Source organism: Nitrosomonas sp. (assembly GCA_031316255.1).
Classification (GTDB): domain Bacteria; phylum Pseudomonadota; class Gammaproteobacteria; order Burkholderiales; family Nitrosomonadaceae; genus Nitrosomonas.
Genome location: JALDQW010000001.1, coordinates 2,076,174 through 2,133,844, shown reverse-complemented (window position 1 = coordinate 2,133,844; position 57,671 = coordinate 2,076,174). Strand labels below are relative to the sequence as shown.

Below are 57,671 nucleotides of genomic sequence, written 5' to 3'. Positions count from 1 at the left end.
GATCGCAACCAGGGACAAAACCGCCTCCCGGCCATCAATGATACGGTGATCATAAGATAGCGCCAGATAATTGATCGGGCGAATGACAATTTGGCCGTTTTCCACAACGGGGCGATCTTTTGTTGCATGAATACCTAGAATGGCGCTCTGCGGTGGATTGATGATCGGCGTTGACAGCATGGAACCGAAAACGCCGCCATTGGTAACCGAGAATGTACCGCCGGTTAATTCTTCAATGGTTAATTTGCCATCGCCCGCGCGCTTGGCAAAATCGGCAATCTGTAATTCGATCTGGGCAAACGTCATTTGATCGGCATTACGAAGTATCGGCACGACAAGACCGCGCGGACTGCCCACGGCGATACCGATATCGTAGTAATCATGGTAAATAATCTCATTGCCTTCAACCGAGGCATTAACAATGGGATATTTTTTGAGCGCAGCCACAACCGCTTTGACAAAAAACGACATAAACCCCAGCTTGATACCATGTTTTTTTTCAAACTCGACACGATATCGTGCGCGTAAGTCAACAATGGCCTGCATGTTCACTTCATTGAATGTCGTCAATATGGCAGCAGTCGATTGCGATTGCACCAACCGCTCGGCAATCCGCATACGCAGCCGCGACATAGTAACCCGCCGGTCTGTGCGCTCACTCCTGCCCGCTCCGGCAGTCTCTTCCGGTGTTTTGACAGGTTGCTCAGCCGGTTCGACAGTGGCTGATTCTTCTTCATCAGCAGTTTCTGGTTTACCTTCCGCTTTATGCTCAATATAGGCCTGGACATCTTCACGGGTAATGCGCCCGCCCCTCCCGGTTCCCTTGATCGCTTTGGTTTCCGACGACTTCAAATGATTTTCTTCTGCCAATTTGCGTGCCGCAGGCATTAGCATCGGGATGGTAGGATCTGCTTTTGTCTCTGTTTTTTCAGTTTCAGCGTCGCCACCCTCCTTGGCTGACGACGTTTTTTTTACCGATTTTGTTTCCGATTCGGATGCCGCAGCGTCGGTATCGATCTTTGCGACAACTTCTCCACTGACTACGGTTGCACCGTCGCCCTTGATAATTTCCTTCAAAATACCGGCGTGAGTAGCGGGCAATTCCATTACGACTTTGTCAGTTTCAACGTCAACCAAATTTTCATCACGCTCAACCTGCTCGCCTTGTTTCTTATGCCATGAAATCAGTGTCGCTTCTGCAACTGACTCAGATAGCATGGGTACCTTGACTTCAACTAACATAGTGCCCCCTTTTTCTAGATTTTTTCGCGGAACGCCGCTTCGATGACTTCTCTCTGCTGCATTTTATGTATCGCCAGATAGCCGACCGACGGAGAAGCGGATGAAGGTCGCAAAGCATAACCCAATATCTGGGTAGACCTCATATTGCGTAGCAGATAATGCTGAATACGATGCCAGGCACCCTGATTCCCGGGCTCCTCCTGACACCATATGACTTCTTTTGCTCGTGCATAACGCTTAATTTCCTGTTTGAACTCTTCATGCGGAAACGGGTAAAGCTGCTCCAATCGTATAATGGCCATATTGTCTATCTGATTCTCATTACGATAGGCTCTAAGCTCATAATATATTTTTCCGCTGCATACAATGATGCGTTTAACGTTCTTCGGCGCCAGGGTTTCAGATTCCGGAATCACCGGATAAAAAGAGCCGCTGGCCAGTTCCTCGAGCGCCGACACCGATTCCTTATGCCGCAACATGCTCTTGGGACTCATAATAATCAGCGGCTTGCGCAAAGGCCGGATCATTTGCCGGCGTATCAAGTGAAACATCTGAGACGGCGTTGAAGGAATACAAACCTGAATATTGTAATCCGCGCAAAGTTGCAAGAAGCGCTCCAGTCTTGCCGACGAGTGTTCAGGTCCCTGACCTTCATATCCATGCGGCAGCATCATGACCAGTCCGCATAGTCGTCCCCATTTGGCTTCCCCGGAAGCAATAAACTGGTCTATAACAACCTGCGCGCCATTGGTAAAATCGCCAAACTGCGCTTCCCAGACAACAAGCTCATGCGGTTGCGCGGTTGCATAGCCATATTCAAACCCCAATACCGCTTCTTCGGACAAAATCGAGTTAATGACTACAAAATCGGGTTGCCCCGGTGCGATATAGCGCAACGGGACATAGATATTCCGGTCTTCCAGTGTAGTGTCCTGATTATGCAGTACAGCATGTCGGTGAAAAAAGGTGCCACGCTCGGAATCCTGCCCGGAAATCCGTATCGGGAAGCCTTCGTAAAGAAGCGCCGCGTACGCCAGGTTTTCCGCCATACCCCAATCCAGCGGCAGTTTCCCTGCGCCCATCTGCCGCCTGTCTTCAATGATTTTTTCAACCCGTTTATGCAGGATAAAGTTATCCGGAATATCTGTTAAACGCGCTGCCAGTTGTTGAAGCACATCAAACGCGATACCCGTTTTTACCGGCTGATTCCACTTAAACGGTTTGTGAAAAATTGCCCAGTTAACTGAATATGGGGATTTATAGTTGTAGCGGATATTCTTATTGGGATTAATGCCCGCATCCATGGCATCGCGGTATGCCTGCACCATTGTATCCGCTTCACCCGGCAGAATAACGCCTTCGGCCTCGAGCTTATCCGCATAGCGCTGACGTGTTCCGGGATGCTGGTTGATGATCTGATACATTCTGGGTTGCGTGACCATCGGATCATCCTGCTCATTATGTCCCAAACGCCGGAAACACACCATATCGATTACTACATCTTTATGGAATTTCATCCGAAAATCCAGAGCAAGTTCCGTAATCATGGTCACGGCTTCAGGGTCATCGCCATTCACATGAAAAACAGGCGCCTCTATCATTTTGGCCACATCAGTACAATACAAAGTGGAACGGCTTTCTCGTGGATCCGATGTGGTAAAGCCAATCTGATTATTGATAATGATATGAATTGTTCCACCGGTACCGTAACCGCTGGTCTGTGACAAATTAAGCGTTTCCATAACCACACCCTGCCCGGCAAACGCAGCGTCACCATGAATCAGGACGGGCAGAACCTTGTCGCCACTTCTGTCACGGAAACGATGCTGACGGGCGCGCACAGATCCTTCTACCACAGGGTCAACAATCTCCAGATGCGATGGATTGAACGCTAACGCCAGACGCACCACGCCACTTGATGTCTTAATGGCTGAAGAAAAACCCTGGTGGTATTTAACATCACCTGAGGGAAGATCCTGCGCATATTTTTCTTCAAATTCGCGAAACAAATCAGCAGGCATTTTCCCTAATGTATTAACCAGGACATTCAATCTTGCCCGATGCGCCATTCCGATCACGATCTCATCGATGCCCGATTTTCCAGAGCATTCCATCAAACAGTCAAGCAACGGAATAAGACTCTCATTACCTTCCCCCGAAAACCGTTTTTGACCGATATAGCGGGTGTGCAAATACCGCTCCAAACCTTCTGCGGCGCTTAACCGTTCCAGAATATGTTTTTTATATTCATCGCTGTAGTTCGGGTTGGAACGTTTGGTCTCCAGCCTGCTTTGTATCCAGCGTTTCTGCTCCACTGACGAAATATACATATATTCCGCGCCGACCGTACCGCAATATGTTTCTTCCAAAATCTGCAGGATTTCCCTCAAAGGCGCACGATCAGGACCAGCCAATGAACCCGTATTAAAAACGCTGTCCATATCTTGCTCGGTAAAACCGAAATTTGCGGGGTCAAGCTCCGTTCGATAAGGCTTTTGATCAAATTGCAAAGGGTCCAGCGAAGCTTGACTCAAACCCACATAGCGGTACATATTGATTAACTGAAGGACTGCAACTTGTTTCCGGTCATCCGATTCCGCCTGAATCACTTCAGGCAGAACAACCATTCCATCGGTTTGCTTATCGCCTTTGTAGGACTTAACCGGCTCATTTTCCTTTTTTACTGTAGTGCTTTTAACGAGCTGGCTGACAGGAAAACCTTGAGCTTGATGTAACTTGTCAAAATACTCGCGCCATGCGGGATCAATTGAAATCGGGTTATGCAGATATTCCTCATAAATTGCTTCAATAAAAGGCGCATTTGAACCAAACAATAAAGAATCCTGCAACTGTTTCTCTATCACGGAAATCTCGACTATGGATTATCTACGGAAATCAGCGGGTACATCACGTATCGGCGTGCCGGTATACAATTGACGTGGCCGTCCAATTTTGTGATCCGGATCAGAAATCATTTCATTCCATTGCGCAACCCAACCCACCGTTCGCGCCATCGCAAAAATTGCCGTAAACATGATGGTTGGAATACCCAAAGCACGCTGAACGATACCGGAATAGAAATCAACATTCGGATACAGTTTTCTGGAAATAAAATATTCATCCTCCAATACGATTCTTTCCAGTTCAAGCGCAAGCTTGAACAAACGATCATTCTGTAACCCCAACACATTCAGGACTTCATGACAAGTCTCACGCAATAATGTCGAACGCGGATCAAAATTCTTGTATACCCGGTGTCCAAAGCCCATTAACCGATAGTTTTCATTGGGATCCTTAGCCCGTTTAATATATTCATTGATGCGCGACACATCGCCGATTTCTTCGAGCATATTCAAACAGGCTTCATTTGCTCCGCCATGTGCAGGCCCCCAAAGACAGGCAATTCCTGCCGCTATACAGGCAAACGGATTGGCGCCGCTAGAACCGGCCAGACGTACCGTTGATGTTGAGGCATTTTGTTCATGATCGGCATGAAGAATCAGAATCCGATCCAGGGCACGTACAATTCTGGGATCGGGCTTGTAATCTTCAGTCGGTAATGAAAACATCATATGTAGAAAATTCTCGGCATAACTGAGATCGTTACGCGGATAAATATAAGGCTGCCCAATATTGTATTTATACGCCATCGCTGCAATGGTTGGCATTTTGGCAATCAGACGTATTGCAGACAATTCCCGGTGACTCGCTTCGGAAATATCCAGCGCTTCGTGATAAAACGCTGACAATGCACCGACCACACCCACCATAACGGCCATTGGATGCGCATCCCTGCGAAATCCGCCAAAGAGTTTAACGAGTTGTTCATGCAACATCGTATGATGGTTGATGACAGTGTTAAAACTGGTTTTTTCCGCTTCTTTCGGCAGTTCTCCATGCAATAAAAGATGACAAATTTCAACAAAATCGCACTGTCTGGCAAGTTGTTCGATCGGGTAACCACGATACAACAAAACACCCTTGTCGCCATCAATAAAGGTTATTTCAGAGCTATTGCTGGCAGTAGAAAGAAAACCCGGGTCATAGGTAAATAAACCGCTTTTGGCATGCAACTTACGGATATCCACCACATCGGGGCCCATCGTTCCAGACATAACCGGAAGCTCTATGGATTCACCGCCATCGCCAAAACTCAAGGTTGCTGTACCTTTTTGTGCCATTTCACTTCTCCAAGTATTACATTAAATTAGATTACACGGTGCTGCCTTATACTACTATAGATGTTTTATACACATTTGGACATTAAAGCAAACAAGAATGCTGCAATTCAGTTCATTCGTTGTGGGACGGCTAGCTATCTTGCAGTAATTTTAATACCGGCGCCAGATCCTCATCGATAACTGTCTTTCTTGCACAAATCAAATCCCACAGGTCATTATCAGCAAGTGACAATAATTTTTCAAACTGGATTAATTCTTCTGTACCGAGTTGGCAAAAATATTTCTCCATAAAACGCTGAAGAACAATATCCAATTCCAGCATTCCACGCCTGCATCGCCAGCGTGCACGCTCGAAATCTTTCATATCGTTCGTTTAACCATCATATCTTTTATTTTGCCAATCGCATTGGTTGGGTTAAGTCCTTTCGGACACGCAGCCACACAATTCATAATGGAATGGCACCGAAACAGGCGGTAGGGGTCTTCCAAATAATCGAGTCGCTCTGCGGTCGCCTGGTCACGGCTGTCTGCCAGAAAACGGTACGCCTGTAACAATCCCGCCGGTCCAACAAATTTATCCGGGTTCCACCAGAACGATGGACAGGCAGTGGAACAACATGCGCATAAAATACATTCGTAAGCGCCTTCCAGTTCAGCACGTTCCTCAGGAGATTGTAAGCGCTCGGTTTCCGGTGGCGGACTATGGTTGATTAGATAGGGCTTTATTGAATGATACTGCTGATAGAACTGGGTCATGTCAACAATGAGATCGCGAATAACAGGCAAACCTGGCAACGGCCGTACTTCTATGGGTTCCTTTAAGCCCTTTAACGGCGTAATACAAGCCAGACCATTACGTCCGTTAATATTCATCGCGTCCGATCCACACACGCCCTCAGTACAGGAGCGTCTCAAACTTAAGCTGTCGTCTGCAGATTTAATCCGGATGAGTGCATCGAGCAACATTTTGTCCGTTGCGGCCAGCTCAATATCATAATCCTGCATGTAAGGTTTATCGTTTTTATCAGGATCATAACGGTAAATGGAAAATTTCATCGCCGACTCCTTTTTATTCCTATTTTCACGATCAAGAGGACGCTTTCACGAAAAACAAGACGCAGTTTAACAGATGAAGCGTAATATGGTACAGGACATCACTCGAATATGCCGTCATATGCGGCATTGGCAAACAGTACTGATCTCAGGTTGCTAATATTGCCTAATCAATGGTAACCCGTCAACGCGATCAGCCATATTTCTTGCGGCTGCGTCTGCGTCGATTATGCGCGCGCCTGGCCTCTGCCTCGGTTGGCGGCACGGGCTTCTTATGTGCATAGGGATTATGTCCGCTTCTGAATTCTACCCGCACCGGCGTGCCAGACAGATTAAAACTGTCACGGAAAAAACTTTCCAGATACCGCCGATATGTTTCCGGCACATGTTCGACCATACTGCCATGAATGATAATAAGCGGCGGATTTGACCCCCCCTGATGCGCATAACGTAATTTTGGCCGTGACATGCCGCCACGCGGCGGCGCATGTTTTTCAACGGCCGCCTGAAGCGCCCGCGTTAGTTTTGGCGTGGACAAGTCAGCCATTGCAGCGGCATATGCCTGATCAATGGATAACAACAGTTTCTGTAAGCCGGTACCTTTTAAAGCGGAGATATAATGTAATCTGGCGAAACTGAGAAAACCGATTTTTCGGGTCAGTTCATGTTTTATGACTTCGCGTTGATAATGGTCGAGTCCATCCCACTTGTTTACAGCCACAACCAGTGCGCGGCCTGACTGTAAAATAAAATCAGCGATATGGGCATCCTGTTCGGCAATCTCGCTCATGGCATCGAGCACCAACACGACCACATTGGCATCTTCCACTGTCTGCAGGGTTTTGATGGCCGAAAATTTTTCGACAGTTTCCTTAACCTTGCCGCGCCGTCTCAGTCCGGCGGTATCGATAAGCGTGTAATGCCTGTCATTATGCTCAAAATCGATATAAATGCTGTCTCTTGTCGTACCGGGTTGATCGTAGGCAATTACACGTTCCTCACCAAGCAGTGTATTAATCAGCGTTGATTTGCCGACATTAGGACGGCCCACAATCGCAATCCTGGGATGTTTGCACTCGCTGTGCACTTCATCGATTTCAGGAAAATCGGCGAGTGCAAGTGCCGCCAGTTCATTGACATGATCACCATGCAATGCTGAAATCGCATAGGGTGTACCCAAGCCAAGTTCATAAAATTCGGCAGTGACAACGGCATCGGCCATACCCTCCGTTTTGTTCACAACCAACAGGATTTTCTGGTCTTTTTTCCGCAACAGATCTGCGATAATTCTGTCTTGCGCAGTCACGCCCTGACGGCCATCAACAATAAAAAATACCTTGTCCGCTTCGTCTATCGCTTGCAGGGACTGTTGCGCCATCGCATGCATAATCCCGTCCTTGGTCACCGGCTCCAGCCCTCCGGTATCCATAACCAGATACGGTTTGTCGCCAACCCTGCCATGACCGTAATGGCGGTCTCGCGTTAATCCGGGAATATCTGCAACAATAGCATCGCGGCTGTGCGTCAGACGATTAAAAAGGGTTGATTTGCCCACATTAGGACGGCCAACCAAAACAAGTGTGGGTTTCATCTTACCCTGAGACGAATACTTTTAAAAACAGTTGCAGCAGACTGAATCTTATACCTGAGAATGACATTATCGGCCTGCGTTTTTATACAAAAATGAAAATTGTTTAACAATCTGATAGCGTTATTAATCGCTTATATCGTTATTCTTTTGTTACCTTACCCGCTTCCTGCAATTTATCTTCAATCGCGGTTGCCGGAATCATGCCGCCAACGATAGAGCCATCAGCAAAAATCAAGGTTGGCGTACCGGTTACTCGGTTTTCTTGGCCGGATTTAAGCAGTGACGGTATCGGCGTTTCACAATCCTGATCTTTTGGCGCAACCCCTCTGAGCATAAAGTCATCCCACGCCTTAATTTGATCCTGGGCGCACCAGATCGAGGTAGAAAGCTCTACCGAGCCTCTCAAAACCGGATAGAGCAAGGTATAGATAGTGACATCTGTAATGTTAAGCAGTTCTTTCTCGAGTTGTTTGCAGTATGGGCAGTTTGGATCGGTAAAGACTGCAAGTTTGCGTTCGCCGTTGCCTTTGACAATTTTGATGGCAAATTCCAGCGGCAGAGTATCCAGCGGTACGCGGCGCGCTGCCTTGATTTCCTGCAAACGTTCATTGGTTACGCTGGTCCGGGTTTTGGTATCAACGATATGACCAAAGAAAAAGTATTCCGCCTTTTCGTCGGTATAAAAAAGCTCGCCACCAACCAGGGCTTCATAAAGCCCCAGATAGGGCGTTTTACGCAGACTTTCGATTTTTGCGCCAGGAAAATGGGGCTCAATGGCCTTTTTAACCGCTTCTTCATCCGCCCAGGTTATGCCGGGAAATAGACAGAGCAACAGGATTGGAATGAATCGCTTCAAATATTTGGCCATCATGACTCCTTGTTAAATACAGATTAGTTCAGTGCATGCTGCATGAGCGTGTTCTTGATAATCGGCAGGTGATTGGTTATTTCCAGTCCCAAATTCCGTATCCGGGCCAATGTAGGATCTGGATTGATAAACAATTTTTGCAAACCGTCGGTAACGATTTCCATCGCCAGTATATCTTCCTTGCGGGCGCATTCATATCGGCGCAGCAGCATAAAATCACCGACATCGGATTGTAGTCCGCGTTCATTGAGGATTTCGGTGAGTTTACGCACATCGCGCAATCCAAGATTAACGCCTTGGCCCGCCAACGGATGAATACCATGCGCCGCATCGCCGACGAGCACAAGCCGCTGCATGATTAGATTGTTGACATGCACAAAATTCAACGGGAAACCGACCGGCGCAGTAATTAACTGTAATCCGCCCAGTGCATGTGAAGATGCACCTGCAACACATTGACAAAGCTCATCAGTCGATAACTGGCGCAACTGGGCAGCGTGTTCCTCGCTGGTCGACCAAACCATGGAAACCCGGTTACCCGGCAGTGGCAACAGCGCCAGCACACCGTCACGCCTGAACCATTGATGCGCAATATTGCGATGCGACAGCTCAGTGCTGAAATTGGCGACCACACCGACTTGCTGATAGGGGTGGCGCGAAACTTCGATGCCCGTTTGCTGACGCACCCACGAATTTACGCCATCCGCACCCACGACCAACGCAGTTTCAATCGCACGGCCATCATCCAGTCGAATGTCAACATGCGATTCATGCCAGGTGATCGCGGTGCATTTGGCAGGACAGAGGACTTCTACATGTTGCTGCTGCGATTGCAGCGCTTCCCAGACAGCAGATTGCAGTTGACGGTTTTCGATAATAAAAGCCAACTCGGCCGTACCAACTTCGTAGGCGCTGAATTGGATATGTGAGCTGCTGTCATCGCCAAAAACAGCCATTTCGTACACTGGCGTGATGCGAGATACATCCATCCTCTGCCAGACTGCATGATCGCGTAAAAAACCGACGCTCCCGGGACTGATCGCATAAACCCGGCTATCCCAGCTTTCATCGTCAGGCAACGGCGCCGGCTCACGTGACTCGATCAAGGCAATCTTCAATCCGCTATCCTTCAACGCGGCCACGAGACTTGCACCGACCAAACCCCCGCCCACTACAACAATATCAAATTTCATGGATTGATTATACATTTGCTTTGAACCGTAGGGAAAAACAAATTCCACATTTATGACGGCAAATTGATAATACTTTAACGTACTTATCTACTCATAGTACATTAATTATGGCACACTTCGTAGTTTTACAAGTCAAGGGTTTTATTCTTTCGTGTCGCCATACGAATTATTCATTGGTTTACGCTATACACGGGCAAAAAAGCGCAACCACTTTATTTCTTTTATTTCACTGATCTCCTTGTTCGGCATCACGCTTGGCATGACAGCATTAATTACCGTTATGTCGGTCATGAATGGTTTTCAAAAGGAAGTCCGTGCACGTATTCTGGGTGTTGCTTCACATGTACAGATCAGCGGTTTTGACAACAAACTGTCCAATTGGCAGCTTACCGCTGATGAGGCATCCAGGAACCCATTGGTTGAGGGTGCGGCCCCATTTGTCAGTGCCCAGGGAATGGTGTCTTACGATCAAGTTGTCCATGGCGCAATTGTGCGCGGCATCTTGCCCGAAAAAGAAAATTCTGTAGCGGATTTTGCCGACATGATGGTCAGCGGTGAACTGGAAAATTTGATTCCAGGTGATTTTGGCATTGTCATCGGCATGGAACTTGCGCGCAGTCTCGGCGCATTCCGGGGGGACAAGATCGTATTGATTTCGCCACAAGGGCAGGTTACGCCCGCAGGAATTTTACCAAGACTTAAGCAATTTACCGTAGTCGGTATTTTTGAAGCCGGTCATTTTGAATATGACTCGGCGCTTGTATTAATTCATATCGCCGACGCCCAGAAGCTTTACCGCATGGAAGACAACACAGTTTCCGGCGTACGGCTAAAGCTGAAAGATATGTTTCAGGCGCCACAAGTGGTCAATGATCTGGCCAGTTCATTAACCGGCGCTTATTATATAACCGACTGGACAAAACAGCATGCCAACTATTTTCGCGCCATTCAAATTGAAAAGCGCATGTTGTCGTTGATTCTGGCGTTAATCATCGCGGTGGCCGCATTCAATATTGTATCCACGCTCGTAATGGCCGTTACCGACAAACAATCCGACATCGCCATTTTGCGCACACTTGGCGCCAGCCCACGCAGCATTATGAAAATATTTATTGTACAAGGCACATTTATCGGTGTTGCCGGCACGATCCTGGGTGTAACTGGCGGTGTGCTGCTCGCGTATAACGTCGGCGAGGTGGTCGCGTTTATTGAATGGATTTTCAGCGTGGAATTTCTATCGAACGAAATTTATTACATCAGCAAAATCCCGACCGATCCCCAGACATCGGATATTGTGACCGTTGCCGCGGTATCTTTTGCACTCAGTCTGCTGGCAACGATTTATCCGAGCTACCGGGCGTCCAAAGTGAATCCGGCAGAGGCGCTGCGGTATGAGTAACCATTCTGACAACGTCGTCATAACCTGCAATAACCTGTTTAAGCAATTTGACCAGGGCGAACTGGAAGTATCGGTTCTGAAGGGCGTAAATCTGGAAGTTGCCCGTGGCGAAATGGTGTCTATCGTTGGCGCGTCCGGCTCCGGGAAAAGCACTTTGCTGCATTTACTGGGTGGACTTGATAAGCCGAGCAGTGGTGAAATCCATATCCTGGGACATAATATCGCAGCGATGGATGAGACAACCCGATGCAAACTACGCAACGGTTCTCTTGGGTTTATTTACCAATTCCATCATTTGCTGCCTGAATTTACCGCACTGGAGAATGTAGCCATGCCTTTGTTGATCCGCCGCATGAACAAGCGCGAGGCAAATGAAAGAGCGGCGGAAGTTTTGAAACAGGTTGGATTAGACCACCGGTTGACACATACGCCAGGCGAATTATCTGGAGGCGAACGTCAACGTGCAGCTGTGGCAAGGGCGCTGGTCACCCAACCGGCGTGTATTCTCGCTGATGAACCGACCGGAAATCTCGACCGTCATACTGCTGAGTCTGTTTTCGATTTAATGCTGACACTCAATGAAAAAGTCAGCGCAAGCCTGATCATGGTTACCCACGATCAACACCTGGCGAGCCGCGCCAAACACGTTAAACAGCTTATTGATGGCGTGCTGCAGGATGTTACATTACCGATTTAAGGCACAAAAATAATCAGTTAGGTATTTTTGCAACAATAACGCCTTGAATTATTGTTAGCAGGCCGGTTACAGCAAATACCTGCCCGCTTTCGGGTAATATAACCGGTTTTGTGATTAATAAAACTGATAAATCATAATAGCCCTCTTAAACAATTCAATGCGAACCCTTTTTACATATATCATGGTCTTTCCGCAGCGAAGCGCATTCGTGCTGCTTGCGCTACTTGTCGCTGGCGTAGCTGAAGGTTTGAGTCTGACAGCATTATTGCCGTTATTATCCATCGCAGTGGGTGAGACTTCAGATGATTCAGGCATAGGCAAGTTCATGGTTGAAACATTGTCGAAGGTTGGTATCGAACCCACATTGGACATGATTTTAATCATTATTGTCGGCGGCATGTTTACCAAGGGCTTAATATTGCTGCTGGCAAATCGCCAGGTAGGATACACGGTTGCACATGTGGCCACAGCCTTGCGTCTAAACCTGATTGAGGCATTGCTTGCCAGTCGCTGGCAATACTATCTCCGCCAGCCAGTAGGTTCTCTGGCAAATTCGGTCGCAACCGAAGCCTATCGGGCAGCCAACGGTTTTGAGCATAGCGTGATCGTATTGGCATTGGCAATACAAGTTGTGGTTTATGCAGTGGTTGCTGTGTTTATTTCATGGGAAGCAACGCTGGCATCGCTTTTTATCGGCCTGTTTTTATTGATTGTATTGCACCGCCTGGTACGCGCAACACGCCGGGCCGGCGCCAGTCAAACGCAATTATTACGCCATTTATTAGCCTATTTGTCAGATGTACTCAATTCCGTCAAATCGCTCAAGGCAATGGCGCGTGACAATGTCGCCGACGCAATACTCCATGACCAGACCAAACAACTGGAAAAGGCAACCCGGCATGAAGTCATGAGCCGCGCAGCACTGATGGCGTTACAGGAACCGATTCTGGCTGCCATCACAGCGGCTGGTCTGTACCTGGCGCTTGTTATCTGGCAACTGTCATTACCCGAAGTCATGATCATGGTCTTTTTGCTGACACGTATTCTGGGTCTGCTCAACAAAACGCAGCGCAAATATCAGCAACTGGCAGTGCAGGAAAGTGCGTACTGGGCGTTACGCAAAGCTGCGGAAGATGCCGCAGCAGCGGCAGAACGTAATTCAGGAACTGACGAACCCAGCCTGCAACGAGGAATCTCCTTGCAGAATGTACAGTTCAGTTACGGGGAAAAAACGATTTTTACGCATTTGGATATTGAAATTCCGATTAAAACATTTACCGCTGTAACCGGACCCTCTGGCGTTGGTAAAAGCACATTAATAGACTTGCTGTGCGGATTGACCGAACCCAATGCGGGAGAGGTGCTCATTGACGGCAAGTCGTTACATGATATCGACCTGCGTAAATGGCGGCATATGATCGGCTATGTTTCGCAAGACACGATCCTGCTGCATGACACAATCATGAATAACATTCTGGTCGGCGAACCCGCACTAACTGCTGACGATGCCGAACGTGCGTTGCGTCAGGCAGGCGCCTGGGATTTTGTCAGCGCATTACCGGACGGCATGTTGACTGTCGTTGGCGAGCGCGGCGGGTTACTCTCCGGCGGACAGCGTCAACGAATAGCCATTGCAAGAGCGTTAGCGCATAGTCCGGCATTTCTGATTATGGACGAACCCACCAGCGCTTTGGATCCGGAAAGCGAGAAAACGATTTGTGAAACGCTGCAACAATTATCCAAACAACTCACAATTATTGCCGTTTCGCACCAACCCGCTGTGATCAATGCGGCAGATCGGGTGTTTATTCTGTCTGAAGGAGAGGCAAAGACATTGTCGCATGGCGCAACGATGCATTAAACTGAATGTATTATTTTATCGAGATGGCGCTTATTCGACTGGATGCATCTCTGTGAAGCAGTTTCTTGATCGATCACTTTAAACATTTCATGCGTTCGGGTACCGTTTATTAGATAAAAACCATTATTCATGGTACTGATAAAACGCTCCAATGATGCAGGTTTGCCAAAGTAATATCCCTGGAACTCATGGCATCCCTGAGCAGTCAATGATGCAGCCTGTTCGAATGTTTCAACACCTTCGGCAGTAACTCGAAGACCCAGGCTTTGGGCCAATGCCATAATTGCTTGTACTATGGCCTCATCCTGGTTGCCATGTGCAATGCCTGAAACAAACGAACGGTCAATCTTAAGCGCTGTAACCGGAAACCCTTTGAGACAAGCAAGTGAAGAATAACCGGTGCCAAAATCGTCTATGGCAATCCCACCGATACCAAGTTCGCGCAATTCACCAAGAATTCTGGAAGCCTGTTGCGGCTCTTTCATCAGAAGGCTCTCTGTCAGCTCAAGCTCCAGCCGATTAGGATTGATTCCGGTTGAATCGATCACGCGCGCAAGACTGTCATGCAGGCCGTAGTTTCCAAATTGTCTTGCCGAGACGTTCACAGCGATATCAAGTCGATTTCTGCTGGCTTCATCGAGACTCAGCATATCCTCACATACCTTGCGAATAATCCATTTCCAATATTCATCAATAAGACCGGTTTCTTCCAGAAGTGGGACAAACTCTGAAGGCGGCAGTAGCCCTCGTTTGGGGTGCTGCCAACGCAACAGTGCTTCCGCACCGATTACAGTCATCGTGGAAGCCTGTACTTTCGGTTGGTAGTGTAGGGTCATTTCGTTGCATTCCAGAGCGTGGCTTAATCGCTCTTCCAGACGAAGGCGCTCACGATGGTTTTCATTCATGCGGGTATGAAAGAACTGCACGCCGTTGCGCCCCTGTTCTTTGGCCTCATACATGGCCGTATCCGCATTTTTTAACAGTTCCTCAAGCGTTTTGCCGTCTTGCGGATACACTGCAATACCTACGCTCGCGCTAATGAATGTTCGTTGCCCATGCAGATTCACGCCTTCTGTCATACGCGCTGCAATCTTACTCGCCAGCTCAGTGGCAATTTCAGTCTGCTGGAGATCTTCTATCAATACAACAAATTCATCCCCACTTAAACGGGCGACGATATCCTGCTCACGTACAGATTCGCGAATACGGGATGCAACCACCTTGAGCAGCGCATCTCCTGCGGAATGACCCAAAGAATCGTTGATGGCCTTGAATCGATCAAGATCAAGAAAAAGTAAACCAAGCGAACGACCGGAACCCTGCGCCTGCTCGATAGCGTTATTCAGGTGATCATGGAAGCACTTGCGGTTCGGCAATTCGGTAAGAAAATCATAATGCGCAAGCAGATCAAGTTCGCGCATTGTATGATAGCGGTCTACCGCGACAGAACACATCTGGCCAGCAATATGTAAAAGTTGACGATCCTGCTCAAAACACTGAACCGTTTCGTTACGATAGTGTGCAAGCACTAATCCGATTACATTTCCAGCCGAGCCTTTTATCAGTTCCAAATTGATTCGACCAACCCCCGCTTGGCTCATGAGTTGCGAGTAAGCGCCGGATTCGAACCAGGAGCTTGGCGAATCAGTATTGATACATTGCAAATCATTTTTACGTTGACCAAGGCGGGGACTTAACGTCAACAATCGGTCACAATACCATGGCGGCAAGCGCGTACCGGCAACAGCATTAAGATCGTTTGTGCGACCATCCCTACAGAAAAGAATGGCGCAAAACATGTCACCTGATTCGCGTTCAATGACGTCGGCCACCACAAATAACGCGTCTTCGAGTGGCGCTCCCTGCACTAACTTTTCCAGAACAGTTTTTTCTGTAGACAATAGTACTTCCGCACGCCTGCTTTCACTCACATCCCGAAAAGTAGAAATTCGTCCAACCACTTTTCCATGGATTCGCTGAGGACGAGATGTCCACTCAAAGAACCGACCATCCCGAAGCTCCAGACACTCGATTAACTCGGAGGTTGGTTTATTCAACAAATGTTCATTACATTGCAAGAAACATTTTGGGTCACGAACATGAGTTGCCAACGATGAGAAGAACATACAGTCCGCATTTTTCTTGAATTCATTCTCCGGCAGCCGCCAAAGTTCCAGGTAACGGGTATTGCACGCCACAACCCGCCCTTCACCATCAATCGCAACAATACCTTCATCCGTGGATTCCAATATCGCTGAAAATAATGAATTGGTCGCACGTAACCGGTGTTCAGCTTCGGCACGACGTTTTAACTCTTTCATGGCGATATTGAACACCCTGCATGGATAAATCTGAATCACCCTGAATACCAGAAAGCCGATCAGCAAGCCAGCAATCAGGCCGATTGCCGCATCCGCGAACACTGGGTGCAGTGAGCGCGAAACAGTCAGCATCGCACTACTTCCATCTGCAAAATGTATCGGGATACTTTTTTGCAAGCGGTCCTGAGATTCAATACTATCAGTCTCATTCAGAGTCACTTCGCTTTCATTGTTCCGGGAAACGGCATTCAGGATTTGTTCAAACGTATGGTAGCTTCCCCTTTCAGAATTTTGCTGTTCATGACTTTTTGCTATCTCGGAAAGCATCGATGCCTCATTCACCACAAGCAAATACTGTGTCATATAGCTATAAATCATCACCAGCACTGGAATCGATAGTGCTGCGACGATGCTGGTAAGCCAGGCGAATCTATTTACCAGTTGTCCAAGCTGATCCGCATCAGGCGCACTGAACTCACTGCCTGAGTGGAAGTGTGTTTCTACCTGTTTATCAATCGTTGCACTTTTAAACATACTTGGTAACTGTAAATCAGGTTTCCTGGCGGTAATCGTGTTGGACTCACATGGAAAATTGCCGTCTCAGCAGATAACCGGCAGTTAAAAAACGACGCACTAAAAACGATATAACAAATTGCTGTCACACCAGATTACTCACGTATGCAACTGAATTTATTAATCAAATATAAAGGGAATTAACAATGGAACAAGCCAAGAATAACTTACTTCTTTGTAGAACAAATCAACTTCGGATTTAGGAAAAAATTGCATATAATTCCTGCCGCAGCAAATCAACCCGCCGCGTTCAAAATAATTGTTTCAACACCCTTTCCCCCAGCTTTTCTCAGAAACTTTTCCAGTTTGTACGAAACAAACCTTTTTCAAACTATATCGGCTTTAGCAAACGTTAAATGTGATAAACCGCACAATTTGCAAAAAAATCAGAAAAAAGTTCCAAGTTGCTTAAACGTTACTAAACAGTAGTTTTTCCTCTCGTTCTTCATTGCTTTAGCGGCAATTCAATCACTGTTTGGAATACATTCCGGTATTTTTTTGCCATTCCTACTGTATCGGAAGGCAATAATCCTAGATTCCTCAGTTGATCGCTATTCAATACTTTAAATGTCCCGTGTATATTGGCTTTATACTGTTAGCCTTATTCACCAGATGGGTAAAATCGCTACGTACCCGATTATATGGTTTTCAGATCGTCTAGCAGCGTTGTTCATCGTTGCATGGAGTGACCATGCGCCTCTTCACGCCTTGTCAGCCAACCTGAAAACCAAACACTCGAGTACGTTCAACTGAGGATTCTAGGATAATGGCTACTTGTATAAATTGATGCTCAAGCACCCGGCAACGAATACTAAGGGCTGTTCTCGATGAGTGAATTATCTCTGTTGTCCCTAAGATGGTGCCTGGCAGGCATGAAAAGCGAGGTTTGGTTATTCCAAATGAGCGACGAATAACGTGGCATGGCCACGTTCATCAAAGTACATCCTTAGGCCGGGACAAACTATAAAGCATGCAATGTTTGTCCGAAATATCCCGCCACCGGCTTTCCACCGCAATTTTTGCAATGGCGCAGGTCGTCATCAGTTTACCGTCAGACCGGGGTTGCGCCTGCTTGCATAATACCTGTAACAAAAAATCCAATCCGGGATTATGTCCAATCAGCAAAACCGATTTTTCCTGCTCCGGCAGCATTTTGACGACTTCCAGCAGCGATTCGAGACCGGCTTCATAAATCCGGTTGTCAAAACGTATATCTTTGGCTTGGATATCCAGGGCATGTGAAAAAATCAACGCCGTTTGATACGCGCGTAATGCAGGGGAACTGATAATTGTTTCAGGCCTGTTGGCCTGTCTGGCCAGCCATGTGGCCACTTTGGGTGCATTGGAGACACCGCGTTTGGAAAGCGGGCGTTCAAAATCAGTAGCGGCTTCTTTTTTCCAATCGGATTTAGCATGCCTTAACAAATAGAGCAAATGTGACAAAATAATTTACCTCTCAAAACGAAAACGTACAAAACTCATCTTAATCGCGCGTTAATTTCATTCCAAAGCGCCTGATAAGCCTTTCCGGCACGGCTGTTTCCAGCAAAGACGGCTACCGGTTGACGATATACCCCCATTTGTTCAACATCGCTGGCATAGGGTATCCATGTTTTCAACACCCGTACATTCTGCGGCGGATTTTCGATAATCTGCTTGTGCAGTTTCTTGCGATTATCGACCATGGAAAAGAATGCCATGATTTTTGAATGATCAAGGTTCATTTTTATACAAAAATCAAGTAGTTGATCCAGTGTGCGTAACGACAAAGTCGTCGGAATGGTAGGAACTATTACAGTATCGGCTGCAACCAGCGCATTCTCGGACACCAGTGAAATGCCCGGCGGACAGTCCAAAAAGATAAAATCGTATTCCTTATCCAGTGGCTTCAGAAGTTTGCGTAACCGGGTGCCCGGTTTCTTAAAATCATCCAGTTCAAGATCAAGATTGCGGTAGGAAAAATCGGACGGCACCAGATCCAATCGCGTATAATCGGTACCCTTAATCACATCTTCCAGCGCCTTTTTTCCAGTCAGCAGCCCTTTACCGCCTTTTTTAATCTTGGGCTTGATACGAAAATAGAAACTGGCCGCGCCCTGCGGATCCAGATCCCAGACCAGCGTTCTGGCGCCCTCATATGTAGCCAGATAGGCCAGATTGACTGTCGTTGCCGTTTTCCCGATACCGCCTTTGACATTATAAAACGAAACAATTCTCATGCTGTCGCATCTCCAGGTTAATTCCGGGGGCTCAATGCACGTACAAATGCCGATTTGTTTTCTGCTTGACCAAACATTTTGAAGCGTTGGTTGAATTCAGCCCGAACCAAAACTTTGCGCGCATTCAATTTTTCCACAAGCACCCCCATCGCCATAATTGTTTTCGTTCCCGCCATGTCTTCCTGCCGCATTTGTTCCGCAAAAGCTTTTAACTGTTCCAGTTGCACGCATAAGTCCTGAAAATCACCAAGGTTGTCCTGCAATTGCTTGAGCGTCTTTATCAGTTCTTTGATTTGCTTATCCGAATAGTAGTCATGAAAAAACTCGATCAAGTAGCGGAATCTCTTGCAGGTTTTTCGCAGTTCATGCAATGCTTCATCCGGTGATTGTAACGTAATCGCCCCGCCTTCCTTGAGCACACGATTATAAAGTTTCCAGATTCGCTGACCGGCAACACGTCTAGCGGGTTCAGCAGCATTCAACGTTTCTGCAGGGGAAGTCTTTTGTAAAGTAACATTCTTCGAGCGCTCATTTTTATTTATAACAATCTGCTGCCATTTATTGATCAATCTCTGGTAACGCTTTGTATCAAGTGCCCGGCACAAACGCGCATGTTCTATCTTCCAGTGACGGAGTAAAAACAGACGAAATGGTTCAAGGTCGTGCCGAAACTCTGCTGGCAGTTCCTGTCTATAGTCATCAAATTTGAGTAAATAAATATCCAGATCGCGCGTGGGGGTTGTCATTGTACTCAGCCAGAGCAATTCCCGCTTGAAATAAGCGAGCAGCCGATCAGGTAATACATGTTTTATCTGACCCAGTATCGAACGGGTACGTCTTAGGGCAACACGATAATCATGAAGAAATTCCGTATCGATCGCAGCACGGAGCCCCGGTTCATTTGCCTGCATGGCGCTGAGTAAATGCCGCAGCAAAATCTGAACGGCCTCCCAGGTATTCAACAAACCCTCAAGCCTGGGGGTTAGGACAAATTGATTAAAGTCCGGTTTTTGACGGGTAGCTGTTAATACTTCATCCAGTAACGCAGTGTTGACACAAGGCAATTTCATTTGCGATGTAAGCGTATGCCTGACATGCCTGAATGCTTTCTTGTACCCTCTGATCGGGTATACCAGCAGACGCGTAGCAAGCTGATTTTTGTCAGCTTGATCATGTATTGTATAGTTCTCCACCTGCAGAATCACCAGCGTTTTATTATCTTCATTTAAAAGCAGCGATTGCCTGCGTTCAATCATTATAGTAGCCATTGTCATCAATGCTCTAACACCCACTATATCATCAAGTAACTTGCGGCATATTGGGTGCGCCAGTTCCCTGGAAAATCTGGGAACTGCACTCAACGGAAACTCGTAGATACAGTCACCGGTTTCCTTATACCGAACAAAAAAAACACCTTCACGATTGGTATTGTTCGTATCGACAGGCACATCCCATCCACACAAATAGTTTTTCCGGTACATCCGCCAGTCAAAAGTATCCAAGTAATGTCTTTCCAATTGCATGCTACCGGTTTCTTGCAGAGAGTATTTCTGGCGAAGCAGTTCAAAAACAGAATCAATATCTGTTTCTTGTCTGAGAATGAATTGTGCAGAATGTATCGGTTCCATTATTGGAAAAGCCTACCAGTTCTGTTTTGTGCAATCAACAGGCCTGCAATATCATATGGATCGCGTACCGGTTTCACGTTCAATAACCAGGGCCCGTCAACGTTCACGGACACCGCTGGGTGATGTAATGCGCATAACGCCTTTAATCCATGCCAACCAGATGGATTTTATGCAGCGTCTATGACAATAGAATGACATTTATTTGATGGTTTTATGACAGTTTTATAGGCTCCCTATCCGTTTGAACAGGTTGCGCATTCTGCACCACAAATGGTTGCTATGACGGTTTTTGCGAACCAGACGAAAAACAATCATTCCTATGCTCATCAGAACAGCATGCCGGATGATTCGAAAAGTGAAAGATTGGAAAAACGTTAGAAAATTGATTGGTCAGGTGACTGACGGTGTTGGACAAAACCGTCAAGAGGTACAAATAAAAATTCTTACAATCGGCTAGGCCGCTTTTTTGGCGGCGATCATGCTCTCAATATTTTTGGATTGCTCGAACCTGTCAGCCCAGTAAACCAGCTCAAGCGATCCATCCAGATGCTCAAGCAACGTAGTACAGCTTTCCACCCAGTCGCCATCATTACAATACAGTATCGAATGGATTTCCCTGATTTCGGCGTGATGGATATGGCCGCATACCACGCCATCGACACCACGATCCATTGCCAGACGGGTTAAGGCTTTCTCAAAACTGCTGATAAAACTGACTGCATTCTTGACGCGCAACTTGAGGTATGCTGCCAAAGACCAATACGAATAGCCAAATAACTTACGCATACCATTGACATGACGATTAAGCCACAACAGCACATCGTAGGCAGCACTGCCCAATTGAGCGATCAGCCGGCTATGCTTGACAATGACGTCAAACTCATCGCCATGCAAAATCAACAGTTTTCTTCCATCATGAGTCGTGTGCACGTAATCCCGATGGATCTCAACATTGCCAAATAACTGACCCACACAATCACGCATTGCTTCATCATGATTGCCAGGAATGTAAATCACTTTAGTGCCATGCTTGGCTTTTCCCAGGATCGCCCGTATCACATTGGTATGTTCCTGCGGCCAGTATGGATTCTTTTTAATACTCCAGAAATCAACAATATCACCCACCAGGAACATATAATCTGTTTCGATCGAATTCAGAAAATGCAGCAACGCTTCAGCCTGACAACCGCGAAAACCGAGATGGACATCAGAAATCCAAACACTTCTGACTTTTACAGGCGTTTCTTTCTTGAACATATTCCCTTCTCAATTAAATTGATCATGGCAATACAGCATAGTGACGCCGTGTTAAATCCGTTTGAAATATTTGTTAAGAGTTGATGAAGTTTTTATTAAAATATTGCGGACACCCGCGACAGGTTAATGGGTCGCAAAGTAGAACTCTATTTGACAGCATAAATCACAAACTCTGCCTGCAAAAAGGGAAAAAGCCATACAACGTGTACCAGGCCATTGGTTACACCGCCGGAATCGCAATGCCTGAAACTCGAGTTCTATCTCTATTCGCGCATTCGTATTCAAAGATCCAACGATACCCTGCTATTGGTAAAATAGCAGGGTATCGCCATGCATCACTGTAACATTACAGCGCGCCAAGAAAAGCGACAAGATCATCTACTTCAGCAGCAGAGAACTCTATAATGCTCTTTCTTGTGAATGACTATATTTATGAATAAACAACTATCAAACGAATTGCGTAATTATCTTGGTAGATGTGGTTTATCTGTAAAAGAAATTGAATGTTGTACTCATGAAACGCGCATGTACCATGATCTTGGTATTTATGGTGATATTGCGGAAACATGTATGAGTGTCTTAGAAGATTACTATCATGTTGATTTAAGTGACTTTGAATTCGAGAAATTTTTTCCGCCAGAGTTTATTGGTAAAAATATGTTTACTCGGTCATTCCTTTGGTTTTTTCCTTTCATGGGAAACACGATCCGGAAACATGGCAAATATTTGCCGCTCACCTTGAGAATGATTGAAGCTGCGTTGAAACATAATCGCTTGATTTGTTGACTCCCGTTCTTTTCGACGTACCTTTGTACACATGAATCAAGCATTTTCTTAACGCCAAAGTCGCGTCGGGGCCAATAATTTTACCGATGGCATGCATCGGAAAGAAAGTGACTTTAAACTGCTGATGCGACTGGGAAAGAGCGGATATAGGTACGACGACGCGCTGAACTTCTCTGGTCAACCTCTTCGGGGATTATGAATCTGTTACCCGGCGGTATTTGTCAAGCGATCCGATTGGGCTTGCGGATGGGTTGAATACTTATACCTATGTTGATAGTAATCCCATCTCTCGCATAGATCCGACAGGTGAATTGTGCAAAGCTGGCACATAATTGATGGCAACTTAACCAATTCGGCTTATTCCCATATTATCAAGTCAACATTTCATTCATCCTTGATTTGTGCAATAATTTTCTTGCGTCTGAAATTTAAGAAAAATATTAAATAATGAATCCTTCCTATACTTCTTTCGCAGCAATTCAAAACTGAAATCAATTTTTACATTAATCTCAAGGTGATGCATATGAGTCCTTTTCTAGGTGAATTAGTAGGAACCTTTATATTGGTTTTATTAGGTAATGGCGTCGTCGCCAATGTAGTGCTCAATAAATCCAAAGGTAATAATGCGGGTTGGTTAACCATCGCAGCAGGCTGGGGTATCGCGCTTTTTGTCGCTGTTTACGCTGTAGCTGCTTCAAGCGGCGCGCATTTAAATCCTGCCGTCAGCATCGGTCTGGCTGCAGCCGGCAAGTTTGCATGGGCGGATGTACCGAGCTATGCAATTGCGCAAATGTTGGGCGCTATGCTGGGCGCGTTGATTGTATGGATAACATATCGTCAGCATTTTGATCAGACCACCGATCCGGATGCGCAACTCGCTGCATTCTGTACCGGCCCTGCGATCAGAAGTCCTGTGAACAATATCATTACAGAGGCTGTAGGCACCTTTGTTCTGGTTTTCGGCGTCATGATGATTGTTTCGCCACAAGCCAGTCTGGGTGCTTTGGATGCGCTTCCAGTGGCGCTATTACTTTTTGGTATCGGCTTGTCGCTCGGCGGACCAACCGGATTTGCTGTCAATCCGGCACGCGATCTGGGACCACGCATTATGCACGCGATACTGCCAATACCAAATAAACGTGACAGTGACTGGGGCTACGCGTATGTTCCGGTTGTTGGCGGCATTATTGGCGGGCTTGTCGCAGCGGTAGTCTACGGTATTTTATAAATAAATTTTCGCTCTAACCGGCCGGAAATTCCCATTCCGGCCGATTCGCTGATCAAAATGTTCCCCTGATACCGACAACAATCGCCCTGCCCGGCAAAGGCGCAACATTTTTCAGAAATGAAGTATGCACCCGCATATCCTCATCGAGCAGGTTTCTGCCCTGTAAAAACAGCGTGTGATAAGTCGATTCGCCGCGTTTGAATCGATAGCTGAGCTCCGCATTCATCAGTGTATATCCCGGCGTTTCCGTTTCAAGAACAGCGACACGATCCTGGCGCGTCACCCGGGTCACATTGAAATTCCCCTGCCAGTTACCCTGCGTATAATCCAAGTCCACGCCATAGCGTTGCGGGGTGATACGTGGAATATTACCGTTGTTTCTCAGCTTGCCATAGACGATATCGGTAAACAACCGCATACTCAGCCGTTCGGGCAGCAATGCAATCCGTGCTTCTGTCTCCAGACCATAGAAATGGGCGCGCGTTTGCGCAAAATCCTGAATCAGGAATGCGCCATCGATATCCAGTTCCCCGTCATTATTGACGCGATCAGCAAAGCCGTCACCATTACTATCGCGGCTGCTTTGAAAGATATAATTATTGATCAGGTTATAAAACAGGTTGATACGCCCTGTAATCACGCCGTCGGTTTTCTGAAACGACAGATCAAAGTTATTGGAAGTTTCTTTATTCAAACGCTGATCGCCGACAGCAAAGGTGTTGGTGGCGACATGAATGCCGTTCGCGTATAGCGCATTGAGTATGGGGGCGCGCTGCCCGCGTGTTGCCGTCAGATCAATTTGGTATCCGTCAATAAACGCCCAGGCGCTCCCCGCCGAGACGCTGTATAAATTAAAATCGCGTGATGACAGCAAGGCATCCTGCGGATTCTGGTTGGCGTGTTCAAAACGCCCCCCAACTTCGAACATCCAGCGCCGCCATTGATACTGCTCAAGCGCAAATAATCCGACCGAGTGCGATATTGTGGATGGCACAAATGCTTCGTCGCCTTTCGCCGAGAAATCCTGATACTGGAATTGTGCGCCCAACACACCTTGTAAATTGGTGATCGGCGCATGCAACAACTCGAACCGCCCGTCAACCTCATCGTTTTTCAGGTGTGTCCCGATCTCACCACTGCCTTCCAGTTCATTATGCTGGTAATCATTATAATTGACGCGCATTTTCAGTTGCTGAAAGCCCTTGATTGGATCATCCAGTTCCCCGGCAAGACCATAGCGCGTCTGCCCCATATCTATTTTCGCACCTTCCGGTCCCGGAATTCCATAAAAATTCTCAAGATGAGTCACCGATAAGCCAACATAGCCAAGCTCTCCAATATAAGAACTGCCGACAGATATATTGCTTGAATCAATGGCGCTGTTTCTGACCACACCCAATCCACTGTCAGGATTAGCCGGGTCAGCACGCCCGGGAATTTTTATATCGTCAGTTTTTCTTTTTGCGCCTTCGATGTTCCACGAAATCTGTCCCCGGCTACCCGAGGCGCTGAATATTCCCGAACGCTCACCCATTGCCGAGTTAAAGCGACCTTCAAAATGGCCTTGCATGGATTTATACATGCGATCAGGAATCCGGTCATTGATCACATTAACAACGCCATTCGATGTGCCACTGCCATAAAGCAGCGTCGCCGGACCGCGTAGAATTTCGATCCGCGAGGCATTGAGTGTCTCCGTTGCAACCGCATGATCCGGACTGATCACCGAAAGATCGCCCATCCCGACACCGCTTTCCAGTATCCGTATGCGTGAACTGTCTTGACCGCGGATAATCGGACGGCTGGCGCCCGGCCCAAAACTGCTCGAAGAAATACCCAGCTCACGTGACAACATATCGCCCAAACCGGCCTCCCGGTTACGGCGCAAATCGTTCTCAAGAATAACTTTTTCGGGCTTAATCCAATACGGCTCAGACTGTTGATTTACCGGCGCGGTCACGACCACGCCTGGCAATTCGGTAACATCAGCCGGTTTTTGCGCCAGGACCGCAGGAATATCCGGCAAAGCAAGTCCTATCAGCAAAACAAGCAGTTTCGGCATAGAATTTTTGCCATGCACGGCAGCTATATCCCGTTTATGTCTTAAGTGCATGGATTAAAATCGATCATCAAAAAGCCCAAGAAGTTATGCAACTGTGTTGCATTTATAATACTGCCAATCGGTGAAAATCTATTGCTCAGTCTGTTAGCGTATTAGAATTGAACAATCTACCAGGGAAAAACAAAATACAAATAAATCGAGTCGTTCGCAATCGCCGCCTGGCTCCAAATGCTGCTTCCTCAAACGCATTGTGCACATAGCCCTTTGACCGTTAACTCTATGGTCTGGAACTGATAACCCATTGGCAAGACCATAGGACGTCCCGATGGCAAGTCTTCCAGGCATACAACCTTTGCGCATTTCGTACATTTAAAATGCGCATGCTGACGAGAATAGTCAAAATGGTTGACATGAAACCGCCACACCCGGTCATCACTGGTTATTTTATGAATCAGGCCTCGATCGGCAAGCCATTGTAATACACGGTAGAGTGTTACACGATCCGGCTGCTGGCCCGGCAAGCGCTCTTCAATTTCACGGTGCGTTATTGCCTGCTCTTCCGCCAGCAATAACGCAAGAATTCTTACCCGGCCTTCAGTTGCGCGGCCGCCTTCCTTACGGATCAGTGCTTCTGCTGTACTTTGATATGTGTTCGACATCATGATCAAGTGAACAATTTCGTTATCGCAACTCAGTTGCACAAATTGTAATTATTTTCCACTCAATATGCAATGCCCGGATTTATGCGGCCAATCGTTTTAACAGACAGAAACGGCTTACAACAAAACACCAGGCTCAGTTAACGCTACATCAGGCTTGACAATCTGCAGCAAGCACAATATCCCGCCCGATCAATCGTTTTGACAGCCTGGACAATCGTTTATTCTGACGAAAATCGCGCAATGTCATACCGTTTCCATATAAATCTATAAATTTTCCGCTTTCCTTATCCATCAGTTGTTCCCGCAGGTAGCTTTCCTGTACAAACCCCAAAGCCAACGAATTTCTCTGAGATGATACATTGTGACCGTAGATAACCGTAACCAGTTTGTTTAACCCTATGCGATTAAATGCGTAATCCAGCACCAGCAGGGTTGCCTCCAGACCAATGCCACGGGTATGATCAGCAGAGTTCGGCAATCCAATTTGAAATTCCGCCCGCCGGTGCTGATATTGAATATCAACCAGATTGGCGATACCGACAGGTTTATGGATTGCTTTTCTAAAAATAACCCAGTCGACTGTTTTCAACTGGCAAGGATGCTTTTTATGCGCTTGCGATAATGTTGCGGCCAGGTCATCAACCTGTTGATGCCGTGGAATATACCGGTTATACAAGTCCATAAAGGCTGCATCCAGATAACATTGATGCAAAAAGGCGGCGTCTTCTGCTTTATAACGCCGCAAATATAACTGCTTTCCATCCAGCGGCACAAGCCATGCCGGATCAACCTCCATACAATTTTGTTTCGCTCTGACAAAATCCGGGCGTAACGCAACAGCACGCAAAAAATGCGTTCTCGCCTCTTCAATCCTGTCGAGTTGTTTTAACCCCATCCCAAGATTGTTGTGCGCCTCCGGATAATTCTCCTGCAGCGCCAGTGCATTACGGTAGCAAACTATCGCATCCTCGGTTTTTTTCATTTTCTGCAAGGTATTACCGAGATTATTTAACGCCTGCGGATACCTGGGTTGAATTGCAAGCGCCTTGCGAAAACTGTCCGCCGCTTCGCTCAACCGGTTTTGCGATAATAATATGCTGCCAAGAATATTGTACGTTCCGGCATTTGAAGAATCGTACTCAAGCGACTGCTGACAATACCGTATGGCGTCTTTAAAGCATCCCTGCTCCCATAACGCATTGCCATAATTACTATAAAAATCCGCTCTTTCGGGATTCGCGGCAATGGCTTTTTCAAAATAGTCATTTGCCAGCGGAAACTTGCGGCCTTGCGCGTAAATAATCGCAAGAAGGTGGAGTGCATCCGGCTGTTCTGGCGCAACGGTATAAATATTCAGGCAGTGCCGCTCTGCCTGTTCGAACTGCCCACTCTGATAGCATCGCAATGCACGATGGAGCAGTTCAGACACCGTTCTGTTATTTTCCGACACCGTCGAGTTCTCCCATCTGGACTATTACAGAAGATATTAATCCAATCGGGACAAAACAAAAACCCGCACGATTATTAAAAACAAATCATGCGGGTTTTCGACCGATATCGTCTAAATGAACATCGGTTCAATAATCGGCGGGAACGCCACGGTACTGGCAATGGAATCAGTTGTTGTAAAATTAAGCGTGGTGGCATCGTTTATACCTGCGTAGGGATTACCCTCAGTATCGATAATGACGCCGCTGGCCATTTGAATGTTATAGTCAGTCTCGGGTATCAAGTCATCTACGGGATTGATTATCACGCCTCCAAATCCGTCGAACATCACCTGGCTGGTATCGCGAATATCAATTAAGCGCGTATCGGTGCCATTGCTGATGATAATGTCACCACTGCCGGGAATTACCGTTTCATCGAAATACAACTGAATATTGCTGCCAACCCATACCTCGGCAAGATCATCTGACGGCTCACTAAAGCTCAGCCTCGGATCAGAACTGATCGTTGTAAAACCGTATGTATCCGGATCGCTAATACCGGCAAATTCATGGCCATCGGTATCCAGAATCACACCCGCAGCCATCTGAATATTGTAGTGCGTATCCACAATCAAATCATCAACTGGCGTTATCGTTACTTTACTGCCGCTAAATGTGACCTGGCTGCTATCGTTGATATCGATGGCGCGGGTATCGGTCCCGTTGCTAAGTACAATAGCGCCACTGCCCGGCATGACATCTTCATCAAAATAGAGCCAAATATCCTCATCTATCTTGGAAACATACTCATCCGCCAGGAATACACTGATTGATGGTTCAGGAGAAAGAGTCGTAAAATTGAGTGTATCCGGATCACTGATTCCCGCATAAGCATGTCCGGCCATATCGGTGATGACGCCACTGTCCATCAAAACATGATAGGTTTCACCAAGAACCAGATCGTCAACCGGATTAATTATCACGCCATTATAACCATCGAACATCACCTGACTGGCATCGTGGATGTCTATCGTGCGGGTATCCGTGCCATTGCTGATAATAATATTTCCGCTGCCGGGCATGATCATTTCGTTAAAATAGAACGACAAGTCATCATCGATTTTGAACGCCGCCTCATCCTGCGGATTACTCGAGTCGAGCACCGGATTCGTCGGAATCGTGGTGAAATTCAATGTATCCGGATCGCCGATGCCGGCATAAGCATGACCGGCCAAATCGGTTAACACCCCACTGGCCATCTGTATGCTATAGATAGTATCCGGCATTAAATCATCAGACGGATTGATGATCACCCCGCCGTAGTCATCGAACGTAACCTGATTTGTATCCTTGACATCTATGGTGCGTGTATCCGCGCCATTACTGAAGATAATCGCACCGCTTCCCGCAATAACCGGCTCATCAAAGTCCAGTCGGATATCGCTGTCAACCTGAAACGTGGTGGATTCATCCATAGGATCGCTATACACCAGACGTGGATTGGACGGAATAGTCATAAAATCGAGCGTATCCGGGTCACTGATCCCCGCATAGGCGTGACCGTTGGCATCCATAATAACACCGCTGACCATCTGGATGTTGTAGTTGGAATCCGGAAGCAAATCATCAATCGGATCGATGGTTACAAGATCATAACCGTCGAACATCACTTGGCTGGTGTCGTTAATGTCTATCGTTCGCGTATCCGTACCGTTACTGATAATAATCTCGCCACTACCCACAACAACCCGCTCATCAAACGCCAATTCAATGTTGCCATCCACCTTGAATTCCATCCCGTCCACCGGGTTACTCCAGAACAACAATGGGTCTGATGTTATAGTCATAAAATTGAGCGTTTCAGAATCGCTGACACCCGCATACACGAAACCGTCACTATCCAGAATCACCCCACTAGCTATCTGGATATTGTAGTTGGAGTCCGGAAGCAAATCATCGACTGGATTGATGATGACGACGCCAAAGTCATCGAATGTCACCTGACTGGCATCGTTGATGTCAATCGTACGCGTGTCCGTGCCATTGCTGATAATAATTGCGCCGCTTCCTGCGACAACCGGTTCATCAAAATACAATTCAATCGTGTCATCAGCCTTTAAGTATGCGACTCCCCACGTGCTGCTCCAACTCAACAACGGGTCAGATGAGATAGTCGTGTAATCCAGTGTTACCGGATCGGTAAGATCGTTAATACCTGCATACGCATTGCCTGTCGCATCCTGAATGACGCCACTGGCGAACTGTATGTTGTAACTCGTATCTGCAATCAAATCCTCGGCGGGATCAATAATGACAGAACCGCCTTTTTTACCGCTCGTAAAAGTCACCTGACTGGTGTCGTTAATATCAATCACGCGGGCATCAACGCTATTGCTGATAATAATCTCGCCACTTCCCGCGACAACCTTCTCATCAAACTCAAGAACAATATTCTGGTCAACTTTAAGATTTTCACCGTTAGATGGCGTACTAAAAGCCAACTCGGGCAACGTATCCTCAATCGTAAAATGCTGAGTGGCTGGCACGCTGCCGCCATGACCGTCGATGACGGTGTACTGCAATTCAACCGTACCGGCAAAACCGGCATCCGGCATAAAAGACCAGCCTGAATCAGCTATTTCATCCACTGTTCCATTGGTGGCCCTGAGTTCCGCCACGGAGAGCAAATCTCCCTCCGGATCGCTAAACCCGTCCAACAAAAAATCATATCCAAAAATTCCATATAAATTATCAGCCTCGCCATCGGCCAGATCAAACCGCACTCCAGATAACACCGGCGCATCATTGACACCCGCAATTTCTACAGTAGCAGTCGCCCAGCTCAATGCACCATTTCCCATTTTCATGGCATATGTAAACGTATCGACAAGTGACTCATTGGCTGACAACGGAATAAGTTGTGCAAGCAATTCAGGAGTATAGGAATATGCAACCTTGCCGTTCGCCGTGACTGAAACCTGCGCACCCAAAGCACTTGATTCAGCGGCATCGACCACATCGCGTGCAAACAGATCGGACGATTCTCCACCTGCTGAGGGCGCACTATCGTCGAGCGACCAGAGAGATTTGCGCCGCCCGCCCAAATCATTCGCCATGACATCCAGGATATAAGTCTGACCCGAGTCTTCGCCAATACTGACATTATCGTTACCGGCAATCCCGTTCAATGAAAAATAATCGTCTTTTGCCTGAGGCGTCCGTGAAAATGCATTCTCAATATTGTCATGATCTTCTTTTTTGTCATGATCTTCTTCTTTGTCACGATCACCTTTTTTCCGGAAATCCCCTGAATTAGCCGCTCCAGTTCTCATACTCCACCTTTTGTAATATATGGACCAAAATTAAGTGTAACATGTCTTCCAACGTTGCAGTGTGACTTTTCCCACACGTAAAACGACTATGGATTGATCTACTCCTGTTGTGAAACTGAGGAAGGTACAGTAGCAAGAAAACGAATTGAAGTTTAATACGGACAAAACGATTGCTGTCGTTTCGGCTGGTAAAATAAGTGACTCAGTTAAATAGACAAAGGATTCCCATGTCTGAATCAACGCACAAAAAAAACCCCAATCTTTCCGAACGCGTCCTCGAATCGGTTGAGCGTATCGGCAACAAACTGCCCGATCCGGCTGTTTTGTTTATCGTATTGCTGTTCATGGTCTGGATCGTGTCGTGGGTGCTGTCGTATGTCCCGTTTCACGTCGTCGACCCGCGCACCGGGGAACAGCTCCTTGTGAATAACCTGCTGACCGGCGCATCAATGACCGAATTCATGTCGGTCATGGTGACCAACTTTGCACACTTTCATCCTGTTGGCGTGGTGCTTGTCGCGATGCTTGGCATTGGCGTGGCTGAACATACCGGTTTCATCAACTCCGCTTTACGCGCGATTCTGAACAAAACGCCCCAATTGTTGCTGACACCGGTGGTTATACTTGCCGGCATCGCCAGTCATTCGGCAGCCGACGCCGGGTACGTACTCGTCATACCGCTCGGTGGCGTTATTTTTTATGCAGCCGGCAGGCATCCTTTAGCCGGTATCGCCGCCGCATTCGCGGGCGTATCCGGCGGTTTTTCGGCAAGCTTCTTACCGTCATCACTTGATCCCATGCTTCAGGGCCTGTCGCAGGCCGGCGCACGGATTCTCGATCCGGCTATTGTGCTCAATCCGCTGAATAACTATTTTTTCACCATGGCGTCATCGTTTCTGATTATCGGATTAGGCTGGTATGTGACGGAAAAAATTGTTGAACCGCGGCTGAAAAACACCGAACTCGACGGCAGTCTCGAAGACCTGCCAACCATGCAACCGCTTGCACCAAACGAGCGCAGAGGCCTGCAAGCTGCCGGGATTGTTTTTCTGCTCGGCGTCTTTATCCTGATCGCCACAGCCTGGCCAAGCGGTTCGCCCTGGCGCGATGCCACAGGGGAACTCACATCCGGTACCGCGCCGTTGATGCGCTCCATTGTTTCACTGATCTTTATGATGTTTATCGTACCCGGTGCGGTATACGGAATTGTGGCGGGAACCATAACAAGCTCCAGAGACCTGATCGCGGGAATGACCAAAGCGATGCACCAGATGGCCTACTATCTCGTCATCATGTTTTTTATCGCACAGTTCGTGTATGCGTTCGGTCAGTCCAACCTCGGTGTTTTGCTGGCCCTGCAGGGCGCAGCGTGGCTGAAAGCGCTTGCAATGCCGTCCTATCTCACAATCGTCGGCGTTGTCCTCATTACCGCATTTATCAATCTTTTTGTCGGCTCGGCCAGCGCAAAATGGGGTCTTCTCGCGACTGTCTTTGTGCCCATGCTGATGCAACTCGGCATTTCTCCGGATCTGACACAGGCGGCATACCGCGTCGGTGACTCCAGCACCAACATCATCACACCACTGATGCCATACTTTCCGCTCGTGGTCGTATACTGCCAGCGCTATGTGAAAAACGCAGGCATCGGCACCGTGACGGCAATGATGCTGCCTTACTCGGTAACCTTCCTCGTTACCTGGACGGCATTCCTGCTACTGTACACGCTCTCCGGTCTTCCGCTCGGCATTCAATCAAGTTATACCTATTCGTAACCGAAAAGCCGCCACAGTGCCAAACAGGGTTTGAATGTCGGCGGCACGCTGGCCAGCGCTTTCTGATCGAGAGAAATGATTTTTACCGAATAGTTGTCGAGGTATGCGCACCAAGTGCTTCCGGAAGCTTTTGAAGGACAGATTTGAAAGAATATTCGATATTTTCACGACATGATCATAATCAATAGAGATATAAAGCAACGTGATAACATATCATGGTTTTTCGGTTGAATGGCGATACGCTAATCTGACAAAGACAGGCTAATGAGTGACAAAGTAGAATTATTGATCTTCGAGCAAAGATGAAACCTTTTATATCATGGCAAACAATAACAGCTTACCATTAGCAGAAACCCGCTCAACCAAACACGTATTTCTCAGTTACAGCCGAACCAATCGTGAAGCATGTAATACTTTACGCAAATTGCTTGAGCAAGCAGGTTTACAAACGTTTCGGGATGAAGACAATATTCGGATCGGCGATCAATGGTTAAAGCGTTTGCAAGAAGCCCTGCAGGAATGTAGTGCTTTTATCGTACTGATTGGGCGCGATGGCGTTAAACGCTGGGTCGGCGCTGAAGTACAAGTCGCTTTGATAAAACATTTCTCGCCGCATGACGATAAGCTGCCACTGCCTATTTTCCCCATTCTGCTTGACGAAGCACAACCTGATTTACTACCCCCCTTTCTCGCACTATTCCAACTTGACCAATGGTCGCCCGGGAAACCGTTATCAGAGAAATTAATTAAGGATATCACAACGCAAACCATGCGCTTTGATGATCGGCAGCTTTTTGAAGGCTGTCCTTATCTGGGTCTCAGCGCCTTCGGCAGGAAAGATGCGAAACTGTTTTTCGGGCGGCGCAAGGAAACGCTGGAAGCCCTGACTGCCTTGGGCAACCAGCAGCACGCCAATCCGGACAACGCATATCAGACCAATAACTCAGCCTACATCCGCTGGTTGCAAATCGAAGGCAACAGCGGTTCAGGAAAATCGTCACTGGTCAATGCGGGCATGCTGCCGATGATTGAACGCGGCGCGCTATGGTCTTGCACGGGTATCGAGCACTGGCGCATACTGGGGCCAATGATGCCAGGCCAGGATCCACTGACAAAACTCGCGGAAATTCTGGAGCATGGGTTGATTGAAGACGCTGCCAAACGTGATATAGACAGCCGCAAAGATCGATTAGCCGCCAGAAAAAGCGCGCTCGCTTCAACCATCAAGAATTTTAAGCAGGAACAAACCGCTTTTTTGCTCGTCGTTGACCAGTTTGAAGAGCTTTTTACGTTTGCAGACATTGCCGCGCGCAACCAGTTCGATGCACTGTTGGCCTATGCACTGCAGGATCCTGAATGCCCGCTGTTTTTGATCTGTACCGTACGTTTGGATTTTCTCGAGCGTTTTGAATACCTGCCCCGCTTGAAAGAAATATACAACAGTCACTGCAAACGTTATTTACTCCCCCTCATCTCCGAACAAGGATTACGCGAAATTATTGAACTGCCTGCACATTTGGCCGGGCTGGATGTCAGTGAAGTCAAGGCCGCGATACTGGAAGACACAAAGGACGAAGTTGGCGCGCTGCCGTTAGTGGAGAACAGTCTATCTATATTGTGGCAACATCGTCAGGAGGACAAGCTCAGCGGTGAATTCTACCATCGGCAAAATGGCATTGCCGGTATGCTCAGTACGGAGGCGGATAAATTGCTGCAACGCATCGATGACACCACCAGGCGCAAAGATAAGGGCAAACAGGCAGCGCTGGAACTATTACTGCGCCTGACGCGTATCAACGACGAAGGCCGTCACACCCGCCAACGTATCACCCGTGAAGAAGCTGTAGCTGCTGCTGGAAATGGAGATGATGAACTGGGTGAGCAGGTAGTACGCATGCTCTCCGGTGAGCGTACAATTAACTCCTTGGGAGCAGGCCAGAATAGCGTATTGCGTTTAATTACGATCAAAGAAGAGCAAGAACAACAGCATGTAGATCTGATTCACGAAACGTTGATCCGCACCCGAACTAAAGACAAAAAGACAGGCAAGTTGATCGGCTATTGGCCAACACTTTACAACTATATCGAAAAAAACCGCGATCGCGACATTTACCGTCAACAACTCAGGCTCGAGAGCGCGCAATGGCAACAAAGCAAGGGACTGGGGCGCTTGTTGAATCTTAAGTATTTGGGTCTTAGTAAATACCGTGCGCTGAGAATTCCTAAAAATACCACCGAAAGCCGTTTTATTGCCTGGAGCCAACGGGTACGGCGTGGACTCATATCGCTGCTGCTGCTTTTTGCTGTGATTTCAGTTTTGGCAGTCGAATCATTTTACTGGATCATGCGACACGAATTACCCCTTGAGATGATGTGGACGCTACAACGCTTCCGATTGGGCCACACCCCCCTCCCCGAACTTGCACAGATTCCGGCCGGCTCATTCAATATCGGCGAACAAGAGAAAACATTCATCGAAGCACTGGATGAAGAAAAAGAATATTTTGGCGTCCCAGGCAAATCCATCCTGATTAGCAAGCCGTTCTACTTGGGAAAAACCGAGATCACCTATGAGCAATTTGATTATTATGTTTGGCGGCAACAGCGCAGCAATGTAAAAGACAAAAAAGGCGAAAATCTGGAATACCCAACTATTGCCAAAGGCGGACGGGGCAACCAGCCAGTTGTCTATATCGACTGGCATCAAGCAGGAAGCTATGCGAGATGGTTAGGGGAACAAATTGGACAAAATTGCCGCCTGCCCACCGAAGCGGAGTGGGAATATGCCGCTCGGGCTGGCAAAAATACCGCGTATCCGTGGGGTGATGATATTGGCGCCAACAATGCCAATTGCAACGATTGTCAGAGCCAGTGGGATGGCGATCAAGCTTCACCAGTAGGCATTTTTAAAGCCAATGCTTTTGGATTGTATGATATGCCGGGTAATGTATGGGAATGGACCTGTTCAGATTGGCGTAAGCAGTTTGACGGTAGTGAACAACAGTGCAGCGCTGACTCTTCGAATCTCCAGCCCCGCGTGCTGCGCAGCGGTTCTTGGGAGGATCATCCAGACTACTTGCGCGTTTCGTCGCGCAATTTTACCCTGCCAGACAAACGTGCAGACGTTATCGGATTTCGGGTGTTGTGTTCGTCCCAGTAGGTGCGAATTACAATTTAAACCGCCACCAGCGTCTAAAATAGAACTCTGATCTGGTCAATTCTAAATCGACACCATCACGCCCTGTTTAGTAAACTTGGAAACATCACAAAAAGCGAAATGAGAACTTGCCGAAGATGTAAGTTGGGATTGTGGGGCAGCAAAATATGGATAATGGTGCTTGTTATCCTTTCAACTTCAACACTATTTAATTTTACAGGGAATGCGTATGCTGCAGAGTCCTGTCACTCACCGCCGGCACAAATTGTTTCAGTGCGAGGCAATGTCAATTTGCGTCATATCGCAGAAAAAAATTGGCAGCCGGCAGCTATGGGTGTGGGGCTTTGCCCCGATGATATGGTTCAAGTTCGGGCACGAAGCAAAGCAACATTACGTTTAATGAATGAAAGTATGCTGTCACTTGGCCAGAATACAACCATTACCATTCCTGATGCTGGCGCAGAACATGATAGTGTTACACTGATCGAATTATTCTCAGGCAGAATACATGTCACTTCCCGCACTCCCAGACCATTCAAATTAAGATCGAACCATTTCGATGCCACCATTAAAGGTACGGAGTTCTTTGTGCGTTTCGATGAAGACAGTGCGGAATTTGTAATCTATGAAGGTCAAGTGTCAGTCAGCAATAACCTGGGTAGTCTTATATTGGCCGACAATGAGGCAGCCGAGATACGTGCCAATGAAACGCCACGGAAGGTAGCGATTATTAATCCGTTCGATGCTGTCCAATGGGCGTTGTACTATCCGACCATCATCGATACCTCTCAATTACATGAGAAGTTTCTTGCTGAGTCTGCATGGCCGCAATTGCAGACCTCCATTGCGCTTTATCAACAAGGCAAATTTTTTGAAGCACTCGTAGCGCTGGATGGAATTCCACAAAGTGGGCGCACCGCTCAATTCCTGAACTACTTCGCAGGATTGCTTTTATCTACTGGGCAGGTAGACGAGGCAAAAGAAAGCATTGAACAAGCGCTTCAACTCGAACAAGACAACAGCAATGCCTATGCCTTAAAAGCAATCATCGCGGTAGTGCAAAATGACACGATGCAAGCGCTGAACCTGGCCAACCAGGCAGTCGGACTGGATCAAGCGTCTGCAACCGCCCGGCTCGCGCTTTCCTATGCACAACAAGCACATTTTGAAATTGAACAAGCACTCGCCAGTGCTCAAGAAGCAATAAAAATCGATACGCAGAATGCTTTGGCTTGGGCGCGATTGGCTGAACTCCAAATGTCCAGCGGCTATCTTGATCCTGCGCTAGAATCCGCGCATCAAGCGGTCAACTTAAATCCCACACTGGCCAAAACGCAAACAGTGCTGGGCTTTGCTCATCTGTTGCAAATTGATACCAAAACCGCCAAAGCAATCTTTTCGCAAGCAATTGCACTCGACCAGGCCGACCCGATGCCCAGGCTTGGGTTGGGTTTGGCGCTATTACGCGAAGGTGACCTCGAAGCGGGCCGCATTGAACTGGAAATTGCCGTCAGTCTGGATCCGGCTAATTCTTTGATACGGAGCTACCTGGGTAAAGTCTATTTTGAAGAAAAACGTTTTCCACTGGCCAGCACCCAGTTCGACCTGGCCAAAACACTTGATCCCAATGATCCCACGCCATGGTTTTATGATGCCATTCAAAAACAGACACAAAACCGGCCGGTGGAAGCATTGCATGCTATTGAGAAATCCATTGAACTGAATGATAACCGGGCCGTGTATCGATCCAGATTGCTGCTGGATCAGGATCAGGCTGGGCGTGGTTCAAGTCTGGCGCGGATTTATGACAACCTGGGTTTTGAAAAACGCGCGTTGATGGAAACAGCCAAATCGTTAAGTTACGATCCGGCCAGTCATTCGGCGCATCGCTTTCTTTCAGATGCTTACACCAATATTCCACGGCATGAAATTGCGCGTGTCAGTGAATTGCTGCAAGCGCAGTTATTGCAACCCGTTAATGTGAACCCGGTACAGCCGCACCTGGCAGTGGCGGATCTCAATATTATCACCAACACGGGGCCGGCTGTAGCCGGATTTAACGAATTTGCACCATTGCTTGAACGAAACAAGCCACAGCTGGTTGCTTCGGGTATCGCTGGCAGTAATAGCACATTAGGCGATGAAGTGGTTGCATCGATGTTGTATGACCGCGCATCAGTCAGCATCGGCCAGTATCATTACGAAACCGACGGATTCCGGCCCAATAACGATGAGACGCATGATATTTACAATGCATTCATCCAGTATGCCTTAACACCCAAGCTTAATATTCAAACAGAACTGCGTACACGCAAGACGGAGCATGGGGAATTGTTATTGGATTTTGACACTGAGATATTTAATGAAAGAAAGCGCAGAAAAATAGATGAGGATATGGCTCGCATAGGGGCAAGATACGCCATATCATCCAATCAAGATCTGCTTGTTTCAGCCAAATATATAGATCGCTTGGAAGAAAACAAGGATCCAGGTGGCAATTTAACTAACGCAGGCTTCCAAATTGAAGCCCAGCATATCTTTCGGGAAAAATTTTTCAACTCCACAATTGGCGGCAGTATTTACCAGTTTAGTTGGAAAAATAAACCAGCATTTAGTCTTCCATTTGATGAAATTAAACGGGAGAATTTTTATACCTATACCAATACCAATTTCCCCCGCAATTTAAATACAACACTTGGATTGAGCTATGACTCGTTCACGAGCAGCATAGATGGCGCCAGAGCAGATAAAATCAACCCAAAGTTCGGTTTGCAGTGGAGTATTCTCGATTCTTTACGTTTGCGATTTGCCTGGTTTGAGACGACCAAATCCCATTTACTGGCTCAGCAATCCCTTGAGCCCACGCAAGTGGCAGGTTTTAATCAGTTCTTCGATGACGTCAACGGAACCCGGGCCCGGCGCAAGGGAATCGGTCTGGATTCTAAATTTTCCAAAAACCTGTATAGCGGTGTTGAAGCCTCGGCACGTAATCTGGCTATGCCCATAAGGTCTAATGGGCAGGAGCATTTACAAGCGCAAAAGGAGCAGTTAATTCGTGCGTATGTCTATTGGTCGCCACATGTATATTGGGCGATCAGGGGAGAATTCCAGTTGGAAAAATTCACGCGCGAAGCAAGGGATAGAACCATCTTTGATGACAGTCCGACCCGTATTCAAACATTAAGTGCGCCGTTGAGTATTGAATATTTTCATCCTTCCGGTTTTTTCTCTAAATTCACCACGACTTATGTTGAGCAAAACCTGACCAGAAAAGGAGATGTAGAAAAAGTACAGAAAAGAGAACCAAAGGTCACAAATTCAGGGATAGATGATTTTTTCTTACTCGATTCGGTTATTGGTTATCGCTTTCTTAACCGAAGTGGGATTTTAAGTCTGGAAGGCAGGAATTTGCTCAACCAAAAATTTTTTTACAGAAATGTAAATTTCAACCAATCAGAAGCAATAAGCCCGACTTTCATTCCTGAACGCACTTTTTTTGCACGGTTAACATTCAATTTTTAAAATGGAGTTTCATCATGTTGCATATTGAAATACGACAAAAAAATGGTCAATACCAGGCATACTCGGTCGATCACAGTCGTAATGCTCCTGCAGATAATAACAAGGTTTTGTTACCTGAAACAGATAGATGGGAAAAGATTTTTGATAACGAAGGTATAGAAGGGCGATATATCTTAACCCTTGAGCAAGGAAGATGGAAAATAAAAGCAGGCACACCAGATCTTGGAGGAAACTCGGAAGAAAGCACAATAGAAATAGGCACATTATTTAGTAAAGATGACAACATCCTAGGGATTGTTATTGCGCTCTTTAACGCAGCGCCTGGTCAAGAACTTCTGGTAGCATTTTCAAATGTGGTCTCCAATGGACAAACTGAACCACAACTGGCAAATAGTCTGGCTGCTCACCAAGTATTTACCAATAAAATCATTGGTGGCAAGTCAACAGCCGAACAGGCTACAGAATTAATGAATCATTTTGGCCTGGTCGCAGATGGCGTTCAGGGCAGCGCTGCATCCATAGCGCAGACATTTTTTACGCAAAGTATTGCGTCCAACGTTGGATATGGCGTGATTGCTGCCCAAGCAACCTTTTATTTGCTGAGCAACCCTCTGTTGGGCAACAAAGTAAATCAGCAATTTGCTCCAACATCGCTTTTGTTTAAATTAAAGATATTTGTAGCGGATAACTATTCCTCGAGTAATCATTCGGCGGACCTGGCCACACTACAGGAAGTACTGGCGGGAATAACGCTCCAAGTTGGCACAGACGGTTCCGATATAATCGAAGGTAGTTCTTCAGGTGGTGTTATTGATGGCAGTCTGCGTGGCGACATCATCATTCTGGGGATCGCTAAAAACGCGCGAGATATTTTGCTATTGAATAATGTAAGCGATTCACAGATTCTCGATATTGATGGGGGTACTGCTGTCACAATTCGCGATAATAACAATAATTTGTTTCTTGATGATGGAGTTCGTAATGAAGCAAGAAAATTTTCAGTAAATACTGCCAGCACAGGCGATGGTATTAAAACACCCAACTTCATGGCAAGCAACAATAATAACAATTTATTTTTCGATGTAGTAACAAACTTTTCAGGCGGCGACGCCGACACCGACGATCTCATAGACATATCCAGCTTCAACTTTACCGGCACCCAGGCAGGGCTGCTCGATGTGACTTCTCGCCTGTCTATTGATACAGATCTCACCAGAGTTTCCGATCTGTTCAGTGGCGGAATAGCTGGTGATCATGGAGTGGCCTTCTTAGAGTACTTAGATGAGGCGTCTCGGTCTACAACCTATGTATTTATTGATGCCAACACCGATGGCGACTTCACTGCAGCGGAGGATATGTTCCTTGCACTGGTAGGTGTGGATGATTTAACCGATGCAAACTTTATCTACACTGTCGGCACTGTCGATCGGTCGGCAGTTTTCAGTCTGACTGCCGAAACTGGTTTTGTGACGGAAGGCGGCACGCTGACTTATTCTATCACCGCAAGAGAAACTGTTGCTGAAGACATCAACGTTGTGTTTACAGTGGTTGCCGGTGATGCGGCAACAGCAGACCAAGGCACAAGTCATGCTAACGTGAATGACTTTGCCACGGGTATATTTAATCCTATAACTGTGACTATTCCGGCAGGTGGAACAACCGCGACATTTGCGGTTACGACTTTAAATGATGGTCTGATTGAGAACATTGAAAGCTATAGGGTTAATGCAGCTGTTGGCGGTGAAACATTCACGACAACCACCAGCTTGCTGGATAGGTTTAAACCATTTAGTCTGAATGCTTCTACTGATTTTGTTACAGAGGGAGACGGACTAACTTATACAGTCACAGCAAATGCGGCTGTTGCGAAAGATACTGATGTTGTTTTTTCAATTCTACCAGGCGAAGTGGCAGCAGCAGATCAGGGTACAAATAACACTAACCTGAATGACTTTCCCCCGGGTACATTTAATCCGGTAACAGTGACTATTCCGGCAGGTGGAACGACGGCGAGTTTTAGTGTGACGACGTTAAATGATGGCGTCATTGAGTTAGCTGAGAACTATAGTGTCCGGGCAGTTATCGGTGGTGAGACATTGACTACCACAACGACTCTTCTGGATGGATTGAGTAAACCAACATTCACTTTAACAACTTTTACCGATAATATCACCGGTACTTCAGGTGATGATATTTTTAATGGATTTGTTGGAACGGCTGGCACCTCTACGATTACAGGGGGAGATACTGTTGATGGCGCCGGTGGAACTGACACTTTAAATATTACTAATGCGTCCGGCGCCATAGTATTCAATACAAATTTTGCGATAGTGAGTGGAATTGAAATCTTAAATTTGCGTGGCCTAACAACAGCTGACACCTTTGAGTTTCTTTCAGTCAACCTGCCTGACGTTACTGAAATTAATGGTTCACTCAGCTTGGGTCGGCTTATTATAAACGATAATGATGGTGTTAATAGCATCAGCACTGGTGCAGGTAATGATGTGATTGGGTTGACTGATAAGACTAGTGGTACAGGCATAACTGTGACAGGCGGCGCTGGCGCGGATGCCATTACTACCAATATGACTGGTAATTTGGCTCGCGATTCAATGAAGTTTGTCTACAAGGCTGGTGATTCAGTGAGTGATTCATCAATAACAGGTATTAGTGCAACATTGACTGACACTATTGCTAACCTGGATGGCGCCGCCCTAAGCACGAATACCGGATCTTCAGTTGAATTTGATACCGAAGTTCAGGCAACTGCGGTTAGAGCCGGAACAACCAATGTAGTTCTGGGAACAACAGCCGTTACCAACGCGGGTGACTTCTTTGTCAATATCGAGAATGCAACAACAACCTGGATTTATCAGGATACTGATGGTGATAGAATCATTGAAGCTGGCGAGTTTGCTGTAGCTTTAACAGGTATACAAAGTAACACATTACTTGCGGCTGACTTCACTGTGTCTGGTGGTGATCTGTTGCTTATGACGACGGTAGGGATTATATTGACGATCTAAACTTAAAACATGGCGAATTCGATTTACCGCACCAGGGATTCGAGCGCACTAAATGCTCTGCTGCAACAATAGACAAAACCCAGGCGCAAAAACTCCACGACAAGCTGAAAGCTAAACCGTGGAGCGTTGCGAAGGTTGGTGAAAAACCAGAGTACACCCGAGATGAAACTGCTTATAAATGTCTGATGGAAACAGAGCACAAAGCCTCTCATAAGCAGGATGCACAACAAATTGCATGGATACAACAGTTCTTCAGGCTTTAGAGGACAGTTGTCCAACAAAACACGTGAAATAATAGCTCAAACTGGCGAAATTAAGTGCAAAGAAACATCGCTGTTGATACCGGTCTACATTGCGACTTTAACTTTCTACGTCTACTGATGCCCAAAGCGGCAAAACCTAAAGCCAGTAAAGCGATCATTGTTGGCTCGGGTATCGTGTCAACACGGAGCGCTGCGGCACCGCCACTGTCTGTGCTGTGATTTATTTCTACGCCAGAAATAGTATGGTTGCCAGCAGACAACAAAAAACTGCCTTGATCGAGAGCCGGATCTAACGCGGCAAGATCTGGATCAAAATAATCTCCAATATTGTCTGGAAACAAAGCACTGGTCATGCCTAATTCAGCTCCATTATCAAATATCCTGAACCTGTCACCACCACTGCCAATGTCTTGTATTCTGAGTAATGCCGGTTGCGCTAGTACGAATGAAAATTCCTGATCCCATGAGAAACTTGGATCAGGTGGCAAACCATCAACTCGCGCCGGATCTTCGGGCCCTAATATTTGTCCAGGAAAAGTAAAAAAATCCCAACCGCCATTTACAGTCAGCGGTACTGCTTTTACAGGTGAGATGTATAGCGTGCATAAAACAAGTGAAATGACAAGCTTCCGAAATATAGCTACCATGATACGTATTCCTATAAAAAAATTATGTTTCAAACAAACTAGAACCAGATAAAGTAAAATTTCATTACACATACTCGCTCTGTTTTTTTGATAACAAATTTAGCATAGTAAAATTGATCCCAACTATGGCCTTTATCACACCCCACACAGTTAAACCTAGAATCCTCAGTTGAACGTACTCGAGTGTTTGGTTTTCAGGTCAACTGGCAAGGCGTGAAGAGGCGCATGGCCACTCCATGCAACGATGAACAACGCTGCGAGACGATCTGAAAACCGTATAATCGGGTAAGTAGCGATTTCACCCATCTGGTGAATAAAGCTAACAGTATAAAGCCAATATACACGGGACATTTAAAGTATTGAATAGCAATCAACTGAGTAATCTAGGTTAAAGTAAATACATGGCGCTTAAATCGCTCGGGACTTGCTGCATCAGGCCTGAATGCGTCATCAAACATGACTTTCCCTCCAACTCCTACTCTCACAAACACTTTTCTGCGCAACCAATAAAAGAACGTCAAATCCAAACACAGAATTTTCAAGTAAATCTAGTCGTGATTTTTCACAAGTTGTTGTGTATCATTGATCGGGAAGTGGTTTATATATGCCGTGCGTTATGTTCGGGGAAACGCGTACAAACCACCCGCCCCGAAGGCATATCAAATTATTTAAACAATAACTGCAGAAAACGAGTACGCTATCAATTTGATTTTGAGCACCAGCACTATAAGGAAAATTCATGGGCGCTATCTTTTTTTATATTTTTATTTATTTTGTTAGTTATTACGGGTCGGCAGTTCTCAATATGTTCACAGTTCGCCCTTTGATTACTAACCGTTTTATGGCGGCACTGGTTCCCGTCGTTGTTGTGGCAATCATGCACGCTTACATGATCGTAACCAAACCACCACCAGCATCACAGGACGTCTCCGTTGAATCAGCCATATTCACTTATGTGATTATGCCGGTGATCATTGTAGCGCTCGGTGCGGTATACTTTATGTGGAATACCCGCAAAGGGGAGGAAGAAGAAGCGGAGGAAGCTGCACGCAGAGCGGCAGAAGACGCAGAAGATGATGACGATGAAGAACTGGATGGCGAAGAGAAAACTGCTGAAAAAAGGAAATCTTCAGAATCTGACGCGGCAAATGGTAATAACGATGAAATCAAAGAAACCGATAAAAAAGACAAGGACTTGAGTTCATAGAATCTTCCCGAGGATGCCTGTTTTAATTTAAAGGCCTTATTCGATACCACATGGTATCGAATAAGGCCTTTAAAGTTTTGGTTGTAGTCGTTAATTGACTGCTCTTTTCTTTTTATCGTTTACTGATTAGCAGCAGGTCTTAGTGCACTGATGCAGCTTCCCTGGACGCTTCGGGTACTGCGCAAGTCAGATTTGCGCAATAGGTTTCATGAATACCATCCAGGAATCCCCATAATGCGTCGCAGGCTTCACGTGTTGCTGCGAGTACTTCTTCCTGTTTCTCGGGTGTGTCAGCAAAACGCTCAATGATGTCCCATTCCGCCTGAGAATGATAAACATCCGCTTTCTGGTGAACAGAGAAGAATTCATAGTCTTTTGGATCGGTCATGCCATAAAACTTTGCCAGACCGTCAATTTTAACTTCAGCGATCTCAGGCACCTGTGATTCAAATGCATGCAATGCAGCCAATCCGGCATAAAACGGTCGGTTCAAGCAGATGTTTCTAAAAGTCTCAACCAGTTTTTCGGTGTTTGGCAACGCCTTGGCATCGGTCAGGCTTTTATCGTTCGCACCCAGGGCAAAGGCAAAAGCTTTCCACAAAGCCGGATGATTGGTATCACCGTGTTCTTCATCAATCAGATTCTTCAGAACTTCCTGACGCACGCTGATATCGCCAGAATTCGCCTCGGTGCTGAAATGCGGCGTGTTAAAGTGCACGGCGCTTAAATATGTGGGCTCTGCCAGCACATTATAAAAATACTGTTCGGCATAATGGCGCAGTTGCGCCTGGGTCAGCTTACCTTCAGTCCAAGCAACGTAAAAAGGGTGCTTGAGCAAATGTCTTGCGTTGATTGTATCGCTAACTTTTTGTTTGAAAAGGTTATGGGTTGTCATAGTCTTTTTTCCTTTGTCACTTTGTCATTAAATGTATTTAGCCTATTTCCTAAATCGCAATAAGTTGTATTCTTCAATGCATATCATCGCTAAATAATACCCGCAAGTCAAATTTAGCTGACCTTAAAACACTTTAAATTTCTTGCTAAATACCGACTTGCTGCGATCATGTTTCGCAATGCTGGTTTCACCTCTTCCCAGCTACGTGTTTTCAGACCGCAATCGGGATTCACCCATAATCTTTGGACCGGAATACGCTGCGCCGCTTTTTTCATTAAATCAATAATCGAATCCACAGAAGGAATATTGGGCGAATGTATATCGTACACACCAGGGCCTATTTCATTCGGATAATGGAACCGATCAAAAGCATCTAGCAACTCCATATCCGATCGGGATGTCTCAATTGTAATAACATCGGCATCCATTCGGGCAATAGTTTCCATAATATCATTGAATTCCGAATAACACATATGTGTATGAATCTGAGTGCTGTCCTTGACGCCATTGGCGGCAATGCGAAAAGCACGAACCGCCCAATCCAGATATGCATTCCATTGCGACTTTCGTAACGGCAGCCCTTCTCTCAATGCGGCCTCATCAATTTGAATGATGACGATGCCTGCTTTTTCCAAAGCAAGCACTTCATCTCGAATAGCAAGCGCCAACTGCATGCAGGTCTCGGAATGCGGTTGATCATCACGCACAAATGACCAGTTTAACAGAGTAACAGGCCCGGTCAGCATACCTTTCACAGGTTTTCCAGTTAACGATTGGGCGTATTGTATCCATTCTGTAGTAATAGTATGGGTATGCGAAACATCTCCATAGATAATCGGCGGTTTGACACACCGTGATCCATAAGATTGCACCCAGCCGTAGTTTGTGATGGCAAAACCGGCCATTTGTTCGCCAAAATATTCCACCATATCATTACGTTCAGGCTCGCCGTGCACCAAGACATCCAATCCCAATGCTTCTTGCTCGCGTATGCAAATTTCTATTTCTTTTCGCATTTCATCCCGATATTCCTGCCCGGAAATCCTGCCTTCTCTTAAACCAACCCTCATTTGCCGAATTCTCATTGTTTGCGGAAAGGAACCGATTGTAGTTGTTGGAAAAAGCGGCAGTTGAATTTTGTTACGCTGCTCCTCCGCGCGCTGCCGATACGGCGATTGGCGCGCACCCATTGCATCGGTGATTTCACCAATCCGCTTGTTTACTGTTGTTTGATGCACCCGACTCGATTGCCTGCGATTTGCGATAGCATTTGCATTTTCCAACAGGATTTCAGAAACACTGCTTCGGCCATACGTAAGCGCATTTGACAACGCAACGATTTCATTCAGTTTTTGATTAGCAAATGCCAGCCATGATCGGATCTCGGCATTAAGTGTGTTTTCCATATCCAGATCAATAGGTACATGCAATAGTGAACATGAAGGCGCAAGCCATAAACGGTCTTTCAGAACGGCATGAATCGGTTCAATCCAGTTCAACGTTTCATTTAAATCAGTTTTCCAGATATTTCGTCCGTCGACAACACCCAAGGATAAAATCTTGTTACTCCCTAGCCAATCTGTCACTTTAATTGCTTCATCTTTTGCTTCTACCGCATCTAGATGCAGTCCACTAACGGGCAGTTCACAGGCCAACTGCAAATTGTCCTGCAATTGCCCGAAATAGGTTGTCAGCAACAACTTGACAGAAGATGTTTGTAGCTGATAATACGCTTTCCTCAGTGCGTACTGCCATGATTGATCCAATTCCATAACCAACACGGGTTCGTCAATTTGCAGCCATGTTATTTCCAAGCGCTCAAGCACATTCAATAATTCTGCATACACATTAATTAACGCATCAAGCAAATCAAGTCTATTGGTGTCGTCCTTAGATTTCCCCAGCCAAAGATAAGTGACCGGTCCCAGAATAACCGGTTTTGCCTGAATACCCTGTCGCCGCGCCTCGTTAATTTGTTGCAATAATGAATCGGCATGCAACGAAAATTGTGTCTTGTTGTCAAACTCCGGCACGATAAAATGATAGTTTGTATCAAACCATTTGGTCATTTCGCACGCCTTGACTCCGGCACAATCCCGATCATCGTTAACCGCGCGGCCCCTAGCCGCACGAAACAAATCATCCAATTGACTTCCGGGCTGTTCACTTATTCGCGCCGGCAAATTACCGAGCATTAAACTGGTGTCCAGTACATGATCGTAAAACGAAAAATCGCCCACCGGCACCCAATCCAGCACGGCTTGATCTTGCCAGTGTTTTAAACGAAGCTCGGTGGCCTTAGCCAGTAAACTTTCCTTAGAAATTGTCTTATTCCAATAACCCTCCAAAGCAAATTTTAGTTCGCGCTTTCTTCCGATACGAGGAAATCCGAGATTATGCGTTGTTACCATTTTTTTATCTTCCTTATTTCAAAATCATCGAAACTATTGTATAAACAATAAACGATTAGAAATAATGATGATTTTATAATGATTAATTAGGTTACCTTATAAATGATCGAACATAGCCATCTCAAAATTATCCAGGCACTTCATGCCAACGTCACACTCACTCAAGCTGCCAATGCACTCTGTTTAAGCCAACCAGCTCTATCCCATCAAATCAGTTATCTTGAGAAGAAATTGGGTTTAGCCCTATGGCAAAAAGAAGGTCGCAACTTAAGATTGACTCAAGCCGGAACATTACTCCTAAACGTTGCAAACCAAGTATTGCCTGTTTTGACTCAAGCAGAAAAAACACTTAAAGCATATCGCGAAGGGCGTCAGGGTATTTTGCGTATAGGTGTTGAATGCTATCCGTGTTTTGAATGGTTAAATGCAGTTATCGGTCAATTCATGCAACAAATCCCTGAAATTGATATCGACATTGTCCACAAATTCCAGTTTTCTGGTTTAGAAGGATTAGTGAATCATCATATTGATGTCTTGATTACGCCTGATTTGATAAAAAAAGAGAAAATACACTATGAACTACTAACCGAGTATCAACTTGTACTCATGGTTTCCTCAGACCATCCATTGGCAAAAACAAAACACCTAAAGCCTGAAAATTTATATCAGGAGACCCTGATTACCTTCCCGGTACCATTGGAAAGATTGGATATCCTCACTCATTTTTTAGCTCCATCCCATCTTGAGCCAAAACAATTGAAACAAATTGAATCCCTCGAAATTATGCTGCAAATGACGGCACTGAACCGCGGAGTTTGCGTTTTGCCAGAGTGGTTGGCGGATATCAAAAATAAAAATTTACGCCTAAAAAAAATACCGATAGGAAAAAAAGGCTTGTCTCAACGATTATATTTAGCCATGAGAGAATCAGATGGAGCAATCTCCTATATTCAGCGATTCATTTCTGTAGGGCGTAAAACAGCCCTCACGACATTTTAATGAGAAATTATTTACAACCCCTTTGAATTTGTATCAATTGTTTCATCGCTCAATCTGACAAGCGTGTAAACTTGTGCCTTTTGTGACACTGAACTGAATTATGGATGAACAAGCAAGTCTTTTAGCGCTTTTTACCAGCAGTTTTCTTGCCGCAACGTTGTTACCCGGCGGTTCCGAGGCTGTTCTCGCCGGAGTGCTTGTCGCCTATCCGGACCTGCTCTGGCATGCGCTGATACTGGCGACTATCGGTAACACCCTTGGCGGCATGAGTTCATATCTGATCGGCCGGCTGCTGCCCGATGAAAAAGCCATAGTAAAGAAAATAGGCGGCAGTGCACGCGGCCTGGAATGGGTGCGTGGTCACGGCGCACCCATCCTGTTGCTTTCCTGGGCCCCTGTGATCGGCGATGCATTATGTGTAGCCGCCGGATGGCTGAAAATCAACTGGTTATGGTCCATGCTTTTCATGACCATCGGCAAATTTGCCCGCTACTGGATTGTTGCAACAGCAACAAGTTCAGTCGCCGCAACCATCGGCTAATGTGGACAACTCTTTTAATCAGTCTTCTTCCAGCAGTTTCTGCAATTCGCCATTCTGATACATTTCAGTGAGGATATCAGAACCGCCGACAAATTCCCCTTTCACATAGAGCTGCGGAATGGTAGGCCAGTTAGAATAGTCTTTTATTCCCTGGCGTATTTCCGGATCCTGCAGCACATCCACGGTAAACAGATTGTTTACGCCGCAGGCGCTAAGAATATTTACCGCATTTGCAGAAAAACCGCACTGCGGCTGATCCGGTGTTCCTTTCATATACAACACCACAGGGTGAGTTGCAACCTGTTGTTCTATGGTATCTTCTACACTCATTTTTAATACGCTCCTCATAAATTTCAACAAATAACAAAAAAGATCTCAAATGGCATCTATAGACAACAAAAAAACCGAAACGATCAGTCGTTTTAACTGTTTGCGTCACATTTGGTTTTTATGGAAAAAACGCCCGCCACTTACCCGTTCAATACCGGCCAAATCAGTTTGGGTACAGATAGCCCGGAACCCCTCCTTTTCCAGTAACTGCCGGCTAAACACTGACTGATCGTAGCCATGTTCTAACAACAATTGCCCGCCGTCAACCAGATATGTTGGCGCAGTTGTAATAATATGACGAATAAAAGTCAAGCCATCCTCATCGTCTGAAAGCGCGATGTCAGGCTCAAAACGCAAATCACCCTGCTGCAAATGCGGATCGTTCCTGGCTACATAGGGTGGATTGGATACAATCAGGTCAAAAGGTTCATCAGCAGCAAGACTATCGAACCAATTTCCTTCCAGGATACATATATTTTCTATACCCAGATTCTGGGCATTCCATTGAGCAATGTTAATTGCATCCACTGACAAATCGACAGCCGTTACAAATGCTTGCGGTCTGTGCCTGGCGATTGTTATACCAATTGCGCCACTGCCGGTTCCCAGATCCAGAATCCGGCTTGCACGTGTTTCCGGAAGATGCGCAAGCGCCATTTCGACCAACAATTCGGTTTCAGGCCGCGGGATCAGAACAGCAGGCGTGACTTTGAAAACCAGATCATAAAACTCACGCACGCCCGTCAAATAGGCTACAGGAACACCGCTTACACGCTGCAATACCAGTCGGAAGAATTTTTCCGCCAATTCCGCATCAAGCAAATTATCAGCGTGGGTCAATAAATACGCGTGATTTACTTGCAAAACATGTTGCAGTAACAGGCGTGCATCAACAGGCTCGATTTGCTGATACGACCAATCCAGCGCCTGTGAAATGGTACAAGAGGAAAAGTCAGTTATACTCTGATCGCGCAAATACCAATTTAATGCATGCATTTTTTATCGTACAGCCGAAATAAACAGATGGCTGATTATTCTTCCATCGAAGCGGCCAGCTGCTCCGCCTGATGCTCAGCCATCAACGCCGAGCAGATTTCATCGATATCGCCATCCATGATCTGGTCCATTTTGTACAGCGTGAGATTAATGCGATGATCGGTCACCCTGCCTTGCGGAAAATTGTAGGTGCGTATGCGTTCAGAACGCTCACCAGTCCCCACTAACGATTTCCGGGTGGCCGCCTGTTCTGCCTGTTGCGCCTGCATTTGTTTGGCGTGAATCCGCGCAGCGAGCACACTCATTGCCTGCGCTTTGTTCTTGTGTTGCGAACGGCCATCCTGGCATTCCACCACAATGCCGGTCGGCAGATGTGTAACCCTTACGGCAGAATCCGTTTTATTGATATGCTGCCCGCCCGCACCGGAAGCACGAAAAGTATCAATCCGCAATTCGGCAGGATTGAGTTCGACTTCGCTAATTTCATCCGCTTCAGGAATAACGGCAACCGTGCATGTCGAGGTATGCACGCGACCTTGCGTTTCAGTGACAGGCACGCGCTGCACGCGGTGCCCGCCGGATTCGAACTTAAGCCGGGAATAGGCACCCTGCCCGGTAATCTTGGCGATAATTTCCTTATAACCGCCAACATCTGATGGGCTGTGCGAGATAATTTCAACCTGCCAGTGATGCCGTTCCGCATAACGCGAATACATGCGAAACAAATTGCCGGCAAAAAGCGCCGATTCGTCCCCGCCCGTACCCGCACGTACTTCCAGAAAAATATTGCGATCATCATTTGGATCTTTAGGCAGCAACTGCTTTTGCAGCTCCGTTTCGACCTCCGCCAGTCTTTCCTTGCCGGTTTGCATCTCGGCTTCTGCGAATTCGCGCATTTCCGGATCAGAAAACATTTCCCGGGCTGTTTTTATGTCCTGTTCAGTTTGTTGATAGGCATGATACAAATCGACAACCGGAATAATCTCTGCATGCTCGCGGGAAAGCTTGCGAAAATTATCCAGATCCGCAGTTACCGTTTCGCTGCTCAACATCTGGTTGAGTTCCTCCAAACGCACACACAGTCGTTCGAGTCTTTTGGTCAAACTGGCTTTCATTGCGGTCTGTGCAGTTGATATAACCGGTTAATCAATTCAACCAGTTCTTCACGTTCTTCAGCCGAGGCATGGTTCAGGGCGTTGGATGGAATATGCAGGAATTTATTCATCAAGCTATTACTTAACGCCTCCATTACTTTCAGTGGATCTTCTCCTTTAGACAGCAGTTTGCTGGCGCGGTCCAGTTCATGCCGACGATAACGCTCCCCCTGATCGCGTAATGCACGTATGGTAGGCACCAGTTCACGGGTCGCCATCCAGCGCATAAAATCAATCACATTATTATCGATAATTGATTCCGCCTGAGAAACGGCGCTTTGGCGCGCATCCATGCCTTCTTTTACGATCTCAGACAAGTCATCAACATAATAGAGAAAAACATCGTCCAGTTCAGATACTTCCGATTCAACATCACGCGGCACCGCCAAATCGACAATAAAAATCGGACGATGTTTGCGCGCCTTAACCGCACGCTCAACCATGCCTTTTCCCAGGATTGGCAAAGGGCTGGCGGTACAGGTTACGACAATATCATTGAGCGCCAATTGTTCCGGCAAATCTGCCAGCGTGATCGCTTTGGCATTAAATCGTTTGGACAAAGCCTGCGCACGCTCAATTGTTCGGTTGGCTACGGTAATATGTTTGGGGTTTCGTGACGCAAAATGACTGGCGCATAAATCTATCATTTCTCCGGCGCCAATAAACAGGACGCGCTGCTCGCTGATTTCACCAAAAATACGTTCAGCCAGCCGTGCTGCCGCTGCCGCCATCGACACCGAGTTGGCGCCAATTTCGGTTGATGTGCGTACTTCTTTGGCGACAAAAAAAGTACGTTGAAACAATTTATGTAACAACAGTCCCAATGTACCTGCATTTTCAGCAGATTTAACCGCGCTCTTTAATTGTCCCAGAATTTGCGGCTCACCCAGGACCATTGAATCCAGACCACTTGCAACACGGAATGCATGTTTCACGGCATGCTCACGCATCAACTTATAGAGATAAGGCTCCAGTTCGCGCGCTGGAAACTGATGAAAATCCGCCAGCCAGTGCATGGCTTCTTCTGGCTTGTCGGTACTGCAATAAATTTCCGTACGATTACACGTTGAAACAATAGCCGCTTCTTTAATCCGGGCACGGCCGACCAGATCATGCAATGCATGTTCCATAGTGTTTTCTGGAAAAGCAATCTGCTCGCGCACGTCCAGCGGTGCAGTATTGTGGTTAATACCAAAGGCAAATAACTGCATGGAAGTCAATGATATATCACGAATAGGCGAAAAGTAGAAAACTTGTCATTATAATATCAAGTGCACATAAATTCTATCTATGAGAAACATAAAATTAACTTCATCACCGATTAATCTTGTGCATGCACGGCCACGGTTTCAATCCAGCACACCTGCCGCCTCTGAAAAGAATGCCAATTTAACACGCTTTTCGATCCAGAAACGCATTTAATTAAGCGACTTATTTGCTGGAAAACAATCAATTGTGCAATTTTGTATTTTGAGGGTATACTTCCGCTGCAATTGATGATGCACAATATAAAGGCATCAATCTGGTTTGAGTATCTCAATAATATTTTTTGAAATACTCTGGCATTGAAAATTATAGAAAAATAACTACTCGTCATGGAGAGCTTATGTACAAAAAGTTGATTTGTACCATTATTTTTTTCTCATTATGTTTACCGGTCGCGGTTTTTGCCGAATCTGAAGAAGATGTCAACGATTCTCAGGAAGTTACTAGTGAGGCCGCTGAAGAAGCAACAGAAGAAAAAGAGCTGCAAAGCGGTAATGGTTGGAGGAAAGTACGCATCGCCGAATTAGGCAATTCCGGTAAATTTGTACAGATGGTACTGATTGAGCACAGCAGACATACCGACAAAACGATTTACAGCAACGCAATTAACCGGTTATGCAAACCGAGCGATGAATTCTGCCGCGTTCGCTTTTGGAGCGAAGAGCGTTATATCCCGAATCGGGTTGCAATGACACCCGATCAAAGAAAACAGCTCAAGGCCGACTATCTGGTCAATAAAGCCGCTGGAATGCACCACCTGCAGTGGTCTTGCGGCATTGATCCTAACAGTGAAAATTGCCTCTAAACTCGACCAGAGTTAAATCGTTATCGGCACTCAATTTCAATTGAGCGTGATACGTGCAGTTAGCTTTTCAGTGCTACCGGCAAAACAGGCAATAAAGACAAAGGTGCCCTTTGCCAAAAGCCTGACATGATCCGTAACATTGAAAAGCTAACTCGCCGTCTTCGATTTACCGCATAACGGCTTAAATATGCAAGGCGCGGTTGTTTGCCCCTAATGCCGCCTCATGCAACACTTCCGATAGTGATGGGTGGGCATGTACAATGCTCGCAATATCCTCGCTACACGCTGAAAACGCCATCGCCATCACCGCTTCTGATATCAATTCGGAAACATGCGGCCCGATCATATGAACACCCAAAACACGGTCAGTTTCCGCATCCGCGAGCACTTTTACAAACCCGCTGGCTGCATTCATTGCACGCGCACGGCCATTGGCAATAAAAGGAAATTGTCCGACTTTATACGATACACCGGCGTTCTTGAGTTCTTGTTCATTTTTACCGACCCAGGCAATTTCAGGTGATGTATAAATTACCCAGGGTATCGTATCGAAATCAACCGCTTCAGCTTCGGAATTCTGTCCTTTTTCAAGGGCTGCAATCGCCTCCGCCACGACGACGCCCTCTTCAGACGCCTTGTGCGCCAGCATCGGCCCCCGCACAACGTCACCAACTGCAAAAACATTGGTTAAATTGGTGCGGCAATAATCATCCACTGCAATAAAACCCCGTTCATCCAGGTCAAGGCCATTCTCATCAACGCCCAGGCCCGCCGTATTGGGTACCCGGCCAATCGCCACAATCAATTTGTCAACTTCCAGCTTCTGCAAATTAGCATCTGCGTCTTGATAGTTCACAGTGACCGTTTTATTAGTCGCCTTGATGGATTTTATTTCAATCCCGGTATGGATCGTCAACCCCGGTTCCTTGGCAAAGATTTTTCTGGCTTCCTTCGCAATCTGTTCATCCGCAGCCATCAGAAAATCCGGCATCGCCTCGAGTATCGTCACCTCCGAGTCCAGCCTGCGCCACACACTGCCCATTTCCAGGCCAATCACACCGGCACCAATCACACCCAGTCGTTTTGGCGTTTCGGATAGCGACAATGCGCCGACATTATCCAGTATCGTCTCATTATCAATTTCAACCATGGAAAGTTGACGCGGAACAGAGCCGGTCGCCACAATGACATACTTGGCCTGAATAACCTGTATGTCATCATTTTCACGCACTTCTATACGCCAGGTATCATCGCTTTCTGATCGCTCAAGCAATTTTCCGGTACCCATCACCGATTTCACGTTATTCTTCTTGAACAATGATGCAATGCCTGCTGTAAAAGTCGTCACGATCTTGTCTTTTCGTGCAATCATCGCAGGAACATCGATCCCAGCCTCTTTAACCTGTATTCCATGCGCCGAAAACTTATGTTTGACCTGAAAAAATTGCTCGGACGATTCCAGCAATGCTTTGGACGGAATACAGCCCACATTGAGACAGGTTCCACCCAGACTGGCCCGTCCTTTTTGATTCTTCCATGCATCGATACAAACCGTATCCAACCCTAACTGTGCGCAGCGAATAGCCGCAACGTAACCCCCTGGCCCCCCGCCAATGACTGCAACATCGATTATTTCTGACATATTTGCTCTTTTTGATTAAAAATAGCTTTCTATTTTACTAAAGTTTGAGGCTTAATAAAGCAATAGAAGAAAATAGAGATAGATTTTCTACCAAAAATTTCTCTGCACAGATTTCTGCACGTCAGACGTAAATTAAAGCTATATGCCCCTTGAATTTCAATCGGCCCTCGGATCCAGCTCGAATCAGAAAATTGTTAGTAGAAAATTATTGGGATCTACTTGCTTTATCGGAACACACTTTATTTCCTGATTTGCTAATACACGTCTTTTGCAATTGCGAATTTTTTGTACAGTCGGAAACCCCAGCTTGAATATCCATCAAGTCAATGTAAAATGTCATCCAATTTTTCATTGATTTACATAAATTTCCATAATTCTCAGATGGATAGAAGCGCATTGATATTACTTATTTTTATTACAATAATATGATTGAAATCATTCATTATTCTGCACGCTGGATTCAATTAACCGCTAATTTGATTCTATTCGGCAGCTGTGTTTTTCTTGCCATTGCCTGGCATAAACGAGCTGTATTGGAAACACCGTCTTCCTGGCTAACCCGTCTGGAAAAAAGCTTTCCCTGGCTGGCTGCCGCCGTTGTCCTGGGACTTGTCGGCATTCTCGCCTCAACAACCGGAGAAGCCACGGGTAATACCGCAAATGCCTGGGACCCGGCAGCCTGGTTGAATTTTGTACAAAAAACACAGGTCGGATTGATTAACGCCATCCGCGTAGCGTTAGCCATTTTTCTGCTTGGCAGCATTGTAATCATTCTGCATAAAACACGGACGCGATGGCATTATGTCTTGTGCGCTGTTGCAGCGTCGCTTCCCCTGATAGCCGGTACATTTGTCAGCCATTCAAGTGCAGATGAAATGTCGTTTGCTGCGATTGCGCCGTTTGCATTGCATATTCTGTTGGCCGGAACATGGTTTGGCGCATTGCCCGCTTTTCTGCTGATTATTTTCAGCAGCAACCGGGAGCTTGACAAAGTAACACGGGTATTAAACGTCACCTACCTGGAAAAATTCTCTGCCATGGCGCTGCCTGTAATGGTTTTACTGGCGGTAACGGGATTGATCGTGACCGATCGCATGATCGACGATTACTATCACACACTGGTGTCCAGTCCTTATGGCTGGCTGTTAAATCTCAAACTGACAATATTGAGTATTATTCTGGTCATCGCCTATCGCGCGCGCTACACCTGGCTGCCTTTACTGTCCCAGCTTGATGTTACCGATTCAATAAAATGCAGCGCAATCCATCTCAAGAAATGGGTGCGTATCGAATTTATACTGGCGCTTTTGTTGTTGCTAGTCGCGATCATTTTATCCAATACGCTGCCCGCCAAGCATGACATTATCGAGAACTGGCCATTTCCATTCCGTTTTGCAATTGATACGGTATCGGAAGAATCCATCGCAGAAGAATTGTTTTGGTTCGGCTCCGCCT

General features: G+C 46.5%; 39 protein-coding genes (2 of these 39 cut by a window edge). 14 read left to right on the top strand and 25 right to left on the bottom strand.

Going from position 1 to position 57,671, the window contains the following annotated elements:
- The 8 genes from odhB to MRK00_09415 all read right to left on the bottom strand — a co-directional run.
- Window positions 1-1,242, bottom strand: the 5' portion of a protein-coding gene (gene odhB, locus MRK00_09450; GenBank protein MDR4517596.1) for a 2-oxoglutarate dehydrogenase complex dihydrolipoyllysine-residue succinyltransferase. The gene continues 45 nt to the left of window position 1, outside the view; only the first 1,242 of its 1,287 coding nucleotides appear in the window; the start codon lies at window positions 1,240-1,242; its stop codon lies beyond the left edge, outside the window.
- A 14-nt stretch (window positions 1,243-1,256) separates the two neighbouring features.
- Window positions 1,257-4,106 carry a 2-oxoglutarate dehydrogenase E1 component gene (locus tag MRK00_09445; protein MDR4517595.1) on the bottom strand — a complete coding sequence of 950 codons (2,850 nt, stop codon included), beginning with the start codon at window positions 4,104-4,106 and terminating at the stop codon, window positions 1,257-1,259.
- Window positions 4,107-4,124: 18 nt separating this feature from the next.
- Entirely contained in the window at window positions 4,125-5,423 is a 1,299-nt protein-coding gene (gltA, locus tag MRK00_09440; GenBank protein ID MDR4517594.1) for a citrate synthase, read from the bottom strand.
- Window positions 5,424-5,553: 130 nt separating this feature from the next.
- On the bottom strand, window positions 5,554-5,787 hold the full coding sequence (locus MRK00_09435; GenBank protein MDR4517593.1) for a succinate dehydrogenase assembly factor 2: 234 nt from the start codon (window positions 5,785-5,787) through the stop codon (window positions 5,554-5,556).
- A complete protein-coding gene (locus MRK00_09430; GenBank protein ID MDR4517592.1) occupies window positions 5,784-6,479 on the bottom strand; it encodes a succinate dehydrogenase iron-sulfur subunit in 696 nt (231 codons plus the stop codon). Before MRK00_09430 ends, MRK00_09435 begins: the two co-directional genes overlap by 4 nt.
- A gap of 190 nt (window positions 6,480-6,669) precedes the next feature.
- Window positions 6,670-8,067 (bottom strand): ribosome biogenesis GTPase Der, encoded by a 1,398-nt coding sequence (gene der, locus MRK00_09425; protein ID MDR4517591.1) that lies wholly within the window; start codon window positions 8,065-8,067, stop codon window positions 6,670-6,672.
- A 139-nt stretch (window positions 8,068-8,206) separates the two neighbouring features.
- Complete coding sequence (locus MRK00_09420) at window positions 8,207-8,935, bottom strand: DsbC family protein (protein MDR4517590.1); 729 nt, start codon at window positions 8,933-8,935, stop codon at window positions 8,207-8,209.
- Window positions 8,936-8,958: 23 nt separating this feature from the next.
- Entirely contained in the window at window positions 8,959-10,128 is a 1,170-nt protein-coding gene (locus MRK00_09415) for a UbiH/UbiF family hydroxylase (GenBank protein ID MDR4517589.1), read from the bottom strand.
- Between the two features lie 151 nt (window positions 10,129-10,279).
- Here MRK00_09415 and MRK00_09410 point away from each other — a divergent pair, with 151 nt between their 5' ends.
- The 3 genes from MRK00_09410 to MRK00_09400 all read left to right on the top strand — a co-directional run bounded on the left by MRK00_09410 (window position 10,280) and on the right by MRK00_09400 (window position 14,085).
- Complete coding sequence (locus MRK00_09410) at window positions 10,280-11,527, top strand: lipoprotein-releasing ABC transporter permease subunit (protein MDR4517588.1); 1,248 nt, start codon at window positions 10,280-10,282, stop codon at window positions 11,525-11,527.
- The gene (lolD, locus tag MRK00_09405; protein MDR4517587.1) at window positions 11,520-12,224 is read left to right on the top strand and encodes a lipoprotein-releasing ABC transporter ATP-binding protein LolD; all 705 of its coding nucleotides are present in this window, start codon (window positions 11,520-11,522) and stop codon (window positions 12,222-12,224) included. The genes MRK00_09410 and lolD overlap by 8 nt, the downstream gene beginning before the upstream one ends.
- 157 nt (window positions 12,225-12,381) lie before the next feature.
- Entirely contained in the window at window positions 12,382-14,085 is a 1,704-nt protein-coding gene (locus MRK00_09400) for an ABC transporter ATP-binding protein/permease (protein ID MDR4517586.1), read from the top strand.
- On the opposite strand, the gene MRK00_09395 is transcribed toward MRK00_09400, so the two are convergent.
- The 5 genes from MRK00_09395 to MRK00_09375 form a co-directional block, all read right to left on the bottom strand.
- Entirely contained in the window at window positions 14,082-16,940 is a 2,859-nt protein-coding gene (locus MRK00_09395; GenBank protein ID MDR4517585.1) for an EAL domain-containing protein, read from the bottom strand. The two genes, MRK00_09400 and MRK00_09395, sit on opposite strands and share 4 nt — an antisense overlap.
- A 972-nt stretch (window positions 16,941-17,912) precedes the next feature.
- Window positions 17,913-18,422: a histidine phosphatase family protein gene (locus MRK00_09390; protein ID MDR4517584.1), complete on the bottom strand. Its 510-nt coding sequence runs from the start codon at window positions 18,420-18,422 to the stop codon at window positions 17,913-17,915.
- 35 nt (window positions 18,423-18,457) lie between these two features.
- Entirely contained in the window at window positions 18,458-19,198 is a 741-nt protein-coding gene (locus MRK00_09385) for an AAA family ATPase (protein MDR4517583.1), read from the bottom strand.
- 17 nt (window positions 19,199-19,215) lie between these two features.
- The gene (locus MRK00_09380; protein ID MDR4517582.1) at window positions 19,216-20,826 is read right to left on the bottom strand and encodes a CHAD domain-containing protein; all 1,611 of its coding nucleotides are present in this window, start codon (window positions 20,824-20,826) and stop codon (window positions 19,216-19,218) included.
- A gap of 453 nt (window positions 20,827-21,279) precedes the next feature.
- On the bottom strand, window positions 21,280-22,083 hold the full coding sequence (locus MRK00_09375; protein ID MDR4517581.1) for a UDP-2,3-diacylglucosamine diphosphatase: 804 nt from the start codon (window positions 22,081-22,083) through the stop codon (window positions 21,280-21,282).
- Window positions 22,084-22,515: 432 nt separating this feature from the next.
- Between MRK00_09375 and MRK00_09370 the strand changes: the two genes are divergently transcribed.
- Window positions 22,516-22,869 (top strand): DUF1493 family protein, encoded by a 354-nt coding sequence (locus MRK00_09370; protein MDR4517580.1) that lies wholly within the window; start codon window positions 22,516-22,518, stop codon window positions 22,867-22,869.
- Window positions 22,870-23,392: 523 nt separating this feature from the next.
- Window positions 23,393-24,097, top strand: a complete 705-nt coding sequence (locus MRK00_09365; GenBank protein ID MDR4517579.1) for an aquaporin family protein — start codon at window positions 23,393-23,395, stop codon at window positions 24,095-24,097.
- A gap of 52 nt (window positions 24,098-24,149) precedes the next feature.
- Here MRK00_09365 and MRK00_09360 read toward each other — a convergent pair whose 3' ends face one another.
- From MRK00_09360 to MRK00_09345, 4 genes are all read right to left on the bottom strand, one after another.
- On the bottom strand, window positions 24,150-26,159 hold the full coding sequence (locus MRK00_09360; protein MDR4517578.1) for a TonB-dependent receptor: 2,010 nt from the start codon (window positions 26,157-26,159) through the stop codon (window positions 24,150-24,152).
- Window positions 26,160-26,398: 239 nt separating this feature from the next.
- On the bottom strand, window positions 26,399-26,821 hold the full coding sequence (locus MRK00_09355) for a transcriptional repressor (GenBank protein MDR4517577.1): 423 nt from the start codon (window positions 26,819-26,821) through the stop codon (window positions 26,399-26,401).
- A 148-nt stretch (window positions 26,822-26,969) separates the two neighbouring features.
- On the bottom strand, window positions 26,970-28,271 hold the full coding sequence (locus tag MRK00_09350; GenBank protein ID MDR4517576.1) for a GNAT family N-acetyltransferase: 1,302 nt from the start codon (window positions 28,269-28,271) through the stop codon (window positions 26,970-26,972).
- Window positions 28,272-28,382: 111 nt separating this feature from the next.
- The gene (locus MRK00_09345) at window positions 28,383-31,583 is read right to left on the bottom strand and encodes an Ig-like domain-containing protein (GenBank protein MDR4517575.1); all 3,201 of its coding nucleotides are present in this window, start codon (window positions 31,581-31,583) and stop codon (window positions 28,383-28,385) included.
- A gap of 227 nt (window positions 31,584-31,810) precedes the next feature.
- Here MRK00_09345 and MRK00_09340 point away from each other — a divergent pair, with 227 nt between their 5' ends.
- From MRK00_09340 to MRK00_09325, 4 genes are all read left to right on the top strand, one after another.
- Entirely contained in the window at window positions 31,811-33,355 is a 1,545-nt protein-coding gene (locus tag MRK00_09340; protein ID MDR4517574.1) for an AbgT family transporter, read from the top strand.
- Window positions 33,356-33,674: 319 nt separating this feature from the next.
- A complete protein-coding gene (locus tag MRK00_09335) occupies window positions 33,675-36,515 on the top strand; it encodes an SUMF1/EgtB/PvdO family nonheme iron enzyme (GenBank protein ID MDR4517573.1) in 2,841 nt (946 codons plus the stop codon).
- Between the two features lie 171 nt (window positions 36,516-36,686).
- On the top strand, window positions 36,687-40,034 hold the full coding sequence (locus MRK00_09330; GenBank protein ID MDR4517572.1) for a TonB-dependent receptor: 3,348 nt from the start codon (window positions 36,687-36,689) through the stop codon (window positions 40,032-40,034).
- A 14-nt stretch (window positions 40,035-40,048) separates the two neighbouring features.
- Window positions 40,049-43,060, top strand: coding sequence for a hypothetical protein (locus MRK00_09325; GenBank protein MDR4517571.1), 3,012 nt, complete (start codon window positions 40,049-40,051; stop codon window positions 43,058-43,060).
- A 313-nt stretch (window positions 43,061-43,373) separates the two neighbouring features.
- Here MRK00_09325 and MRK00_09320 read toward each other — a convergent pair whose 3' ends face one another.
- Window positions 43,374-43,970, bottom strand: coding sequence for a PEP-CTERM sorting domain-containing protein (locus tag MRK00_09320; protein MDR4517570.1), 597 nt, complete (start codon window positions 43,968-43,970; stop codon window positions 43,374-43,376).
- Window positions 43,971-44,709: 739 nt separating this feature from the next.
- On the opposite strand from MRK00_09320, the gene MRK00_09315 reads away from it, so the two are divergent.
- Window positions 44,710-45,177 carry a hypothetical protein gene (locus tag MRK00_09315; GenBank protein MDR4517569.1) on the top strand — a complete coding sequence of 156 codons (468 nt, stop codon included), beginning with the start codon at window positions 44,710-44,712 and terminating at the stop codon, window positions 45,175-45,177.
- Between the two features lie 139 nt (window positions 45,178-45,316).
- On the opposite strand, the gene MRK00_09310 is transcribed toward MRK00_09315, so the two are convergent.
- Together MRK00_09310 and metE are read right to left on the bottom strand one after the other, a co-directional pair.
- Window positions 45,317-46,072 (bottom strand): CADD family putative folate metabolism protein, encoded by a 756-nt coding sequence (locus tag MRK00_09310; protein ID MDR4517568.1) that lies wholly within the window; start codon window positions 46,070-46,072, stop codon window positions 45,317-45,319.
- 113 nt (window positions 46,073-46,185) lie between these two features.
- The gene (gene metE, locus MRK00_09305; protein ID MDR4517567.1) at window positions 46,186-48,483 is read right to left on the bottom strand and encodes a 5-methyltetrahydropteroyltriglutamate--homocysteine S-methyltransferase; all 2,298 of its coding nucleotides are present in this window, start codon (window positions 48,481-48,483) and stop codon (window positions 46,186-46,188) included.
- Between the two features lie 102 nt (window positions 48,484-48,585).
- Between metE and MRK00_09300 the strand changes: the two genes are divergently transcribed.
- Both MRK00_09300 and MRK00_09295 read left to right on the top strand, forming a co-directional pair.
- A complete protein-coding gene (locus MRK00_09300; GenBank protein MDR4517566.1) occupies window positions 48,586-49,482 on the top strand; it encodes a LysR family transcriptional regulator in 897 nt (298 codons plus the stop codon).
- 100 nt (window positions 49,483-49,582) lie between these two features.
- Window positions 49,583-50,023, top strand: a complete 441-nt coding sequence (locus tag MRK00_09295) for a DedA family protein (GenBank protein ID MDR4517565.1) — start codon at window positions 49,583-49,585, stop codon at window positions 50,021-50,023.
- 18 nt (window positions 50,024-50,041) lie between these two features.
- On the opposite strand, the gene grxD is transcribed toward MRK00_09295, so the two are convergent.
- From grxD to hemA, 4 genes are all read right to left on the bottom strand, one after another.
- Window positions 50,042-50,353 carry a Grx4 family monothiol glutaredoxin gene (grxD, locus tag MRK00_09290; protein MDR4517564.1) on the bottom strand — a complete coding sequence of 104 codons (312 nt, stop codon included), beginning with the start codon at window positions 50,351-50,353 and terminating at the stop codon, window positions 50,042-50,044.
- Between the two features lie 105 nt (window positions 50,354-50,458).
- Window positions 50,459-51,349: a peptide chain release factor N(5)-glutamine methyltransferase gene (gene prmC / locus MRK00_09285; protein ID MDR4517563.1), complete on the bottom strand. Its 891-nt coding sequence runs from the start codon at window positions 51,347-51,349 to the stop codon at window positions 50,459-50,461.
- A 35-nt stretch (window positions 51,350-51,384) separates the two neighbouring features.
- On the bottom strand, window positions 51,385-52,464 hold the full coding sequence (gene prfA / locus MRK00_09280; GenBank protein MDR4517562.1) for a peptide chain release factor 1: 1,080 nt from the start codon (window positions 52,462-52,464) through the stop codon (window positions 51,385-51,387).
- On the bottom strand, window positions 52,461-53,714 hold the full coding sequence (gene hemA / locus MRK00_09275) for a glutamyl-tRNA reductase (GenBank protein ID MDR4517561.1): 1,254 nt from the start codon (window positions 53,712-53,714) through the stop codon (window positions 52,461-52,463). The genes prfA and hemA overlap by 4 nt, the downstream gene beginning before the upstream one ends.
- 395 nt (window positions 53,715-54,109) lie before the next feature.
- On the opposite strand from hemA, the gene MRK00_09270 reads away from it, so the two are divergent.
- Entirely contained in the window at window positions 54,110-54,574 is a 465-nt protein-coding gene (locus MRK00_09270; protein MDR4517560.1) for a hypothetical protein, read from the top strand.
- Window positions 54,575-54,755: 181 nt separating this feature from the next.
- Here MRK00_09270 and lpdA read toward each other — a convergent pair whose 3' ends face one another.
- Window positions 54,756-56,216, bottom strand: coding sequence for a dihydrolipoyl dehydrogenase (lpdA, locus tag MRK00_09265; GenBank protein ID MDR4517559.1), 1,461 nt, complete (start codon window positions 56,214-56,216; stop codon window positions 54,756-54,758).
- Between the two features lie 425 nt (window positions 56,217-56,641).
- Here lpdA and MRK00_09260 point away from each other — a divergent pair, with 425 nt between their 5' ends.
- Window positions 56,642-57,671: the 5' portion of a CopD family protein gene (locus tag MRK00_09260; GenBank protein MDR4517558.1), read on the top strand. 1,004 nt of this gene lie beyond the right edge of the window; only the first 1,030 of its 2,034 coding nucleotides appear in the window; its start codon is at window positions 56,642-56,644; the stop codon falls past the right edge of the window.

What these genes read in the sequence shown, in the direction of transcription:
- gltA (MDR4517594.1), bottom strand. Translation starts at nt 5,423, where the DNA reads ATGGCACAAAAAGGTACAGCAACCTTGAGTTTTGGCGATGGCGGTGAA.
- MRK00_09435 (MDR4517593.1), bottom strand. Translation starts at nt 5,787, where the DNA reads ATGAAAGATTTCGAGCGTGCACGCTGGCGATGCAGGCGTGGAATGCTG.
- MRK00_09430 (MDR4517592.1), bottom strand. Translation starts at nt 6,479, where the DNA reads ATGAAATTTTCCATTTACCGTTATGATCCTGATAAAAACGATAAACCT.
- der (MDR4517591.1), bottom strand. Translation starts at nt 8,067, where the DNA reads ATGAAACCCACACTTGTTTTGGTTGGCCGTCCTAATGTGGGCAAATCA.
- MRK00_09420 (MDR4517590.1), bottom strand. Translation starts at nt 8,935, where the DNA reads ATGGCCAAATATTTGAAGCGATTCATTCCAATCCTGTTGCTCTGTCTA.
- MRK00_09415 (MDR4517589.1), bottom strand. Translation starts at nt 10,128, where the DNA reads ATGAAATTTGATATTGTTGTAGTGGGCGGGGGTTTGGTCGGTGCAAGT.
- lolD (MDR4517587.1), top strand. Translation starts at nt 11,520, where the DNA reads ATGAGTAACCATTCTGACAACGTCGTCATAACCTGCAATAACCTGTTT.
- MRK00_09400 (MDR4517586.1), top strand. Translation starts at nt 12,382, where the DNA reads ATGCGAACCCTTTTTACATATATCATGGTCTTTCCGCAGCGAAGCGCA.
- MRK00_09395 (MDR4517585.1), bottom strand. Translation starts at nt 16,940, where the DNA reads ATGTTTAAAAGTGCAACGATTGATAAACAGGTAGAAACACACTTCCAC.
- MRK00_09385 (MDR4517583.1), bottom strand. Translation starts at nt 19,198, where the DNA reads ATGAGAATTGTTTCGTTTTATAATGTCAAAGGCGGTATCGGGAAAACG.
- MRK00_09380 (MDR4517582.1), bottom strand. Translation starts at nt 20,826, where the DNA reads ATGGAACCGATACATTCTGCACAATTCATTCTCAGACAAGAAACAGAT.
- MRK00_09375 (MDR4517581.1), bottom strand. Translation starts at nt 22,083, where the DNA reads ATGTTCAAGAAAGAAACGCCTGTAAAAGTCAGAAGTGTTTGGATTTCT.
- MRK00_09370 (MDR4517580.1), top strand. Translation starts at nt 22,516, where the DNA reads ATGAATAAACAACTATCAAACGAATTGCGTAATTATCTTGGTAGATGT.
- MRK00_09365 (MDR4517579.1), top strand. Translation starts at nt 23,393, where the DNA reads ATGAGTCCTTTTCTAGGTGAATTAGTAGGAACCTTTATATTGGTTTTA.
- MRK00_09360 (MDR4517578.1), bottom strand. Translation starts at nt 26,159, where the DNA reads ATGCCGAAACTGCTTGTTTTGCTGATAGGACTTGCTTTGCCGGATATT.
- MRK00_09355 (MDR4517577.1), bottom strand. Translation starts at nt 26,821, where the DNA reads ATGATGTCGAACACATATCAAAGTACAGCAGAAGCACTGATCCGTAAG.
- MRK00_09345 (MDR4517575.1), bottom strand. Translation starts at nt 31,583, where the DNA reads ATGAGAACTGGAGCGGCTAATTCAGGGGATTTCCGGAAAAAAGGTGAT.
- MRK00_09340 (MDR4517574.1), top strand. Translation starts at nt 31,811, where the DNA reads ATGTCTGAATCAACGCACAAAAAAAACCCCAATCTTTCCGAACGCGTC.
- MRK00_09335 (MDR4517573.1), top strand. Translation starts at nt 33,675, where the DNA reads ATGGCAAACAATAACAGCTTACCATTAGCAGAAACCCGCTCAACCAAA.
- MRK00_09330 (MDR4517572.1), top strand. Translation starts at nt 36,687, where the DNA reads ATGGTGCTTGTTATCCTTTCAACTTCAACACTATTTAATTTTACAGGG.
- MRK00_09325 (MDR4517571.1), top strand. Translation starts at nt 40,049, where the DNA reads ATGTTGCATATTGAAATACGACAAAAAAATGGTCAATACCAGGCATAC.
- MRK00_09320 (MDR4517570.1), bottom strand. Translation starts at nt 43,970, where the DNA reads ATGGTAGCTATATTTCGGAAGCTTGTCATTTCACTTGTTTTATGCACG.
- MRK00_09315 (MDR4517569.1), top strand. Translation starts at nt 44,710, where the DNA reads ATGGGCGCTATCTTTTTTTATATTTTTATTTATTTTGTTAGTTATTAC.
- MRK00_09310 (MDR4517568.1), bottom strand. Translation starts at nt 46,072, where the DNA reads ATGACAACCCATAACCTTTTCAAACAAAAAGTTAGCGATACAATCAAC.
- metE (MDR4517567.1), bottom strand. Translation starts at nt 48,483, where the DNA reads ATGGTAACAACGCATAATCTCGGATTTCCTCGTATCGGAAGAAAGCGC.
- MRK00_09300 (MDR4517566.1), top strand. Translation starts at nt 48,586, where the DNA reads ATGATCGAACATAGCCATCTCAAAATTATCCAGGCACTTCATGCCAAC.
- MRK00_09295 (MDR4517565.1), top strand. Translation starts at nt 49,583, where the DNA reads ATGGATGAACAAGCAAGTCTTTTAGCGCTTTTTACCAGCAGTTTTCTT.
- grxD (MDR4517564.1), bottom strand. Translation starts at nt 50,353, where the DNA reads ATGAGTGTAGAAGATACCATAGAACAACAGGTTGCAACTCACCCTGTG.
- prmC (MDR4517563.1), bottom strand. Translation starts at nt 51,349, where the DNA reads ATGCATGCATTAAATTGGTATTTGCGCGATCAGAGTATAACTGACTTT.
- prfA (MDR4517562.1), bottom strand. Translation starts at nt 52,464, where the DNA reads ATGAAAGCCAGTTTGACCAAAAGACTCGAACGACTGTGTGTGCGTTTG.
- hemA (MDR4517561.1), bottom strand. Translation starts at nt 53,714, where the DNA reads ATGCAGTTATTTGCCTTTGGTATTAACCACAATACTGCACCGCTGGAC.
- MRK00_09270 (MDR4517560.1), top strand. Translation starts at nt 54,110, where the DNA reads ATGTACAAAAAGTTGATTTGTACCATTATTTTTTTCTCATTATGTTTA.
- lpdA (MDR4517559.1), bottom strand. Translation starts at nt 56,216, where the DNA reads ATGTCAGAAATAATCGATGTTGCAGTCATTGGCGGGGGGCCAGGGGGT.